The 50975-nt window shown below is 46.5% G+C and carries 58 protein-coding genes; 7 read left to right on the top strand and 51 right to left on the bottom strand.

Translation table 11 applies throughout. From position 1 onward, the window contains the following. Positions 1–181 precede the first annotated feature (181 nt). From H8Z76_RS10585 to ftsH, 15 genes are all read right to left on the bottom strand, one after another. The gene (locus H8Z76_RS10585; RefSeq protein WP_147619273.1) at positions 182–2479 is read right to left on the bottom strand and encodes a methyl-accepting chemotaxis protein; all 2298 of its coding nucleotides are present in this window, start codon (positions 2477–2479) and stop codon (positions 182–184) included. Positions 2480–2497: 18 nt separating this feature from the next. Further along, positions 2498–4573, bottom strand: coding sequence for an efflux RND transporter permease subunit (locus H8Z76_RS10580; RefSeq protein WP_186982457.1), 2076 nt, complete (start codon positions 4571–4573; stop codon positions 2498–2500). A 179-nt stretch (positions 4574–4752) separates the two neighbouring features. After that, on the bottom strand, positions 4753–5328 hold the full coding sequence (locus tag H8Z76_RS10575) for a TetR/AcrR family transcriptional regulator C-terminal domain-containing protein (protein WP_186982456.1): 576 nt from the start codon (positions 5326–5328) through the stop codon (positions 4753–4755). 12 nt (positions 5329–5340) lie between these two features. Continuing rightward, positions 5341–6387 carry an HD-GYP domain-containing protein gene (locus H8Z76_RS10570; RefSeq protein WP_022514683.1) on the bottom strand — a complete coding sequence of 349 codons (1047 nt, stop codon included), beginning with the start codon at positions 6385–6387 and terminating at the stop codon, positions 5341–5343. A gap of 196 nt (positions 6388–6583) precedes the next feature. Next, positions 6584–8710, bottom strand: a complete 2127-nt coding sequence (locus H8Z76_RS10565; RefSeq protein ID WP_022514684.1) for a glutamine synthetase III family protein — start codon at positions 8708–8710, stop codon at positions 6584–6586. A gap of 262 nt (positions 8711–8972) precedes the next feature. Beyond that, positions 8973–9839 (bottom strand): class II fructose-1,6-bisphosphate aldolase, encoded by an 867-nt coding sequence (gene fba / locus H8Z76_RS10560; RefSeq protein WP_022514685.1) that lies wholly within the window; start codon positions 9837–9839, stop codon positions 8973–8975. A gap of 103 nt (positions 9840–9942) precedes the next feature. Beyond that, positions 9943–10839, bottom strand: coding sequence for a diacylglycerol/lipid kinase family protein (locus H8Z76_RS10555; protein WP_186982455.1), 897 nt, complete (start codon positions 10837–10839; stop codon positions 9943–9945). A 28-nt stretch (positions 10840–10867) separates the two neighbouring features. Next, positions 10868–11122 carry an HPr family phosphocarrier protein gene (locus H8Z76_RS10550; protein ID WP_022514687.1) on the bottom strand — a complete coding sequence of 85 codons (255 nt, stop codon included), beginning with the start codon at positions 11120–11122 and terminating at the stop codon, positions 10868–10870. 25 nt (positions 11123–11147) lie between these two features. Beyond that, complete coding sequence (gene whiA / locus H8Z76_RS10545) at positions 11148–12089, bottom strand: DNA-binding protein WhiA (RefSeq protein WP_022514688.1); 942 nt, start codon at positions 12087–12089, stop codon at positions 11148–11150. A gap of 9 nt (positions 12090–12098) precedes the next feature. Continuing rightward, positions 12099–12971 carry an RNase adapter RapZ gene (gene rapZ / locus H8Z76_RS10540; RefSeq protein WP_022514689.1) on the bottom strand — a complete coding sequence of 291 codons (873 nt, stop codon included), beginning with the start codon at positions 12969–12971 and terminating at the stop codon, positions 12099–12101. 15 nt (positions 12972–12986) lie between these two features. Then, positions 12987–13898 (bottom strand): UDP-N-acetylmuramate dehydrogenase, encoded by a 912-nt coding sequence (gene murB, locus H8Z76_RS10535; protein WP_186982454.1) that lies wholly within the window; start codon positions 13896–13898, stop codon positions 12987–12989. A 45-nt stretch (positions 13899–13943) separates the two neighbouring features. Then, positions 13944–15344 (bottom strand): aminopeptidase, encoded by a 1401-nt coding sequence (locus H8Z76_RS10530; protein ID WP_147619277.1) that lies wholly within the window; start codon positions 15342–15344, stop codon positions 13944–13946. 29 nt (positions 15345–15373) lie between these two features. Continuing rightward, positions 15374–16312 (bottom strand): HPr(Ser) kinase/phosphatase, encoded by a 939-nt coding sequence (gene hprK, locus H8Z76_RS10525; RefSeq protein WP_022514692.1) that lies wholly within the window; start codon positions 16310–16312, stop codon positions 15374–15376. Between the two features lie 78 nt (positions 16313–16390). Then, positions 16391–18277 (bottom strand): excinuclease ABC subunit UvrC, encoded by a 1887-nt coding sequence (uvrC, locus tag H8Z76_RS10520; RefSeq protein WP_147619278.1) that lies wholly within the window; start codon positions 18275–18277, stop codon positions 16391–16393. Then, positions 18277–20199, bottom strand: coding sequence for an ATP-dependent zinc metalloprotease FtsH (gene ftsH, locus H8Z76_RS10515; RefSeq protein WP_186982453.1), 1923 nt, complete (start codon positions 20197–20199; stop codon positions 18277–18279). The genes uvrC and ftsH overlap by 1 nt, the downstream gene beginning before the upstream one ends. 260 nt (positions 20200–20459) lie before the next feature. On the opposite strand from ftsH, the gene H8Z76_RS10510 reads away from it, so the two are divergent. Next, on the top strand, positions 20460–22070 hold the full coding sequence (locus tag H8Z76_RS10510; protein ID WP_147619280.1) for a CTP synthase: 1611 nt from the start codon (positions 20460–20462) through the stop codon (positions 22068–22070). 69 nt (positions 22071–22139) lie between these two features. Here H8Z76_RS10510 and H8Z76_RS10505 read toward each other — a convergent pair whose 3' ends face one another. After that, positions 22140–22562 (bottom strand): FeoC-like transcriptional regulator, encoded by a 423-nt coding sequence (locus tag H8Z76_RS10505; protein WP_022515956.1) that lies wholly within the window; start codon positions 22560–22562, stop codon positions 22140–22142. Next, positions 22537–23568 (bottom strand): helix-turn-helix transcriptional regulator, encoded by a 1032-nt coding sequence (locus H8Z76_RS10500; protein WP_147619281.1) that lies wholly within the window; start codon positions 23566–23568, stop codon positions 22537–22539. Before H8Z76_RS10500 ends, H8Z76_RS10505 begins: the two co-directional genes overlap by 26 nt. A 222-nt stretch (positions 23569–23790) precedes the next feature. Here H8Z76_RS10500 and H8Z76_RS10495 point away from each other — a divergent pair, with 222 nt between their 5' ends. The 4 genes from H8Z76_RS10495 (at position 23791) to H8Z76_RS10480 (ending at position 27515) form a co-directional block, all read left to right on the top strand. Next, positions 23791–25224: an NAD(P)/FAD-dependent oxidoreductase gene (locus H8Z76_RS10495; RefSeq protein ID WP_186982452.1), complete on the top strand. Its 1434-nt coding sequence runs from the start codon at positions 23791–23793 to the stop codon at positions 25222–25224. Positions 25225–25236: 12 nt separating this feature from the next. Continuing rightward, entirely contained in the window at positions 25237–26499 is a 1263-nt protein-coding gene (locus H8Z76_RS10490; RefSeq protein WP_186982451.1) for an NAD(P)/FAD-dependent oxidoreductase, read from the top strand. A gap of 2 nt (positions 26500–26501) precedes the next feature. Then, positions 26502–26870: a DUF1667 domain-containing protein gene (locus tag H8Z76_RS10485; protein ID WP_186982450.1), complete on the top strand. Its 369-nt coding sequence runs from the start codon at positions 26502–26504 to the stop codon at positions 26868–26870. Positions 26871–26948: 78 nt separating this feature from the next. Beyond that, a complete protein-coding gene (locus H8Z76_RS10480) occupies positions 26949–27515 on the top strand; it encodes a glycerol-3-phosphate responsive antiterminator (RefSeq protein ID WP_022514759.1) in 567 nt (188 codons plus the stop codon). An 11-nt stretch (positions 27516–27526) separates the two neighbouring features. Here the strand turns inward: H8Z76_RS10480 and H8Z76_RS10475 are convergent, their stop codons facing one another. From H8Z76_RS10475 to H8Z76_RS10465, 3 genes are all read right to left on the bottom strand, one after another. Further along, positions 27527–28729 (bottom strand): cation:proton antiporter, encoded by a 1203-nt coding sequence (locus H8Z76_RS10475; RefSeq protein ID WP_186982449.1) that lies wholly within the window; start codon positions 28727–28729, stop codon positions 27527–27529. 401 nt (positions 28730–29130) lie between these two features. Further along, positions 29131–30576 (bottom strand): aminoacyl-histidine dipeptidase, encoded by a 1446-nt coding sequence (locus H8Z76_RS10470; RefSeq protein ID WP_186982448.1) that lies wholly within the window; start codon positions 30574–30576, stop codon positions 29131–29133. Further along, complete coding sequence (locus tag H8Z76_RS10465; RefSeq protein WP_186982447.1) at positions 30577–31764, bottom strand: glycosyltransferase; 1188 nt, start codon at positions 31762–31764, stop codon at positions 30577–30579. It abuts the gene before it with no gap. A gap of 178 nt (positions 31765–31942) precedes the next feature. Here H8Z76_RS10465 and asnB point away from each other — a divergent pair, with 178 nt between their 5' ends. Continuing rightward, positions 31943–33826, top strand: a complete 1884-nt coding sequence (asnB, locus tag H8Z76_RS10460; RefSeq protein WP_186982446.1) for an asparagine synthase (glutamine-hydrolyzing) — start codon at positions 31943–31945, stop codon at positions 33824–33826. A gap of 89 nt (positions 33827–33915) precedes the next feature. Further along, the gene (locus tag H8Z76_RS10455; RefSeq protein ID WP_022514764.1) at positions 33916–34377 is read left to right on the top strand and encodes a hypothetical protein; all 462 of its coding nucleotides are present in this window, start codon (positions 33916–33918) and stop codon (positions 34375–34377) included. A gap of 89 nt (positions 34378–34466) precedes the next feature. On the opposite strand, the gene H8Z76_RS10450 is transcribed toward H8Z76_RS10455, so the two are convergent. From H8Z76_RS10450 to rplC, 31 genes are all read right to left on the bottom strand, one after another. Beyond that, the gene (locus H8Z76_RS10450) at positions 34467–35003 is read right to left on the bottom strand and encodes a bL17 family ribosomal protein (RefSeq protein WP_022514765.1); all 537 of its coding nucleotides are present in this window, start codon (positions 35001–35003) and stop codon (positions 34467–34469) included. 128 nt (positions 35004–35131) lie between these two features. Beyond that, entirely contained in the window at positions 35132–36091 is a 960-nt protein-coding gene (locus H8Z76_RS10445) for a DNA-directed RNA polymerase subunit alpha (RefSeq protein ID WP_022514766.1), read from the bottom strand. A gap of 96 nt (positions 36092–36187) precedes the next feature. Further along, on the bottom strand, positions 36188–36781 hold the full coding sequence (gene rpsD, locus H8Z76_RS10440) for a 30S ribosomal protein S4 (RefSeq protein ID WP_022514767.1): 594 nt from the start codon (positions 36779–36781) through the stop codon (positions 36188–36190). A gap of 19 nt (positions 36782–36800) precedes the next feature. Then, on the bottom strand, positions 36801–37196 hold the full coding sequence (gene rpsK / locus H8Z76_RS10435; RefSeq protein ID WP_147619068.1) for a 30S ribosomal protein S11: 396 nt from the start codon (positions 37194–37196) through the stop codon (positions 36801–36803). 57 nt (positions 37197–37253) lie between these two features. Further along, complete coding sequence (gene rpsM, locus H8Z76_RS10430) at positions 37254–37622, bottom strand: 30S ribosomal protein S13 (protein ID WP_022514769.1); 369 nt, start codon at positions 37620–37622, stop codon at positions 37254–37256. Between the two features lie 264 nt (positions 37623–37886). After that, entirely contained in the window at positions 37887–38000 is a 114-nt protein-coding gene (rpmJ, locus tag H8Z76_RS10425) for a 50S ribosomal protein L36 (RefSeq protein ID WP_003022746.1), read from the bottom strand. 138 nt (positions 38001–38138) lie between these two features. Further along, the gene (gene infA / locus H8Z76_RS10420; RefSeq protein WP_022514770.1) at positions 38139–38357 is read right to left on the bottom strand and encodes a translation initiation factor IF-1; all 219 of its coding nucleotides are present in this window, start codon (positions 38355–38357) and stop codon (positions 38139–38141) included. A gap of 51 nt (positions 38358–38408) precedes the next feature. Further along, the gene (locus H8Z76_RS10415) at positions 38409–38672 is read right to left on the bottom strand and encodes a KOW domain-containing RNA-binding protein (RefSeq protein WP_022514771.1); all 264 of its coding nucleotides are present in this window, start codon (positions 38670–38672) and stop codon (positions 38409–38411) included. A 15-nt stretch (positions 38673–38687) separates the two neighbouring features. Continuing rightward, positions 38688–39476 carry a type I methionyl aminopeptidase gene (gene map / locus H8Z76_RS10410; protein WP_186982445.1) on the bottom strand — a complete coding sequence of 263 codons (789 nt, stop codon included), beginning with the start codon at positions 39474–39476 and terminating at the stop codon, positions 38688–38690. A gap of 3 nt (positions 39477–39479) precedes the next feature. Further along, a complete protein-coding gene (locus H8Z76_RS10405; RefSeq protein ID WP_022514773.1) occupies positions 39480–40124 on the bottom strand; it encodes an adenylate kinase in 645 nt (214 codons plus the stop codon). A gap of 105 nt (positions 40125–40229) precedes the next feature. Further along, positions 40230–41546: a preprotein translocase subunit SecY gene (gene secY, locus H8Z76_RS10400; protein WP_022514774.1), complete on the bottom strand. Its 1317-nt coding sequence runs from the start codon at positions 41544–41546 to the stop codon at positions 40230–40232. Then, positions 41546–41986 (bottom strand): 50S ribosomal protein L15, encoded by a 441-nt coding sequence (gene rplO, locus H8Z76_RS10395; RefSeq protein WP_022514775.1) that lies wholly within the window; start codon positions 41984–41986, stop codon positions 41546–41548. The genes secY and rplO overlap by 1 nt, the downstream gene beginning before the upstream one ends. Positions 41987–42009: 23 nt before the next feature. Further along, entirely contained in the window at positions 42010–42195 is a 186-nt protein-coding gene (gene rpmD, locus H8Z76_RS10390; RefSeq protein WP_022514776.1) for a 50S ribosomal protein L30, read from the bottom strand. Positions 42196–42208: 13 nt separating this feature from the next. Continuing rightward, positions 42209–42718, bottom strand: a complete 510-nt coding sequence (gene rpsE / locus H8Z76_RS10385; protein WP_022514777.1) for a 30S ribosomal protein S5 — start codon at positions 42716–42718, stop codon at positions 42209–42211. Between the two features lie 46 nt (positions 42719–42764). Continuing rightward, entirely contained in the window at positions 42765–43133 is a 369-nt protein-coding gene (rplR, locus tag H8Z76_RS10380; protein ID WP_022514778.1) for a 50S ribosomal protein L18, read from the bottom strand. A 19-nt stretch (positions 43134–43152) separates the two neighbouring features. Then, the gene (gene rplF / locus H8Z76_RS10375) at positions 43153–43692 is read right to left on the bottom strand and encodes a 50S ribosomal protein L6 (protein WP_186982444.1); all 540 of its coding nucleotides are present in this window, start codon (positions 43690–43692) and stop codon (positions 43153–43155) included. 172 nt (positions 43693–43864) lie between these two features. After that, positions 43865–44266, bottom strand: a complete 402-nt coding sequence (rpsH, locus tag H8Z76_RS10370; RefSeq protein WP_022514780.1) for a 30S ribosomal protein S8 — start codon at positions 44264–44266, stop codon at positions 43865–43867. Between the two features lie 182 nt (positions 44267–44448). Then, the gene (locus tag H8Z76_RS10365; RefSeq protein WP_022514781.1) at positions 44449–44634 is read right to left on the bottom strand and encodes a type Z 30S ribosomal protein S14; all 186 of its coding nucleotides are present in this window, start codon (positions 44632–44634) and stop codon (positions 44449–44451) included. An 18-nt stretch (positions 44635–44652) separates the two neighbouring features. After that, complete coding sequence (rplE, locus tag H8Z76_RS10360; RefSeq protein ID WP_022514782.1) at positions 44653–45192, bottom strand: 50S ribosomal protein L5; 540 nt, start codon at positions 45190–45192, stop codon at positions 44653–44655. Positions 45193–45215: 23 nt separating this feature from the next. Continuing rightward, a complete protein-coding gene (gene rplX, locus H8Z76_RS10355) occupies positions 45216–45527 on the bottom strand; it encodes a 50S ribosomal protein L24 (protein WP_022514783.1) in 312 nt (103 codons plus the stop codon). Between the two features lie 12 nt (positions 45528–45539). Further along, a complete protein-coding gene (gene rplN / locus H8Z76_RS10350) occupies positions 45540–45908 on the bottom strand; it encodes a 50S ribosomal protein L14 (protein WP_022514784.1) in 369 nt (122 codons plus the stop codon). A 19-nt stretch (positions 45909–45927) separates the two neighbouring features. Beyond that, complete coding sequence (gene rpsQ, locus H8Z76_RS10345; RefSeq protein ID WP_022514785.1) at positions 45928–46185, bottom strand: 30S ribosomal protein S17; 258 nt, start codon at positions 46183–46185, stop codon at positions 45928–45930. Positions 46186–46233: 48 nt separating this feature from the next. Next, positions 46234–46443 (bottom strand): 50S ribosomal protein L29, encoded by a 210-nt coding sequence (gene rpmC / locus H8Z76_RS10340; RefSeq protein ID WP_022514786.1) that lies wholly within the window; start codon positions 46441–46443, stop codon positions 46234–46236. Further along, positions 46433–46870, bottom strand: coding sequence for a 50S ribosomal protein L16 (rplP, locus tag H8Z76_RS10335; protein WP_147619064.1), 438 nt, complete (start codon positions 46868–46870; stop codon positions 46433–46435). The genes rpmC and rplP overlap by 11 nt, the downstream gene beginning before the upstream one ends. Next, a complete protein-coding gene (gene rpsC, locus H8Z76_RS10330; protein ID WP_022514252.1) occupies positions 46870–47526 on the bottom strand; it encodes a 30S ribosomal protein S3 in 657 nt (218 codons plus the stop codon). The genes rplP and rpsC overlap by 1 nt, the downstream gene beginning before the upstream one ends. A gap of 11 nt (positions 47527–47537) precedes the next feature. After that, positions 47538–47924 carry a 50S ribosomal protein L22 gene (gene rplV, locus H8Z76_RS10325; RefSeq protein ID WP_022514251.1) on the bottom strand — a complete coding sequence of 129 codons (387 nt, stop codon included), beginning with the start codon at positions 47922–47924 and terminating at the stop codon, positions 47538–47540. Positions 47925–47952: 28 nt separating this feature from the next. Next, entirely contained in the window at positions 47953–48234 is a 282-nt protein-coding gene (rpsS, locus tag H8Z76_RS10320; protein WP_022514250.1) for a 30S ribosomal protein S19, read from the bottom strand. Between the two features lie 15 nt (positions 48235–48249). Next, a complete protein-coding gene (rplB, locus tag H8Z76_RS10315) occupies positions 48250–49095 on the bottom strand; it encodes a 50S ribosomal protein L2 (protein WP_147619063.1) in 846 nt (281 codons plus the stop codon). Positions 49096–49209: 114 nt separating this feature from the next. Continuing rightward, positions 49210–49509: a 50S ribosomal protein L23 gene (gene rplW, locus H8Z76_RS10310; protein WP_022514254.1), complete on the bottom strand. Its 300-nt coding sequence runs from the start codon at positions 49507–49509 to the stop codon at positions 49210–49212. Continuing rightward, positions 49509–50129 (bottom strand): 50S ribosomal protein L4, encoded by a 621-nt coding sequence (gene rplD, locus H8Z76_RS10305; RefSeq protein WP_022514255.1) that lies wholly within the window; start codon positions 50127–50129, stop codon positions 49509–49511. Before rplD ends, rplW begins: the two co-directional genes overlap by 1 nt. Positions 50130–50157: 28 nt before the next feature. Then, on the bottom strand, positions 50158–50841 hold the full coding sequence (gene rplC / locus H8Z76_RS10300) for a 50S ribosomal protein L3 (RefSeq protein WP_022514256.1): 684 nt from the start codon (positions 50839–50841) through the stop codon (positions 50158–50160). Positions 50842–50975: the final 134 nt, after the last annotated feature.

Here is a 50975-nt window from a genome sequence, read left to right as displayed (position 1 = left end):
CTGTAGCTTGTCGATCGGTTTGTACATTGTTTTAGTCCCTCGTATGCTCAAAATCTGTAAAAAACTGCAAGAAAAACGATTTGTTTTCGTCAAAATCCTTGCTATCATTATACCAGAAAGTGGGGCAAAAGTCAGTAAAATCAAGTGTTTGCGGCTTGATCAGCAGACACTAATTATACTCTCATTTCTTGTCTGCGTCATCTGCTTTTACGGAATCTGTCTTAATAATGAATTTTACGCTTCCGTTGGTTCCGTCTTTGACCTGTGAGAAGATCTCATAATTATTTCCGGCATCGATCACCGCGTCCAGACGATCTAAGAGTTTCTTCACATCGCCATTATAAGCATCCGCGATCTTTTTAATTCCTTCAGAATCAAACTCTTCCATTCCGTCCGCAAGTTCTTTTGCTCCGTCCTTTAAGTCAGATGCTCCGGTTTTTAAGTCTGTGTTGTTGGCAACCAGTGTCTTTGCTCCGCTCTGAAGCTGGTTGACACCATCGAGAAGCTGTCCTGCTCCGCTGTTTAACTGACCTACACCGGCATTGACCTGATTTGCTCCATCGTTGACCTGGCTCGCTCCACTGCTTAACTGTCCTGCTCCGGCATTTACCTGGTTCGCTCCATCGTTGACCTGGCTCGCTCCGCTGTTTAACTGGTTTGCTCCGTCATTGACCTGGCTTGCTCCGCTTACGAGAGAGGAAGCTCCGCTGTCAAGCTGCTGCAATCCGCTGTCGAGACTGCTCACACCGTTTGCAAGTGCTGTGATATTGTCTACGGTAAGTCCGCCGCCTGCAAGCTGTGCGGATATTTCATTGAGTGCGGCTGCCGCGCCCTGTGCTCCGGCATCTGTGCCAAGCTGCTGTACTGCTGCCATGACTGCGGAAGAATCCACACCCTGTGCCGCCGCCTGTGCCGCTGCCATTGCTGCCGCTGTCGGATCCTGACCGGTCTGGATCGCCTGTGCGGTTGCGGTAGCTGATGCTGTTGCGACTGCTGTTGTGACATTGGTCGTGTAATCAGTCAGTGCCTGCTGAAGTGCCTGCTTGTCCGCATCCACATTTGCGCCCTGTGCTGCGTAGCTCTGTGCGCTGGATGAGATTCCGTTGATCAACAGCGGTACGCCGGTTGCCAGTGCCTGTACATTGGCATTTAAGGTATCCGCGCCCTGTCTCGCATTGCTGATCCCGCTTGCGATCTGCTGTGTTCCGGTCAGCAGGTTCTGTGTTCCACTTGCAAGATTCTGTGCTCCGCTCGCAAGGCTCTGTGTTCCGCTTGCAAGGCTCTGTGCTCCGTTCGCAAGATTCTGTGCTCCGCTCGCAAGGCTCTGTGTTCCGCTTGCAAGGCTCTGCGTTCCGCTTGCAAGTGTGCCAACGCCGGAGGTCAGTGCCGGTGCGGAATCCGCAAGTGTTCCGATTCCGTCTGCCAGTGTCTGTGTTCCGTCGGTGTACTGCTCGATCGCATCCGCAAGTGTCTTTGCTCCGTCGGAAAGTTCACCGGAACCGTCCACCAACTGGGAAGAAGAATCGGTCAGTGTATTGATCGCGTCATCCAGATCGCTAAGATCAATGCTGTCTGTTCCTGCAGTCTGTAATCCGTTTACAACCGCAGACATGGTCATTTCCAGTGAGAAGTCTTCCACATCCGCTGTCACTTCGATGTAATCCGGGATATCCACATCTCCGTCAAAATCATCGCTGTCCACATCCAGGCTTTCTTTTAATCCCGGCATCGCGATACCGACTACCGCGTTGTTTTTTCCGTCAGAGATCAGTTTTCCGTTGGTAACCTGAACATTTTTAAAGCTGTCATTTAATACCATCCCGGTCACAACCGTAAACGGAACATAGACATCTTCTTCTTTTCCGTCGATCGTTGCTGTCGTTTTTTCATTGTTGGTATAGTCAAAACGGATCGTCACCTTTCCGCTCTTTCCTGCGATCTCGTCCGGCTTCATCTCTTTTCCGTCAAGATAGTAGGTGATCTTTTCGGAAACCGGTGCCTGCTTTGTTGTTGTTCCCTGATAGAAGATATCATTTCCGTCTGCCTGCCAGGTCAGGTCATTTCCGTTTTTGGTAAAGGATTCATCGCCCTTTACATTTTCGATATCCTGAAGATCTGAGGTATCCTCAAGTGTGGCAGAACCGTCTGTATTCTTTAACCAGTCACTTACGATCGTCTTGTTCACGGCACCATCCGCATCGGAGATAAGGTATACGGTCTCCTCTTTTCCAACGTCTTTGGACGCGCCGGATTTTAAGTCATTGATGATGTTTCCGATGCTGTCATCCACATCACTGTCCGCGGTTTCTTCCGTTGCTTCCTCGGTGGATTCTTCCACGGTCTCACCCGCCGGTACTTTTGCTGCGCTTACACGGTAAGTTCCATATCCGCCGCCGAGCACTGCGATGCAAAGCACACCCGCGATCACGCGCATTACATATTTATTTTTAAATCTTGATTTCAGCTCTGAAAATTTCATTCTGTTTCCTCCTCTTTTCTATTTCTTTACCGTAAATCCCATACTTGTTTTTATGATCACCCGGTCAAATACCATAAACATTGCCGGCAGAATAAACGCTACTACAAAGAAGCTGATGATCGCTCCACGCGCAAGCAGAATACAAAGGGAACTGATCATATCAATACTTGAGTAAACACCTACACCGAATGTCGCCGCGAAGAAGCTGAGCGCGCTGACAAATACGGATGGCAGACAACTGTGCATTGCCGTCTCGATTGCTTCCTGTTTTCCTGCGCCGCTGTTTCTCGCTCTCTTATATTTGTTGGTCGTTAAGATCGCGTAATCCACGGTCGCGCCAAGCTGAATGGTTCCGATTACGATAGAAGCGATAAACGGAAGAACCGATCCGGTGTAATGCGGGATACCCATGTTGATGAAGATACCAAACTCGATGACCGCAACCAGGATAACCGGGATCGATATGGATTTTAAGGAGATCGCGATGATCAGAAATACCAGGATGATCGATACCGCGCTTACGGTCTTAAAGTCCTTGTCGGTGATCGTGATCAGGTCTTCGGTACACGGCGCCTCACCGATCAGCATTGCGGTCGGGTCATAACGCTTGATGATCTCCTTGATCGCGTCACACTGCGCATTTACTTCATCGGATGCTGTCTTGTATTCGGACATTACATAGATCATCTGGAGTTTGCCGTTATCCAGCATATCCTTGACATCCGCCGGAAGCATTTCCTGTGGAACCGCAGGTCCTAAGATCGCGTCTTTTCCAAGTGCCACAGCCACACCGTCAAGATCATTGATCTCGTCGATCATATTGGAAGCGTCCTTGTGGGACAGATCACTGCTTGCCAGTATGATGTGTGTCGCGCCCATGTTAAAGTCTTCTTCCAGCTTGTTGTTCGCCTGCACACTCTCAAGATCCGCCGGAAGCGTTCCTGCAAGATCGTAGTAAACATTGGTGTTGCGGTATCCGTAAACCGCCGGGATCAGAATGACCACAAACAGTACCAGAAAGATCGGGAATTTTCTGGTCGCAAACGTACCCATTTTATCAAATTTCGGGATCAGCGCTCTGTGTCTCGTCTTCTCAAGCGCTCCGTCAAAGGTAAGGATCATAGCCGGAAGCACGGTTACACAGCAAAGCACACCGAGCACAACACCTTTTGCCATAACGATTCCAAGGTCAAGTCCGAGCGTAAATGTCATAAAGCACATTGCAACGAAACCTGCCACTGTCGTAACGGAACTTGCGACTACGGAGCTGACCGTATTGGAGATCGCATGCGCCATGGCACGTTTCTTATCTCCCGGGAACCGCTCCTGATTCTCCTGATAGCTGTGCCATAAGAAGATCGAATAATCCATCGTAACTGCCAGCTGCAATACCGCCGCCAGCGCCTGTGTGATAAAGGAGATCTCACCCGAGACAAAGTTGGTACCCAGGTTATAGATGATCGCCATTCCGATACTCAATAAGAAAAATACCGGAACCAGAAAAGAATCCATCGTCAGCGCGAGCACCACTGCGGAAAGTCCCGCCGCTAAGATTACATAGGCGATCGCCTCGCTGTTACAGATCTTTTTGATATCCGTGACTACTGCGGACATACCACTCATAAAGCACTGCTGCTTTGTCAGCGTTCTGAGCTGCTCGATCGCGTCTAATGTCTCATCCGCCGACATGGAAGTGTCAAACGTCACGATCATCAGCGTCGCGTTCTTATCCTCATTGTTAAAAGCATCTTTGATTTCACTTGGGAGCACATCCATCGGAATTGAGATATCCGCAAGCGTGTCATACCAGATCACGTCCTTGACATGTTCCACGCCCTTGATCTCGTTTTCCAGATCAACTACCTGCTTTTCACTCATATCCTCTACGACGCACAGTGAAAAAGCTCCTGTTCCAAAATCTTCAAGCAGGATATCCTGCCCTTTCATCGTATCGATATCTCCCGGCAGGTACGAAAGGATGTCATAATTGATCCTTGTATTGATGTACGAAATGCCGGCAGGTATCAACAGCAGAAAACTTAAAATCAGAATCGGGATTCTAAATTTTACAACTGCCTTTCCAAACTTAATCATTCCTTCACCTTCTCTTTCTTTTTTCTCTCCTTGCGTCTCCCTGTACTGACGCACTCTGTCAATTATAATAAAAAAAAAGATCGAATACGAGAATATTCAATCTTTCCTTTGTGTATCATGCCATTATACACTTTGTATGTTATGTCTTACAAGATATACACATGCCGCATTTTGTATATCTATTTCTGTTTCATCTCAGTAATCACATCTTCCAGAGAATGCTTCATGATATAATCATAAATCTCTGCCAGTTTCTTTGGCTCCACCGCCATTCCGCCCTGTATCCAGGTAAGGATCACAAAGCATAACGACTGTGCGTAATATTCCGCGACCAGTTCCGGGGTCAGCCAGGAATATTTGATCGGTTCCACCGCGCCTTCCTCCGAAAAGATCTGGAGCAGTGCTTTCTTGGCGCATCCCTTTATGATGACTTCAAAAGAGTTCTGCCCTTCCAGTCTGCTAAACTTGGAATAGAAGGTTTTTTCGCGCTCGATGGATGTAAACAAAAAGATCCACGCCTGATCCAGCATTCGGTTTTTTATAAGCGGTATCATCGGCTTTAACAGATCTTCCATGATGATCCATTCCAGCAGTTCGTATTTATCCTGAAAATGATTATAAAAAGTCGGCCGGATCACACCTGCCCTGTCTGTGATCTCCTTGATCGTGATCTTCTCGATCGGATGTTTTTCCGCCAGTTCCTTTAATGCTTCTGCCAGCAGAGTATCCACTGCACTCTTTGCCTGACCTGTCATAACTACCTCTTTCTATACCGCCAGCCTCAAAATTGTAATGTGTCTTGCATCTATATCGGATAAGAGGTCGATCTCCTCCCCGCTTTCCATGACCCTGATCTTAGGGCGCAGCAGAAAATCGTGATAATTTTTGACTACGACCGCATGTCTGCCGTCAGAAAGTTCTACTTCGCATCCCACCGGATAAACTGCCACCCATTTTAAGAATATGTCCACGATAGCCGGATCAAATTCTGATTCATTCATCGCCATGATATATTCCACGGCATCCGATGGTGACAGCGCGTCATGGTACGGCCGCTTGGAAGTCATCGCATCGTATACGTCCGCGACTTTTATGATACGCGCGTAGATCGAAATGTTCTCTCCCGACCTGCGGAGCGGATAGCCCTCTCCGTTATACCACTCATGATGTCCGAGTACACCTTCGCAGACATCCGGGTCAAAATCGTAATTTCGTTTTAAAAATTCATAACCAAGCTTCGGATGCTGAAGCACCATCCGCTTTTCTTCCTCTGTCAGCGGACGTCTCGCGTTTAAGACATCTGCCTTGACAAATTTCTTTCCTATATCATGGAGCAGAGCTCCCGTTGTAAGCACTTTTAATTCGTATTCACTCAGCCCGTAACGCACACCGAGCACTGCTGCGAGTGTCGCGACATTTACGGAATGAAAATAGGTATAATCATCGTAATTTTTGAGATCCATCATGTTATACATGACATCCCCGTCACTTAAAATATCACGGATGACATTCATGATCGTCTCCCGGATCTGTTCTTCCTCATCCTCCGGCGCGTGTTCTTCTTTTAAGAACAGATCATGCACCAGGTTTAAGACCTGACTTTTTACCTCCGGACTCAAAACTTCTTCGATCTCGATTCCGGCAGTAAACTCATCATCAATATAGACGCCCGGAAAACCATAGCGATCCAGTGCCTCAATATGTTCCGGCGCCAGGATCAGATGTCTTGCAAGTAACATCCTGCCTTCACCATCGTATATATCATGCCCCAGAGCCATCCCCGGATTCAGTTTCACGATTGGAATATAACGCATATGCATACCCCTTTTTTTATACTATTTCTACTTTATTCTATAATAAAATTCATAATTTTACAATCTTTTTTCCATTTTTGCCGGGAAAGGCACAGAAAAAACCCCGGAGATTTCTCTCCGGGGCTTTTTCTGTTGATGTATATACTACTAAGGGGATTAGATATTACTAACCTAATCGAATTAGATTAGTATCATATTATACTTCGAAGATCAGATCTCCGTAAGATGGCATTGGCCACATATCCTTATCAACGATCATTTCCAGTTTGTCAACCGGTGCTCTTAACGCATCCATGTCAGCTTTTACTACATCTCTGTAGAAGACTGCCTGGTCTCTGCCTTCTTCCATAGCTCCACCCTTTGCGGTATCTGCTTCCAGTTTGGTGAGAGCAGCTTTGGTTTCAGCAAGAAGTGTGGATACCTCTTTTAACAGTCCGGTCTGTACGCTGATATCAGCATCGCATACGGATTTTACCGCAGCTGCGGACTCCGCAAGCTCTGTTGTATATTTGATGATCGCCGGAACGATCTGTTTTCCTGCGATATCGATCATTGCTTTTGCTTCGATGTTGATCTCTTTTGCGTAGGTCTCATATTCGATCTCTACACGGGATTCCAGCTCGGTTCTTGTGAATACACCGAATTTTTCGAATAAAGCAACGGATTTATCGGTTGCAAGTGCCGGGATCGCATCTACCATGGACTTGATGTTCGGAAGACCACGTTTTTCTGCTTCCGCAACCCACTCGTCAGAATAGCCGTTTCCGTTGAATACGATTCTCTGATGTTCGGTAGCGTATTTCTTGATCAGATCATGCACTGCAAGATCAAAGTCATCTGCTTTTTCCAGAATGTCGCATGCTTCTGAGAATGCTTCCGCAACGATCGTATTTAATACGATGTTCGGCTGTGCGATGGAATCCTGGGAACCAACCATACGGAATTCGAATTTGTTTCCGGTAAACGCGAACGGTGAAGTTCTGTTACGGTCGGTAGCGTCTTTCATGAAGTCAGGCAGTGTCTTAACACCTGTCTCTAATTTTGTACCAGCTAAGCTGTGTGTTGCCTCACCTGTACTGATCAGCTGGGTTAATACGTCCTGAAGCTGCTCGCCAAGGTATACGGAAAGGATTGCTGGCGGTGCCTCGTTTGCTCCCAGTCTGTGATCGTTTCCGACATCGGCTGCGGATTCACGCAGTAAGTCTGCATGGGTATCTACTGCTTTTAAGATACAGGTAAGTACCAGTAAGAACTGGATATTTTCATGCGGTGTGGTACCCGGCTCTAACAGGTTGATGCCATCATCTGTGGTGATCGACCAGTTGTTGTGTTTACCGGAACCATTGACACCTGCGAATGGTTTCTCATGAAGCAGACACTGTAAGCCGTGGCGTCCTGCTACTTTCTTTAAGGTTTCCATAACCAGCTGGTTGTGGTCTACCGCAACGTTTGCCTCTGCGTAGATCGGCGCCAGCTCATGCTGTGCCGGAGCGACTTCGTTGTGCTGTGTCTTTGCGGAAACGCCAAGTTTCCAGAGTTCTTTGTTTACATCCTTCATGTAAGCAGCGATTCTTTCACGGATCGCTCCGAAGTAATGATCGTCCATTTCCTGTCCCTTCGGAGGCATTGCACCAAACAGGGTACGTCCGGTAAAGATCAGATCTTTTCTCTGTAAATATTTTTCTCTGTCAACGATAAAGTATTCCTGTTCCGGTCCTACGGAAGGAGTTACTTTTTTGGATGTTGTATTTCCGAATAATTTCAACAGACGAAGTGCCTGTTCATTGATTGCTTCCATGGAACGAAGAAGCGGTGTCTTCTGATCCAGAGCCTCTCCTGTGTAGGAGCAGAAAGCAGTCGGGATGCAGAGTGTTGCGCCTGCCGCATCCTGTCTTACGAATGCCGGTGAGGTGCAGTCCCATGCGGTATATCCTCTTGCTTCAAATGTAGCACGGAGTCCACCGGAAGGAAAAGATGACGCATCCGGTTCACCTTTGATCAGTTCTTTGCCGGAGAAAGACATTAATACTTTTCCGTTTGGCATCGGAGCTGAAATGAAAGAGTCATGTTTCTCAGCGGTAACGCCGGTGAGCGGCTGGAACCAGTGTGTATAATGTGTTGCGCCTTTTTCGATCGCCCATTCTTTCATCTCATGTGCGATCACATCTGCTGTGGCAAGATCTAATTCTTTGCCTTCTTCAATTACTTCTCTCAGTTTCTTGTAGGTTTTCTTAGGAAGACGTTCCTGCATTACCGTATCATTAAATACGTTCTCCCCGAAGATGTCTGCTACATTGTAATACTCGTTTTGAACTTCACTCATACTTAATACATCCTTTCCTTTTTTAACTAACACAATCCCCTATGTATTGTTTCGTCTTTTTATTCCAAGTTATGTAACCTAACAAAAAAGGGCATTCCAACCTTGTGGAACGCCCTTGTTCTTTTTCGTTACATATCCTGTTTCTGCTATTAAGATAGCGTATCCTGTCATAAAAAGCAAGCACTTTTTTTACTTTTTATGTTTTTTGCTATTTTTGACAACCAGCAGGAAATTTCTGTGCAGTTTTTGCACATATTTACCATTATTCTGCTTTTCCTACGGAACCGAATAATTCCATCTTCTCTTTTACAGTTGCTTTGATTGCTTCTGCACCCGGAGCAAGTAATTTACGAGGATCAAAGCCCTTGCCTTCAAGATCCTTGCCTGCTTCAATGTATTTACGGGTAGCATCTGCGAAAGATAACTGGCACTCTGTGTTTACGTTGATCTTTGCAACACCAAGAGAGATTGCTTTCTTGATCATGTCTTCCGGAATACCTGTACCACCGTGAAGTACTAACGGCATAAGACCTGTCTTCTGCTGAACAGCGTCAAGTGTTTCAAAGCTGAGTCCTGGCCAGTTTGCCGGATATTTACCATGGATGTTACCGATACCTGCTGCAAGCATATCTACGCCGAGATCAGCGATCGCTTTACACTCGTTCGGGTCTGCGCACTCACCCATACCAACAACACCGTCTTCTTCTCCACCGATAGAACCAACTTCAGCTTCGATAGACATTCCCATTGCATGAGCAACTTTTACAAGTTCTGTTGTCTTTGCAACGTTTTCATCGATTGCGTAGTGGGAACCGTCGAACATGATGGATGTGAAACCAGCTTTGATGCATTTGTAGCATCCTTCGTAAGTACCATGGTCTAAGTGAAGTGCAACCGGAACAGTGATTCCGAGTTCTTCGTCCATAGCTTTTACCATTGCTGCAACAGTGCCGAAGCCTGTCATATATTTACCAGCACCTTCTGATACACCCAGGATAACCGGGGACTTCAGTTCCTGTGCTGTTAAAAGGATGGATTTTGTCCATTCCAGGTTATTGATGTTGAACTGGCCTACTGCATAGTGTCCAGCTTTTGCTTTTTTTAACATTTCTGCTGCTGATACTAACATATTCTTTTCCTCCGTTTTTTATTTATTATTAGGATTCTTCATTTCGGTCTTATCATACCACTCTTTTTGCCAAAAATAAAGTTAAAAATATAACAATCTCGGATCAGGCTTTATTTTTTACCATGATCTCCAGTGCCTGATGCACATTTTTGACGATGACATTCTTGTGTTCTCCGCCGAATTCCCCGTCCAAAGTCCACGGGATCACATCCTCCGGCAGGAATTTCACACAGTCGGTCTTAAAAGTGTAGATGAGATCGGAATCATCTTTCAAATTGGCGAGACAGCTTAAAATCTCATTCCATTCCACCGGATTTTTCGGCATGCGGATCAACGTGACCTCAAAGAGTCCGTCATCCAGAAGCACATTCTTTCCGGTGAGTTTCTTAAAGCCGCCGACGGACACCGAGTTTGTGATCATTCCATACGCGAATTCATCCTCGATGATATTTCCGTCATATTCCACGCGCATCTTATAAGAAGTGATATTGTGCAGCCGTTTCGCGCCTTCTAAGATATAAGCGGCATGTCCAAGCACATTCTTTAATTCCTGGCTTGTCTGATAAGACACATCGGTAAACAGACCGAACGCCGCTATGTAGATAAAGGAATCCCCATTGAAATAGCCGACATCGACCGGGAATTTTCTTCCTTCCACCGCCACATGCGCCGCTTTTACGATGTCCTTCGGGATCTTTAGGGAATTGGCAAAATCATTGGTGCTTCCCGCCGGAATATAGCCAAGCGGTACTTTCTTCTCACTCTGCATCATGCCTGTGACTGCCTCATCCAGAGTGCCGTCACCGCCGCTGCAAATGACCAGGTCATAATTTTTCGCCTCACTTTTTACTTTCTGCATGGCATCTTCGCGATCCTGCGTCGAGTGGACAGTCACCTCATAGCCTGCCTTGACCATGATGTCGATGACCTCCATCAGCTTGTTCTTTATCTGCCCTTTTCCGGAACACGGATTAAAAATAAATAATAACTTCTTTTTCATACTCCACTGCTTTCTGGTTTTTTCGGTTTTATTTTCCGGCCAGGAATTTCTCGATCTCCTCTAAGGCACCAACTTCATCCTCACCGTTTGTCTCTATGGTAATGCTGTCCCCGTTCAACAGTCCAAGCGACATCACGCCCATAATGCTTTTTGCGTTGACTCTCTTGTTCTCCACATCCAGATACACGGAACTGGAAAATTTTGTAGCCGTCTGCACCAGCATTGCAATCGGTCTTGCTTCCAGTCCATCTGCCAATCCAATCGTTACTGATTTCTTGATCATTTTTTTCCTCCTCTAAAACACGGCGCTAAAGCTCGCCTTTCAGTTTTCCTGCAATCTCCGCGATCTTTCTCAGTCTGTGGTTTACACCGGACTTTCCGACCGGTGGCTGCAGGCAGGTTCCAAGCTCCTTTAAAGCTGCATCCGGGTACTTCAACCGCACTTCCGCGATTTCCCGCAAATTTTCCGGCAGGCTGTCAAGCCCCGCTCTTTCTTCTATATAATGTATGTCCTCAATCTGTCTGACTGCGGCACTTACGGTCTTGTTGATATTGGCAGTTTCACAGTTCACCTGACGGTTCACGGAATTGCGCATCTCCTTGATGATCCGGACATTTTCCAGATTCATGAGCGCCACATGGGCTTCCATGACGTTTAAAATGTCTACGATCTGCGCGCCCTCTTTTATGTAAACCACATGGTTTTTCTTCCGCGCAACGATCTTTGCGTCAAAATCAAACTCGTTGATCAGATCCCGCAGCTGCTCTGCCTTGGGCTCCGAGGTACACACGATCTCAAAGTGATAAGATTTCTCAGGATCACTCATCGAACCGGCGGAAAGAAACGCTCCCCGGATAAATGCCCGCTTGCAGCAGATATTCTGTATCAAAAGTCCGTTGACCAGTCCGCCCTGTGTCCCACCGGACGTGCCGGTCATCTTTAAGGCCGCCAGTATCTTCTCGATCTCGTCTGGTTTATCTGTGGAAATAACATAGATATGATTGTGCCCCATACCGTTTCCGGTGCGCACATCAATATCCGTACTTATATTAAAAGTTTTTTTTATCAAAGTAAAGCATTTTCTTGCAAGCGGAGCATTTTCCGTTGTGATCTCAAGCACCGTTTTTCCGTTTTTCTGTTCGATTCTGCCGTCAAATCCCATGATCGCAGCAAGCTCCGCGATCCGGCAGTGTCTGCTTTTGCTGATCTGCTTTGCAAGTTCATCCTTTACTTCACCTGAAAATGACATAATTCTCCTCTATTTGCGCTTTGCGTCTTTGTCAATGTCGCGATGCTCGATCTTAAGCCCGTACTCCTTGTTCTTTTCAAGCCGCTTGTAAAGTTCATTGGCAAGCGTCACGGAGCGGTGCTTTCCTCCTGTACAGCCGACACTGATCACAAGCTGGTTTTTTCCCTCAATGATATAATTCGGGATCAGGAAATTCACCATATCTTCCAGTTTATCCAGAAAATCATGCGCTTCGTCAAACTGCAGCACATAATCCTGTATCTCCTTGTCATTTCCGTTTTTGTAGCGGAGTCCCTCCACATAGTACGGATTTGGCAGGAAACGCACGTCAAATACCAGATCGGAATCCGCCGGGATCCCGTACTTAAAGCCAAAGGAGAGGATCGTGACAAACAGGTTTTTGTAGTCCTGGTTCTGTTCAAAGATCTTGCTGATCTCCGCTTTCAGTTCCCTGGTCAGAAGCTGGCTTGTATCAATGATGTAATCCGCACGCTTCTTTAAAAAGGCAAGTTTCTCGCGCTCTAACAGGATGCCCTTGTCCACACGCTCGCCGCCGGCAAGCGGATGGTTTCTTCTGGTTTCCTTGTAACGCTTGACCAGCACGGAATCCTCCGCATCCAAAAACAGGATCTCAAAGTTCTTTCCCTCGCTCTTTAACTGGTCTAATACTTCATTTACCTCATCTAATGCCTGTCCGGAACGGATATCGATCCCGACCGCCACTTTCTGAAGCTCCGAATCACGCAGATCCGCAAGCTCCACGAATTTTTCGATCAGCGCGATCGGCAGATTATCGACACAGTAAAACCCGATGTCCTCCATCATTTTCAGTGCGGTACTCTTTCCTGCACCAGACATACCTGTTAAAATAACAAACTTCACGACTGTTCCCTCCTGCTAGAACTCTCCGACTTTCTTTACTTCCGGCTCCAACGTCACTGCATACTTTTCTTTTACGATCCTTGTCACTTCATCCATCAGCGCACAGATATCCGCCGCGGTGGCATTTCCTTTATTGATCACAAAACCGCAGTGTTTTTCCGATACTGCCGCACCGCCCACGGAGAATCCGCGGAGCCCTGCATCCATGATCAGTTTCCCCGCAAAGTATCCCTCCGGCCGCTTAAAGGTACTGCCGGCGCTCGGATATTCCAACGGCTGTTTTTCGATCCGCTTCTTTTTCAGTTCTTCCATGCGCTCTGTGATCTGATCCGGATTTTTTTCGCGTGTAAGCAAAAGTTCTCCGTCGATGACCAGATAGCCGCGCTCCGGTATCACGCTGTGGCGGTAGGAGAGATCCAGCTCTTCCTTACTCAGCGTAAGGATCTCTCCATCCTCACTTATCACGCGGACGGATACGATCACATCCTTCATCTCGCCGCCATACGCTCCTGCGTTCATGACAACCGCGCCGCCGAATGTCCCCGGGATGCCCGAAGCAAATTCCAGACCGGTAAGTCCCGCCTTTGCCGCCTGCTGTGCCGCCGCCGCAAGGGTCACTCCCGCTTCCAGAAAAATCTTTTCTCCATCCACGCGGATGCCGCGCATCCCGAAACCAATGCAGATGACCACGCCCCGGATGCCCTGATCGCCAACCAGAAGATTGCTGCCGTTTCCGATCACCGTGACCGGCATCTGTTCTTCCCTGCATACGGAAAGCACTGCGGGAAGCTCCTCCGCCGACGGCGTAAGGAAAATATCTGCCGGGCCTCCGACACGGAAGGTCGTATGATTTTTCATCGGCTCATTCTGCCGTATCCTGTCTTTTGTCAGTATCTGTTCGAGTCTGGTTATGATTTCCTGCTTCAATTTCTTTCCCTCAAATTCCGGCAGCGATCTTAAGACGCGCCTGTTTTATGCTTCCTTTAAAAACGCAATGTAACCTTTATATGCTTCATACAGATCGGCTTTGTTTATGATCTCCCACGGCGCATGCATGTTTAATACCGGCACACCGCTGTCGATGACCTGCATTCCGTAGTTCGCGAGAATATACGCAATGGTTCCGCCGCCTCCCTGGTCTACTTTTCCAAGTTCCGCTGTCTGGAAAAATACATGATTGTTATCCATGATCTTCCGCATCTGGCTCATATATTCCGCATTCGCGTCATTGGAACCGGCTTTTCCTCTGGATCCGGTGTATTTGTTAAATACGATCCCCTTACCAAAATATGCGGCGTTTTTCTTATCCATGACAGACGGGAAATTCGGATCAAACGCAGCGCTCACATCGGAAGACACCACTTTGGAATTCTGCAGCGCTCTCCTTAAAGAAAGCTCGCTGTAAGTTCCGGTAAGGTTTAACACCTCTGCCACCGCATTCTCAAAGCAGCGTGACTGCATGCCGGTCGCGCCGACGCTTCCGATCTCTTCCTTGTCCACCAGAAGGCACACGCTGGTTCTCTCCGGTTTGTCCATGTTTAAGATTGCTTCAAAGGACGGATATGCGCACACACGGTCATCATGTCCATAGCCCATGATCATGCTGCGGTCAAATCCGTAATCTCTGGCTGCGCCCGCCGGTACTATTTCGATCTCTGCGGAGAGAAAATCTTCCTCGCATACCCCGTAAGTCTCTTCCAGTATCCGGAGCACATTTGCCTTGACTGCATCCTTTGCCTGCTCTTTTTCTTTTTCATCGTCTGACGGAAGCGGGATGCTGCCGATCAGAAGATCCAGGTTCTCCCCTTCGATCACTTTGGCGCCTTTTTTCTCCATCTGTTCCCCGGAAAGGTGGATCAAAAGATCGCTGACACCAAATACCGGATCTTCCGGTTTGTCACCGATGCTCACCTTTACGGTCGTACCGTCTTTTTTCGCGATCACGCCGTGCAGTGCCAGCGGCAGTGTTACCCACTGATATTTCTTGATGCCGCCATAATAATGGGTATCCAGCATGGCAAGACCGGTATCCTCATAGAGCGGATTCTGTTTGATATCCATACGCGGGGAGTCAATGTGCGCGCCCAGAATATTCATACCGTTTTCCAGGTTTTCGTTTCCGACGACAAACATCGCAAGCCATTTCCCCATGTTATTGACGTAAACCCGGTCGCCTGCCCTTAATGTCTTTCCTGTCTTTATGGCATCCGCCAGATTCAAAAATCCTGCTTTTTCGGCGCGCGCGACAAATTCCGTCACGCACTCACGCTCTGTTTTGCATTCAGAGATAAATTTGCGGTATCCTTCCGCAAACTCATATACCTTTGTCATATCCTCTTTGGAATAATCTTCCCATGCCAGTTTTCTTTCCATAATTTCCTCAAACCTCGGTTCTTTTTGTTTTATTCTTCGCTGTCATTATCTTTATTTATATTTGCCTGCACACGACGGTATAATTCCTGCGCCGCGTTGTATCCCATCTTTTTCTGTCTGTGGTTGACTGCTGCTGTCTCGCAGATAACCGCCAGATTCCGTCCCGGACGGATCGGCAGAGAATGACATGCCACTTTATTTCCAAGGTATTCGATATACTCCTCTTCCAGTCCCAGGCGGTCATAGTCATTGTCTTTCTTCCAGTCTTCCAGCTTGATAACGAGATCGATGTTCTGTTTCTCCTTGACACACTCAACACCATAGAGTGTCTTGACATCGATGATTCCGATTCCGCGCAGTTCGATAAAATATCTCGTGATGTCCGGTGAAGTTCCGACCAGTGTATGCTCGTTGATCTTCCGGATCTCTACCACGTCATCCGTTACCAGACGGTGCCCTCTGCGGATCAGTTCCAGCGCTGCCTCACTCTTTCCGATTCCGCTCTCACCTGTGATGAGAACGCCTTCGCCGTAAACATCAACCAGTACGCCGTGGATTGTGATGCACGGAGCCAGCTCCTCGCTCAATGTGTGGATCAGCTCTGCCATAAATTCAGAAGTGGAACGTCCCGTTCCGAATACAGGAACCCCATTTTCCTGTGCGATGCGTAAAAACTCCTCATCCGGTTCCAGATCACGGCAGAAGATCACACAAGGGATCTCATATTTCAAAAACTGATTGTAGATATCAATTTTTTTGTCATGCTCCAGCTGCTGCAGATATGTGTATTCTACATTTCCGATGATCTGCACTCTCTTCTCCTCGAAATGTTCAAAATACCCGCTGAGCTGCAGTGCAGGACGGTTTACATCCGACAACACGATCCGATGTCCCGTAAGATCCATTCCTTCCGTCAGTTTCTTTAATTCCAGTTTTTTTACGATTTTCTCGATTGCTACACCTTCCATAGCTTTACCGCTCCTTTATCTTGAAATTATAGTTCTGATACTGCCTTTAGTTTAGCATAGAAACCCCTGTGCTTCAACTTATTTCGCTTCCGGGTCCGTTTCCGGCTTCTTATGGAAAAACGCATATACCGCCTCTGCCGCGCGCTCGTTCATGGACTCCGTCTCTTTTAACTCCTCCACCGACGCTTCCCGGATCCGTTCCACCGACTGAAACCGGCGCATCAGTGCCTTTCGCCGCGTCTCACCGATTCCTTCTATGTCGTCCAGCACCGAATGTACCTGCACCTTGCTGCGCAGGGATCTGTGGTATTCAATGGCAAACCGGTGCGCTTCGTCCTGGATCCTCGTGATCAGCTTAAATCCCTCACTCGTCCGCTCGATCGGGATCTCCACGTTATTATAGTATAACCCGCGCGTCCGGTGATTATCATCCTTTACCATACCGCAGACAGGAATATTAAGATGCAGCTCGGAAAGTACGGAAAGCGCGATATTGACCTGACCCTTTCCACCGTCCATCATGATCAGATCCGGGAATCTGGTAAAGCTTCCAAACTCCTCATCCATCTGTTTTTCCTGCAGTTCTTTCTTTTCCTCTATTCCATGTAAAAAACGTCTGGTTAGGACTTCATGCATGGAAGCGTAATCATCCGGCCCCTGGATCGTCTTTAAGCGGAATTTCCGGTAATCGCTTCTGCATGGTTTTCCCTTCTCATACACGATCATGGATCCTACGGTCTGGAATCCGCTGATGTTTGATATATCGTATGCTTCGATGCGGTTCAGTCCCTGCATATCGAGCAGCTTCTCGATCTCCTTTAACGCTCCGATCGTCCTGCCCTCTTCCCGCTTGATCCTCTCTCTGTCCTGGCTCAATACCAGCTCTGCATTCTTTTTCGCAAGTTCGACGAGCTTTTCTTTCATGCCCTTTTGCGGCACACGGATGTATACACGCGCGCCGCGCTTTGCGGACAGCCATTCTTCGATGACCGGTATATCCTCGATCTCCGCAGACAGCATGATCTCCTTCGGCAGAAACGGTGTGCCGGAATAAAACTGCTTCACAAAGGTCGTGAGTACCTGACCCTCACTGTCCTCCGCCGCGACACGCACATAAAAATGTTCCCGCCCGATCAGCTTTCCGCCGCGGATAAAAAAGACCTGTACCACCGCGTCCCGCTCGTCATTGGCAAGCGCTATGATGTCCTTGTCCTCTCCGTCAAAACTCGTGATCTTCTGCTTCTGCGCGATCTGCTTTACGCTGTTTAACAGTTCCCGGTATTCGATCGCGCGTTCAAATTCCATCTGATCCGATGCCTGCATCATCCTTGTTTCGAGATCCTTTAAGACCGGCTGATAATTTCCGTTCAAAAAGGAAAGTACCATGTCGATCGACTTGCGGTATTCCTCTTTGCTGATATAACCCTGGCACGGTGCGTTGCACTTCTTGATGTGATAGTTGAGACACGGACGATCCTTTCCGATGTCTTTTGGCAGATTCCGGCTGCAGGTGCGGATCTGGTACATCTTCTGGATCAGTTCGATCGTATCTTTCACGGCTCCCGCGCTGGTATACGGTCCGAAATACTTTGACTTGTCTTTCCTTATCAGACGTGAAAAGAGGACTCTTGGAAAATCTTCTCCAAGAGTCACCTTGATGTAAGGGTACGTCTTATCATCCCTTAACATGGTATTATATTTTGGCCGGTGCTCCTTGATCAGATTGCATTCCAACACCAGTGCCTCTAATTCAGAGTCCGTAATGATGTACTCAAAGCGCCGGATCTGCGTCACCATCTTCGCTTTCTTCGGACCTTCATCATGACTCGGGCGGAAATACTGCCTCACCCGGTTCTTTAAATTTACCGCCTTACCTACATAGATGATCTCATCCGCGGCATCATGCATAATATAAACTCCCGGTTTATCCGGGAGTTTTTTTAATTCCTGTTCAATGTCAAACATTATACCTCATCATCCACAAACATATCGTCCGATACTGCTGCTTCCGTTTCCTGTCCCGGTTCCGGGATTCCTTTCAGTTCACGGAATATCTTCATAAATTCTTTTCCGGTGATCGTCTCATGCTCATACAGGTATTCCGCGATCTTATCGAGCACCTCACGGTTTTCATTCAGAAGACGCTTCGCTTCCTCATAGCTGTGATTGATCATCTGCAACACTTCCTGATCGATCTGGGATGCCGTCTGTTCGCCGCAGTTTAACGCTGCTCTGCCATCGAGATACTGGTTCTCCACACTTGCGAGACTCATCATTCCGAATTTCTCTGACATACCAAACTGCGTGATCATCGCCCGCGCGATCTTCGTCGCCTGTTCAATATCGTTTGCGGCACCGCTCGTCACGGAATGGAACACGATCTCTTCCGCCGCGCGCCCCGCCATATAAGTAACGATCTTCGCCTCAAGTTCTTCCTTGGTCTGCAGGAACTTCTCTTCTTCCGGTGTCTGCAGGGTATAACCAAGCGCACCCATCGTACGCGGCACGATCGTGATCTTCTGTACCGGCTCGGTGTTCTTCTGAAGCGCGGTAACCATTGCATGTCCGACCTCATGATAGGAAACGATCTTCTTTTCCTTATCACTCATCGCGCGGTCTTTCTTCTCCTTGCCGCCTACTGCCACGATCTCAAACGCTTCAAACAGATCCGCCTGTGTGACAAACTTACGGCCTTTCTTGACCGCGTTGATCGCCGCCTCGTTGATCATGTTCGCAAGGTCAGATCCGACCAGTCCCGCAGACGCAAGCGCAAGCGCATCCAGATCCACGTCATCCGCCATCAGCACATCCTTGGAATGTACCTTTAAGGTCTCAAGCCTTCCCTTCAGATCCGGCTTATCCACGATGATCCTCCGGTCAAAACGGCCCGGACGGAGCAGCGCCTTGTCGAGTACCTCCGGACGGTTGGTCGCCGCAAGGATCAAAAGTCCCTTGGACGTGTCAAATCCATCCATCTCCGCCAGAAGCTGGTTCAACGTCTGTTCACGCTCGTCGTTACCGCCGCCGTATCTGCTGTCACGGCTCTTACCGATCGCATCGATCTCATCGATAAAGATGATACACGGTGCCTGCTTCTGCGCCTCCTTAAAGAGATCCCTGACACGGGACGCGCCGACACCGACAAACATCTCCACAAAATCCGAACCCGCAAGCGAGAAGAACGGTACTCCGGCTTCTCCGGCGACCGCCTTGGCAAGCAGTGTCTTCCCGGTTCCAGGAGGTCCTACCAAAAGCGCACCCTTCGGCAGCTTCGCACCGATCTGGGTATATTTGCCGGGATTGTGCAAAAAGTCCACGACTTCCTGTAAGGACTCTTTCGCCTCATCCTGACCGGCGACATCCTTAAAGGTAACGCCGGTGCTCTTTTCCACATAAACCTTGGCATTGCTCTTTCCGACACCCATCATGCCTCCGCCGCCCATGCGCTTCATCAAAAAGCCGAGCAGGATCCACACGAGCACGAGCGGTATCACAAAGCTTAAGATATTGTATACCCAGGTGGACGTGTTGTCCGGTATGGTCGCGCGGATGTCGATATCCTTTTCCTTTAATAAAGGAAGCAACTCGGAATCATTCACATATCCGGTGTAATAGGTCGTAAGTGAGATCGATCCTTTTTCTGTCTTCGGCGTGATATTGATCTGCTGTGAAGCGAATTCAACCGCCGCAACCTTGTCTTCATTGATCATATTTAAGAACTCCGTATAGGAGATCTCTTTCGACATCGACGATGTCTCAAGTCTGGTGACCAGACTCATAATAAACAGCGCTACTAATGTCACGACAATGAGCATTAAGAGCATCTGCCCGTTTTTATCATTTCTTTTATCCCCGTTGTTGTTGTTTGGTCCCTGTTGATTATCCATTTTGTCCTCCGCATGTATATAAAAAGCGTTTCCGCTCTTTATAATATCTTCTTTATTATATGTTTAAAATAAAAATTAAGCAATATATAGTTCATGAACTTTTTCCCTTTTTTCTTAAATTTTTCTAAACAAAAATCAAACAAAAATCTTTTTGAAAAACAGCTGGATTTTTTACCGGACAAGTTATATAATATATTGGTTATTTTTAACGTAGACCTTTTAAATTTTTATATACCATTTATCATAAGGAGGATTTATCTATGCCTGTAAAATACGTCTTCGTCACTGGCGGTGTTGTTTCCGGTCTCGGAAAAGGAATCACTGCCGCATCCCTGGGACGTCTTTTGAAAGCCCGCGGCTACAAAGTTACCATGCAGAAATTCGATCCGTACATCAACATCGATCCGGGTACCATGAACCCGATCCAGCACGGAGAAGTTTTCGTTACCGATGACGGTGCTGAGACCGACCTCGATCTCGGACACTATGAAAGATTCATCGACGAGAGCCTGACCAAAAATTCCAACGTCACAACCGGAAAAGTATACTGGTCTGTTCTCCAGAAAGAACGCCGTGGTGATTTTGGCGGAGGCACGGTTCAGGTCATCCCGCACATCACAAACGAGATTAAGAGCCGTTTCTACCGCAATTTTTCCGCTACGGATGAGACGCATATCGCCATCATCGAAGTCGGTGGTACCGTAGGTGATATCGAAAGCCAGCCGTTCCTCGAATCGATCCGTCAGTTCCAGCATGAAGTCGGACATGAAAACGCGATTCTGATTCACGTTACACTGATCCCTTACATCAAGGCTTCCGGTGAGCTGAAGACCAAACCGACACAGGCAAGCGTAAAAGAACTTCAGGGTATGGGAATCCAGCCGGATATCATCGTATGCCGTTCCGAGCATCCGCTCGACCAGGGATTAAAGGACAAGATCGCTCTGTTTTGTAACGTACCGGGAGATCATGTACTCCAGAACCTTGACGTAGAATATTTATATGAAGCTCCGCTTGCGATGGAAGCAGAAAACCTTGCGAAGGTTGCCTGTGAAAGTCTCCATCTGGACTGCCCGGACCCGGATCTTGCCGACTGGAAAGATATGGTTGAGGCATTAAAGAATCCGGTACAGGATGTAAACATCGCTTTAGTTGGAAAATACACCCAGCTCCACGACGCTTACATTTCTGTTGTGGAAGCGTTAAAACACGGCGGTATCGCAGAGCGCGCGACCGTAAATCTCAAATGGGTGGATTCCGAGACACTGACCGAGGAAAATATTTCCCAGGTGCTCGGTGATGTTTCCGGTATCCTTGTTCCTGGCGGATTCGGCAGCCGTGGCGTTGAAGGCATGATCCTTGCCGCAAAATACGCGAGAGAAAATCAGGTTCCTTACCTTGGTCTCTGCCTTGGTATGCAGGTATCCATCATCGAATACGCGCGTCATGTCTGCGGACTGCACGACGCACACAGTATCGAATTGGATCCGAACACCACACATCCGGTCATTGCGCTGATGCCGGATCAGGATGGCGTTGAAGATATCGGTGGTACTTTAAGACTCGGATCTTATCCATGTGTACTGAAGAAAGATTCCAAGGCTTATACACTGTACGGCGAAGAGATCATCCATGAGAGACATCGTCACAGATATGAAGTCAACAACGACTTCCGTAACATCTTAACGGAAAAGGGCATGGAGCTCTCCGGACTTTCTCCGGACGGCAGAATCGTGGAAATGGTTGAGATTCCTGCACATCCGTGGTTCGTTGCCACACAGGCGCACCCGGAATTCAAATCCAGACCGAACCGTCCACATCCGTTGTTCAAGGGCTTTGTAAAGGCCGCGATCGACAAAAAGAACGCATAAAAAATTCTTCACATAGAAAAGGATCGCTTGCAGATTTCTCCCGCAAGCGATCCTTTTTTATTTCTTTTCTTATTTTTCGGTTACATTCTCTAAGAAACGCAGCTTTCCGTTTTCTTCCTCGGTGCTGACCGCCTTTACGCCGTAGCCCTTGCGCTGGTCGTTCATTTCCTTTAAGCACTTCTGGCAGAGCGTACCAAAGGTGACCTTTGCGCCGCAGCGCTGGCAGAACGCGTTCATGATCGTCTTTTCCCCGCGTTCCTTGTACTGGATGCGTCCTTCCTTGATCCACTGCTGCACCATACCGACCGGAATATCAAAATGTTTCGCGACATCATATTCATTGACATCCTGGCTGCGTATGTAGTCGCGCACCTCATCGAAAATACGCTGTGCCTCGCAGTTACTGCACAGATCCCTTGTGTAGCTGTCTAACAGTATTGTGCCACAGTCCTTGCAATACCGCGCGTTATGAAATAAAGTTTTTTCTTCCATCGTCATCATCTCCGCTCTTTTTTCCATAGTCTTCCAAAATCCGATCAAGATATCTGCAGTAACGCTGCCGCACATCTTCCGGTGCCTGTATGCGCACGCCGTCTCCAAGCCCCGTCAGCCATCCGAAGAACTGTCTGCTCACCGCGACCTTCGTCCGCAGGAAAAAACTGTCCTCATCTCTTCTCCGCGTACTGACCTCCTGCCCGAACCGGTCGATCATTACACCGATCAGTTCATTCCGGCAGACCAGTGTCACCACTTCTTCTTCACCGGCAAACATGCCAAATGTTTTTTTCGTATACGCGCCGACATCAAAATCCGCAAACTCTTCCGCTCCCTCTCTCGCTTCCCTGCACAACGAGATCCGAAGCATCTTATCCACACGGAAGTGCTTGATGATCCCGGCTTTCGCGTCGTAGGCGATCAGATAATAGTTTTCATCATCCCAGGAAAGCAAAAACGGACTGACCTCATAAAATCCGCCGTCTCTTTTTAATTCCATCTGCTTATCGACCGTCCACGCAAAATACTGGAACCGGATCTTTACGCCTTTTGCGATCGCGCTGTGGATCTTGTCCACATTGTAGTAGATCTTCTCATTCACCGCCTTACTGCGGTTTGTCACCACAACCTGACGGTTTAACTGCTTCGCGTTTTCCCTGCTCGTAAGCGTTTCCAGCTTGTGGATCAGCTCCCTCGATTTCTTCGTCGTGATAAACTTGGATGCCACCACCGCGTCTACCAAAAGCTTTAACTCCGCCAGCTCGAACTCGCGCTCTCCCAGATAGTATCCACCGGGTTTTTGCGTCACTTTTATAATATCCACGCCAAAATCCTCAAGCGCCGCAATATCGTTATAAATACTCTTTCGCTCCGCCTGGATCCCATATGCCAAAAGCCGTTCGATCAGCTGTGTTGTTGTAAGCGGATGCTTCTCGTCCGTCTCCTCTTTCAGTATCTTTAACAAGCAGAGGATCTTTAATTTCTGCTGATAAGATCTTGCCATTTCACCACCCGCTCTTTCCCTTAAAACCATGATATAATGAGATATTTCTTTTGTCAACGAATCCAGACAATTTTACGCTCTTGCTATTTCCACCTTAAAATGTTATGATAAAAGTAATCAATAAATAAACCGATACCAGAGACGTGAGCAAGGTAGATGAGGCTGCATGGCAGCTTTGTTTCCCTTGCTTTTTTATTTGGAAAATGAAAAGGAGATGCGACTATGTATGATGTAGCAGTTATCGGCGCCGGCGTGATCGGCTGTGCCATCGCAAGAGAGTTGTCAAAATATGACGCGGACATCTGCGTGATCGAGCGGGAGGAGGATGTGTGCTGCGGGACTTCCAAGGCAAACAGCGCGATCATCCACGCGGGATTTGACGCCGTTCCCGGCACTTTAAAAGCACGCCTAAACGTTGCCGGAAACGCCATGATGGATGATCTCGCAAGAGATCTTGACATTCCGTTTACGCGCAACGGCTCCCTTGTCGTCTGTACAAAAGACCAGGATTCGGACGGCTTAAACACCCTGCTCGCGCGCGGCCGGGCAAACGGTGTTCCGGGGCTTCGCATATTAAATGAAACCGAAGCAAAAGAGATGGAACCAAATCTTTCCGATGCTGTAAGCTGTGCCCTCTACGCGCCGACCGGCGGGATCGTCTGCCCGTTCCATTTCACGATCGCGCTCGCGGAAAATGCCTGGGCAAACGGTGTCACCTTTTTCTTAAACAATGCTGTTACCGCCATCACAAAAAAGGACGGCTATTACGAGATCACAACCGACAGACAGACGCTGCAAAGCAGAGCCATCGTCAATGCCGCCGGTGTCTACGCCGATGTGATAAGCGCCATGGCAAGCAGGGATCCAATCCACATCACTGCGAGAAAAGGCGAATACTGCCTGCTTGACAAATCCGCCGGAACCCATGTCACACACACGATCTTCCAGCTTCCGGGCAAAATGGGGAAGGGCGTTTTGGTCACTCCGACCGTACACGGCAACCTGTTAGTCGGCCCTACCGCCGAAAACACGGAAAATAAAGAGGGAACGAACACCACCGCAGAGGGACTGGGCTCCCTTGCCGCCACCGCTGCCTTAAGCGTAAAAAATGTCCCGATGCGCCAGGTCATCACCTCGTTTGCCGGACTGCGCGCACATGAAGATAACGATGACTTTATCCTGCGGGAAGCTTCTGACGCACCGCTCTTTTTTGAGGCGGCAGGCATTGAATCACCGGGGCTTTCCTCCGCACCGGCGATCGGCGTCTTTCTTGCGGAGCTGATCCGCGACCGGATGTCCCTCACAAAAAAATCCGGTTTCATCGCAGCCAGAAAAGGCATCCTGCGACCGGAAACCTTATCCATCGAGGAACGCAATGCGCTGATCAAAAGACAGCCGGCTTACGGAAATATCATCTGCCGCTGTGAGATGATCTCCGAGGGTGAGATCATCGACGCGATCCGCCGTCCGCTCGGTGCCCGCTCCTTAGACGGGGTAAAGCGCCGCACGAGAGCCGGTATGGGACGCTGTCAGGCAGGTTTTTGTTCCCCGCGCACCATGGAGATCCTCGCAAGGGAAGTTCCTCTCGCCATGACAGAAATCACCAAATGCGGTCCGGGTTCCGAGATCGCCCTTGGCCACAACAAAGAGATTTAAGGAGGTCCTCATATGAATACCTATGATCTTGTTATTATCGGCGGCGGCCCTGCGGGACTTTCCGCAGCGGCAGCCGCAAAAGAAAACGGCATTACAGATATCCTGATCCTCGAACGCGACCGGGAACTGGGCGGTATCTTAAACCAGTGCATCCACAATGGATTCGGGCTCCACACCTTCAAAGAAGAACTGACCGGGCCGGAATACGCCGCCCGCTTCATCGAGAAGGTAAAGGATCTGCAGATCGCGTATAAATTAAACACGATGGTCATGGACATTTCGCCGGATAAAAAAGTGACCGCGATGAATCGAACCGACGGCATGTTCACCATTCAGGCAAAGGCAGTCATTCTCGCGATGGGATGCCGCGAACGCGCAAGAGGCGCCTTAAATATCCCGGGCTACCGCCCTGCAGGGATCTTTTCCGCAGGAACCGCGCAGCGCTTAGTCAACATCGAAGGTTATATGCCGGGAAAGGAAGTCGTGATCTTAGGCTCCGGCGATATCGGGCTTATCATGGCAAGACGCATGACCTTAGAAGGCGCAAAAGTAAAAGTCGTTGCCGAGCTCATGCCTTACTCCGGCGGCTTAAAGCGCAATATCGTACAGTGCTTAAACGACTTTGACATTCCGTTAAAACTGAGCCATACCGTAGTCGATATCGAGGGAAAACAGCGCGTGGAGGCTGTTACGATCGCCCAGGTGGATTCTGACCGGAAACCGATCCCCGGAACCGAAGAACGCTACACCTGTGACACGCTTTTGTTATCCTGCGGTCTGATCCCGGAAAATGAGCTTTCCCGTAACGCCGGTGTACGCTTAAATCCGGTGACCTCCGGTCCTGTGGTAAACGACCGGCTCGAGACCAGCACAAGCGGCATCTTCGCCTGCGGAAACGTGCTCCATGTACACGATCTGGTTGATTATGTTTCCGAGGAAGCTGCCACCGCCGGAAAAAACGCAGCGCGCTATATCAAAGAGGGCGAACCCGCATCCGACCGCACGGTCGAGATCCTTGCGACCGGCGGCGTGCGCTACACCGTGCCCTGCTCCATCCGGCCGGATGATATGGCAGACACTCTGACCGTCCGTTTCCGCGTCGGTGCGGTCTATAAAAACTGCGCCATTGCCGTTTATTTTGACGACGAACGGATCTCCAAAAAGAAACGCCCTGTCATGGCACCGGGTGAAATGGAAGAGATCCGGCTTAGGAAAGAAACCCTTGGCGCTTACCCGCACCTGTCACGGATCACCATTAAGATTGAGGAGGCATAACTATGGAAAAAAGAGAACTGACCTGCATCGGCTGTCCGCTTGGATGCAGTATCACCGTTACTTTAAACGGTAAGGAAGTGACCTCTGTCACCGGAAACACCTGCAGCCGCGGTGCCATTTATGCAAGAAAAGAAGTGACCGATCCGACGCGCATCGTCACCTCGTCCGTCCGCGTGACCGGCGGCACCGCGCCCATGGTATCGGTAAAGACCAAAGAAGACATTCCAAAGTCCATGATCTTTGACTGCACCAATGCCTTAAAAGACATTACCGTTGCCGCTCCCGTCCGGATCGGGGATGTCATCTTATCCGACGTCTGCGGCACACATGTTCCGGTCGTTGCGACTAAAAATATTGACGCGGCAGAATAATTTCCGCTCTCTTGCGCTTCTGACCCAAACTTGCTATGATGGACTTAAATCATCCAGTTTGCACAAGGAGAGCCTTTTATGAACCGAGAATTTAAAGATGCGATTGAGAACTCACCAATCATTGCCGCGATCAAAAACGACGCGGAATTACACCAGTGTCTGACCTGCGACAGCCGGGTGATCTTCATTTTATATGGTGACATCTGCAACATTGCAGACATTGTAGATACTGTAAAATCCGCAGGAAAGATTGCGCTTGTACACCTTGATCTGATCGGCGGGCTGAATGCCAAAGAGATTGCCGTTGATTTTATAAAAAAATATACCCGGGCGGATGGGATCATCTCCACCCGCCCGCAGCTCATTAAGCACGCAAAAGAGCTGTCCCTCTATACTGTCATGCGCTTTTTTGTCATTGATTCCATGGCGTATGACAATATTGAGAAACAGCTCCATGCGGTGCGGCCGGATTTCATTGAGATCTTACCCGCCCTGATGCCAAAGGTCATCTCCCGCATCTGCGATCTCTCCCCGGTTCCGGTCATTGCCGGCGGGCTGATCTCAGACAAGGAAGATGTCATGCAGATGATCCAGGCAGGTGCGATCTCGATCTCTTCTACCAATGAAAAGGTCTGGTTCTTATAGGAAGATCCGCATTACGCTTTTGCGCCCTCGGCGGTCTCATCCTTATCTTTCATAACAACTTTTAATAAGATCGGCGTGATCAGGGTGGTAACGATAACGACCACTACGATCGGCGCGAACAGCACATCATCCAACATACCGCACGCGTATCCTTTCTGTGCCACGATCAATGCGACCTCACCACGGGAGATCATACCCACACCGATCTGCAGCGCTTCCCTGTTGCTGTATCTGCATATCTTCGCTCCCAGTCCGCAGCCGACCACTTTTGTAAGGATCGCTACGACAAGCAGGATCACGCAGAAACCGATCAGTTTTCCGTTCATTCCCTCTAACTGTGTCTTGATACCGATACTTGCGAAGAATACCGGTGAGAAGAGCAGGTAAGACGGTACTTCCGCTCTCGCCTTGATGTAATCCCCGATCTTCATATTGCAGAGCATCAGTCCGGCAAAATATGCGCCGGTGATATCCGCGATCCCGAAGAACTGTTCTGAAACATAGGACAGAAGGAAACAGAACGCGATCGCGAAAATCGTTACTCTTCGTTTCTCGCCCGCTCCCTCGATCAGCTTCTTGCATTTAAACATTACAAACGCAACGATCGCGATCACAATAAAGTACAGCACGATCTTTAACAGAACGGTAAGCGGATTTACCGAAGTATCCTCGATACTTGTCACAACTGTGAGCACGATGATACCCATGATATCGTCGATAACGGCCGCGCCAAGGATCGTTGTTCCGACACGTCCCTTTAACTTTCCAAGTTCACGCAGTGTCTCAACGGTAATACTTACCGAGGTCGCTGTCAGTACCACACCGACAAAGACTGCCTTTAACACTTCCATGAAATCTCCGAAGTCTGTGTGGAAATAAAGCGCGTAGGACAAAAATCCGCCGAACAGAGGAACCAGAACTCCGATCCCCGCAGTGATAAAGGAAGCTACTCCGTTTTCCTTTAACTCCGTCAGATCCGTCTCAAGACCTGCGGAAAACATTAACAGGATAACACCGATCTCAGCGGTGATCTCCAGGTAGCTGCCGGTCGCTCCGTCAAAACTGATCAGATTCAGTACGGACGGTCCGAGGATCACACCTGCCAAAAGTGCTCCGACAACCTGTGGCATGTGGAACTTTCTGGAAAACAGTCCGCAGATCTTCGTTGCAAACAGGATGATCGCCAAAAACAGCAAAAATTCATATGATTCCATAATATATCTTCCCTTTCTTTCCTGTATCCGGTCTGATATCGGATACATTCTATCTGTATTATTCTTTTTGCTTACCCATTTTACACCCGATTTCCGTAAAATACAACTGCTTTATTTATATGGTTTTCATACCAAAAAGATATATCGACATCCTCTTTTATACAGTGAAAAAGCAGCCTTGCGGCTGCTTTTTCGAGGAGTTTAGTTATGAAAATGTTACATCTATAAAAAGGAAATTATTGCCTAGCCGAAGCTGACGACTCCGATGCATCAAGATATCGTCAACTCCATTTGATACTGTTAGTATATCGGCAAATTATGACGAAACTGTGTCTGATTTCTAAAAGGATTCTAAAGTATTTCTAAATCTATGTTTATAATTCTCCTCCGCCGTCACGTTCCTATTTACATTTGAGCACTTCCAGTACATATTCCCACACACGTTTTGTGGAAGAAATGCTTAATTTCTCCCCGGTTGTGTGGATATCGATCATATCCGGTCCGATCGATACCGCATCCATGCCCGGGATCTTGGCAGAGAGGAGTCCGCACTCAAGTCCCGCATGGATCGCTTCCACCGATGGCTTCTTTCCGTACATCCGCTCATAAACTGCCACCATATCATCACGCAGTTTGGAGTCTTTTTTGTACTCCCACGCCGGATAATCCCCATAGATGGAGATACTGCCGCCGAGCCACTCCGTCAGTGACTTCAATTTCTGGACGAGAAGCTCTTTCTGCGTCTTTACCGAGCTGCGCACCGAATATTTTAAGACAGCCGCATCTTCTTCGAGATACAGGATTCCGAGGTTCAAAGAGGTTTCCACAAGCCCTTTGATATCCATGCTCATGCGCTGGATGCCAGCCGGGAGATGGGTTAAGAGCATCGTCATCTTCCCTGCGTCCTCTGCGGTCGTCACGCGTTCCTCGCCGCATCCAAGCGCTTTTGCCCGGACTTTGATATCTTTGTCACTGCTCTGATACTCGGCGGTTAAGATCTCCTGATAAGCGGCGATCTCCTGCATGAGCAGATCCTCTTTTCCCGCGTCAAGCATGATCTTTGCCGTTGTCTCACGCGGAATGGCATTGTCCTTGGTTCCTCCGGCAAGCTCTGCGATCGCAAACGGAGTCTTTTCGGAAAGCCGTAAGAAGAAACGTCCCATCAGAAGATTGGAATTTGCGCGCTCCTTATCGATCTCTCCGCCCGAATGTCCGCCGAGCAGACCAGAAATATGGATCTCAAACAATTCTCCGCTCTTCTTTTCAAAGGCAAGCGGCAGTCTGCATACCGTCGTGCATCCGCCCGCACAGCTTGCAAGCATATGTCCTTCTTCTTCCGAGTCCAGATTCAACACCTTTTTCCCTTTTAACATGGAAAGATCGATGCCATTCGCTCCGTCCATGCCCACTTCCTCGGATACTGTGATCACGACCTCAAGCCTCGGATGCTCGATCGTATCCGAATCCAGGATCGCAAGCGCATATGCGACCGCAATCCCGTCATCTCCGCCGAGTGTCGTTCCCTTTGCCGTGATATAATCGCCCTCTATCTCCAGCGTGAGCGGATCGTTTTCAAAATTGATCGTACAATCCGGCTCCTTTTCGCACACCATGTCCATATGCCCCTGTAAGATGATCGGCTCAACATCTTCGTAGCCCTTCGTCGCTTCCTTGATGATAATGACGTTTTTTAAATCATCCTGATAAACTTCCAGATTTCTCTCTTTCGCGAAATTTACCAGATAATTACTGATCTTTTCTTCCTTATAAGAAGGGCGCGGTATTCTGCTGATCTCCTCAAAAAAATAAAATACATTCTTCGGTTCTAAATTTTCCAGTACTCTCATCTATTTTTGCTCCTTTTCCATAAGATTGATAAACTGCTCTGTCCGTTTCAGCCAGCTGTGCTTCCGGTCAAATTCCATCTGCGCCGCAGCTGTCACTTCCTGCCGCCTCGTTGGGTTACTTAAAAATTCCTCTGCCATATCCGGCAGCTCTTCCATATGTTTTAACGAAAACAGGCTGATATTCCCGCCGTCTTTAAAGTTTCGCTCCATATATCCGTTTCTGTCGGTCAGGCATACCGTCTGATTTGCCATCGCCGCAAACACCCGGTCATGCACTCCGGCTTTAAAAAGCGGTGATACATTAAGCAATACCTCGTACTCCGCGATCTTTTGAAATGTCATCGAAAAATCGACCGGCGGCTGGATCGTAAAATAGCGGCTCTCCTGCTCTTTTAACTGCTCCCAGTTGTTTCCAAGCACTGTGACCGGAATATGGTGGCGCACCAGGGTGCGGATCGCTTCTTCCCTGTAATAATTGCGCAGATAACGATCCACATGATACATGCGGTTCATCCGAAACGCGAACTCCGCATCCGTAAGTTCCTCCCCACGCCCGGCAAGCAGGCTTCTAAACGCTTCTTCCTGGGAAATCGCGGGATCTGCCAGCATGATGTCGATCAGTGCTTTGTCATCCGCTTTTAAGCCCTGCGGCAGTTCTTCCATCTCGCGGTAAACATCCGCCGCGCAGTTATAAGTCCCGATAAAAAGCACCGACTCTTTTTTCTGCTCCACCGGAACCGGCACGAGCGCCTTCGTCGCACCGAGCGGAAGCAGCGACACACTCTCCAAATGCGGATAATACTTTTTTGCGTAGGCAACGTGATTTTCATCGAGGCAGAGCACATGATAATTTTTTAACGGGACGGAAAGCCCCGGATGGTGATAAAACGGGTGATCCACCAGATAATTATAAAACGGTGCGTCCAGCTGCTCCAGGTATGGTGTCCCGTTATCCATAACCGCCCGTGGCAGCAGCGAATTGATATCCAAAACCGCCATATAGCTGTTACCGACATAAGGGGCAAGCTGCGCGTCCACATCCTTCTCCAAGTCCAGCACACACAGTCTTGCAGGGTACCCGAGCGTCTCAAATGCTTCCGCCATCTGATTCATAAAAAAATCTGCGGAATAATAGCAGATTTCCCGGCTTGTAAACAATAAGACCGGTTTTTTCTTTTCCTGATCCATTCTATTATGCCTTATATCCATTTCTGTTATTTGAAACCTAACCTATTCTAGCACCTTTTTTTTATTTATACAATTCCATTCCCTCTGAATTTTCTTTGCGTTTTGGGCAGTTTTCCGTATAATGAAAGTATACAGTTGATAACATTTCAAAAGATTTTTTACGGACAGGAGGATTCCTATGTGCGGAATATGCGGATTTTCTGGACATGCCAACGACGGGCTGTTAGATCAGATGGGAAATGCGATCCGGCATCGCGGCCCGGACGGCTTGGGCTGCTACAGTGACGGCAGAATGAACCTCTGCTCCAGGCGGCTTTCCATCGTGGATCCCGTCTCCGGCGGTCAGCCGGTTGAAAATGAGGATTCCACGGTTTTTGCGGTGTGGAACGGCGAAATTTATAATTACCGCTCACTGATCACTGAGCTGAAAGGAAAAGGACATCTCTTTTCCTCCGACCACTCCGACTCCGAGCTGATCGTGCATCTGTATGAAGAGTATGGCATCCGGTTTGTGGAAAAACTAAACGGTATGTTTGCGATCGCACTCTGGGACCGGAACAAGGAGTGTCTGTATCTGATTCGTGACCGCATGGGCGTAAAACCGCTTTTTTATTATTACAACGGAACCGAAATCGTATTTGCGTCCGAGATTAAAAGCATTTTGCTCCATCCTTCTTATCCGAAGAAGATAAACGCAAACGCGCTCTATTCCTATTTTTCCTTTCAGGCTGTCTCCTCGCCCGAAACTGCCTTTTGGGATATTTATGCGCTGCGCCCCGGCACGATACTCACATTTGCGGCTTCCGGGAAAAAGCTCACACGCTATTTTGCCCCATCTTTTTCCCCGGTTTCCAAGGACTCTCTGCCAACTGCCATCGAAAAGATCCGCTTTCTGTTAAAGGACGCCGTAAAACTGCGTCTGGACGCAGATGTGGAGATCGGTACTTTTCTAAGCGGCGGGCTTGACTCTGGTATCGTCACCACCCTCGCTTCCTCGCTCGCGGATCACCCGCTGCGCAGCTATTGCCTGGAGCATGAAAGCAGACGCCCCGGTGCGTTTTATCAGAAAGAAAAGGATACCGCAAACGCCGCCCGGACAGCCAATGCCTGCCACACCATACACACCACTGCACCGATGACCGCTTCCGATATGATCTCGGAGCTGGATACCGTCATCCGCTGCTTTGACCAGCCTTTTGCCGCCTCCGCGTCCACCTGGTTTTTGTCCGGACGCGCACATTCCGATGTAAAGGCTGTGCTCTCCGGTGACGGCGCAGACGAACTTTTCGGCAGCTATCCCTTACAGCAGCTTGCCTTTCCGATGCAGTATTTTTCACAAATGAAAGCAAACGGTCTTTCTCCTGCCGACATGGATCCCACTCTCCTTGTGCCGTTTTCCGACCGCAGTGATTTTCTCGCGAATCTCTATGATTACAGCGGCGGCAGCGAAGTACGGCTGAGTTACCGCATGCTCAACATGACCGATGACGAGAAAGCGCTGTTTTTATCGGATGAGGTATTCGGAGAGCTGATCTCGAAAAAACAGACGCTTCTCCAGCTGCGTGAGATCTTTTCTTCGCTGTCCGGCGCGGATGTCCTAAACCGCTCTTTGGAGTATTTCCAGACGAGTTTCCTGCCGGATCAGGTATTAAGTTATACGGACGCACTCTCCATGGCACATGGACTGGAGATCCGTTCGCCGTTTCTGGACTGTCGGCTGGTAGATTATGTAAACTCGCTGCCCGGCTCCTACAAGATCCGGAACGGGGAGACCAAGTATCTCTTAAAACAGGCTGCGAAAGGGCTGCTCCCGGATGATATCATCTTTCAGAAAAAGGAGGGGTTTATCCCACCGATCCATGACTGGCTGCGCACGGAATTAAAGGAGTTTGTCACAGACACGCTAAGCCCTTCCGCGATTCTGCGCTATCCCTTCTTAAAGGCGGATGCCGTCCAGTTTCTGCTGCACAAATACTACCGGGATCCCACGGGAAATGACTATCTTGCCGACATCATCTGGAATCTGGTCTGCTTTGCGCGCTGGTGCGAGCTTTATGTCTGATTGGATTTTCGGAATCTGTTTCCATCAATGCCCGGATATGCTATAATTGATAATCAGAAAATATGTTGGATCAAAGGAGATTTTACAATATGATGAGTCCTGAAGCATTAAATGCAAAATTAGATGATATGTTAAAAGATACCAAAGCCGGACATCTGAAATGGCGTCTGGAAATTGAAACTTCCGAATACGAAGACCGGGATAAAAAGATCGTGGTAAAGGAAGACAAAAAGGAATGGATCATGGACGAATGCTACGTTGCCTTTTCCTGCAACTACCGGGGCGAGGATTTTGTTATGATCACCTATGAGGACATCGAGACCTGCGGTGACAAAACGCGCTCCTTAAACCTTGTCTTTCTTCCGCCGGTATCCATGCGTCTGTTTGATGTAAATGCGCTGGCGCCTTACAGCGTTTCCGCAAATGCTGTTCTGACCGCAAAGATCCACACGCTCTGGGAAACCCTGCTTGCCCTCTACAAAGAGGATAAAACGAGTGTGGACATCCTGACCGATACCTGGACGCCGGACAAGGGTTCCGCTGCCCGCTGATGAACGATCGTCAAAGCAAAAAAAAAGGATATTCTCGGTTGGCCATCCGGTCTTCCGAAAATATCCTTTCTTTTTTGTTATTTTATCAATTATACTAACTCAAGCAGAACTTCTAATGCACCGTCACCTTTACGCTGACCGATCTTAACGATTCTGGTGTAACCACCGTTACGATCTGCGTACTTCGGAGCGATTTCATCAAATAATTTAGCCGGTAAATCAACCTGCTTTGTGTTCTTCTTCTTTCCTGCAGCTTCTGCCGGAACTTCCTTTACCGGATAAAGAACCTTTAACATTTCTCTTCTTGCATGAAGACGGGACGGCTTATCTTTCTTGATGGTCTTTTCAACTTCATCGTATACGGTAACTTTCTTTCCGTCTACAACTTCTTTGACTCTCTTGCCATCTTTGTCTTTGCGGGCAACTTTTGCTTTTACAGTTACTTCTTCAAAGTTGTCTTTTTCTTTTACTGCAAGTGCGATCAGACCTTCCGCTACCTTACGGATTTCCTTAGCCTTTGCTTCTGTGGTAACGATCTTACCATTATATAATAATGCTGTTACCTGACCTCTGATCAATGCTTTTCTCTGATCTGATGTTCTTCCTAATTTTCTATACTTTGCCATTTTTATAATCCTCCATTGTGGAACATCCGGCCACGCCCTTTGGTCTTACTTACCGAATGCAATTTTTTAATTTGTTCACCCACGCATGAGCTGACACCTGCATGCCAATCGGACTTACTGCGTATGCCTTATTCGTCTCCCTGATTTAACTGAAGACCAAGCTCTTTCAACTTCGCTAAAACTTCTTCCAATGACTTACGTCCAAGGTTACGAACTTTCATCATATCTTCCGGTGTACGGTTCGTAAGTTCCTCCACCGTATTGATACCTGCTCTCTTCAGGCAGTTGTAAGAACGAACGGACAATTCCAGTTCATCAATGTTCATTTCAAGAACTTTCGCCTGTGCATTGTCTTCCTTCTCTACCATAACATCTGTCTGCTGTGCAACTTCTGACAGATTGATAAAGAGACTCAGGTGCTCACTTAATACCTTAGCTGCAAGACTGACTGCTTCGTCCGGAGCCAGTGTGCCATTGGTGAATACATCCAGTGTCAGTTTGTCATAATCTGTGATCTGACCAACACGGGTGTTTTCAATCGTAAGATTTACACGCTCAACCGGTGTGTAAATTGAGTCAACCGCGATCACGCCGATCGGCAGATCACCGCTCTTATTCTTCTCCGCATTTACATAGCCTCTGCCCTTTGTAATGGTGAGTTCCATATATAACTTGGAATCTGCGCCACCATTCAAATGCGCAATGACCAGATCCGGATTCAAAATTTCAATATCCTGATCAACCTGAATATCAGCAGCTGTTACAACGCCTTCGCCTTCGAATTCAATATAAGCAGCTTTCGGCTCATTGGTCGCGCTGTCATTCTTGATCGCAAGGTTTTTGATATTCATGATGATTTCAGTTACATCTTCCTTTACGCCCGGAATGGAACTGAATTCATGTAAAACGCCATCGATTTTTACCTGACTTACTGCCGCACCTGGTAAGGAAGAAAGCATAATTCTTCTAAGAGAATTACCAAGTGTTGTGCCGTACCCTCTTTCCAAAGGTTCTACGACAAATCTGCCGTATCTTTTGTCATCTGAAATTTCCGCAATTTCAATCTTAGGTTTTTCAAAATCAAACACGCTTAAAGTCCCTCCTTCTTTTCGGGTATCCATACATATATCGTGTCAATGCATACAATAGCATCAATATAAAATTGATGCTATTATCCTGCGCTATTATTTTGAATATAACTCGACAATCAGCATTTCGTCTACCGGTACATCGATCATTTCTCTGGAAGGTAATTCCTTCACAGTTCCCTGTAACTTCTCAGTATCAACGTCAAGCCATTCCGGTACTAATCTGCCACCGGCAACTTCTACAACGTCTTTCATTCTCTGGCTGTTTTTGTGTTTCTCGTCGATTTCGATCACATCGCCAGCTTTTACTAAGTAAGAAGGAATGTTAACTTTCTTTCCGTTTACAGTTACGAACTTGTGATCTACGATCTGTCTTGCTTCTTTTCTTGTTCTTGCGAAGCCCAGACGGAAGATTACGTTATCCAGTCTGCTCTCTAAGATCGTCATCAGGTTTGTACCTGTCATTCCCTTCATCATATCAGCTTTTTCATAATAGTTGTGGAAAGGTTTTTCCAGCACACCATAGATGAATTTTGCTTTCTGTTTCTCTCTGAGCTGAAGTGCGTACTCAGACATCTTCTTATTTGCTCTTTTTAATTCTCTATTGGATTTTTTATCATATCCTAAATAACTTGGCTCTAAACCAAGAGATCTGCATCTTTTCAGAACAGGAACTTTATTAACTGCCATCTTAAATCATACCTCCTAATTAGACTCTTCTGCGTTTTGGTGGACGACATCCATTGTGAGGTACCGGAGTTACGTCTCTGATGGAAACGACTTCGAGTCCGCAGGCCTGAAGCGCACGAATTGCTGCTTCTCTACCTGAACCTGGTCCTTTAACCATAACGTCAACTGTTTTTAAACCATGAATTAAAGCTGCTTTTGTAGCAGTTTCAGCTGCCATCTGTGCAGCATATGGAGTAGATTTCTTTGAACCTCTAAATCCGAGACCACCAGCACTTGCCCATGATAAAGCGTTTCCTTCAGCATCTGTAAGTGTTACGATCGTATTGTTGAAAGATGACTGAATATGTGCCTGTCCGTGTTCAACGTTTTTCTTTACACGCTTTTTTGTCACTTTTTTTGTAACTTTATTAGCCATATCTAAACTAACCTACTTTCTTTTCTAAATAATTTGCCTGTTGCAAGTATTTAATCCTTATTTCTTCTTGTTTGCAACTGTTCTCTTCGGACCTTTTCTTGTTCTTGCATTGGTCTTTGTCTTCTGACCACGAACCGGAAGTCCTTTTCTGTGACGGATACCACGATAGCATCCGATTTCCTGTAATCTCTTAATATTAAGAGCGATTTCTCTTCTTAAATCACCTTCTACTGTCTGGGATTCATCGATGACAGCGCTGATTCTCTTTACTTCATCGTCTGTCAAATCCTTACAACGAGTATTTGGATCTACTTTTGCTTCAGCAAGGATGCGGTTAGAACTTACTCTTCCGATTCCGTAGATATAAGTCAGACCGATCTCAACACGTTTTTCTCTTGGTAAATCTACACCTGCGATACGAGCCATGTGTGTTTACACCTCCATAAAGATTTCTTAGTTGTTTTAAGGAATCTGGCAAACCCATGCAGCTCCGGTTTCCCGGCCTGAAATGTGTGCATACACCTGCCCATCCTTGGTAATTGATAAATATAACAAACTCTGCCGTCCTCTCGGTATCAAAAGACAACAGAAAAGAGGGAACACGCATCCGCGTGTTTCCAGTTTTTATTATGAATCAGTGAATACATTCACTGACAGCCGCACATAATGAATTTGCTAAACAGATGGAAATTAACCCTGTCTCTGTTTATGCTTCGGGTTCTCACAGATAATTCTGATGCTTCCCTTTCTCTTGATAACTTTGCATTTTTCGCAAATCGGTTTAACTGATGATCTTACCTTCACAGCAAAGTCCTCCTTTCTATAAATGCCCTGTCTTCCCCATTTCACATGGGATTCTCAGGCTTTCTAAAAAGCGTCAATTAGCATTTTAGCATACGTCCCACAAAAAAGCAAGACGTTTTTCCACGCTTTTTTTCTGATTTATTTGTCTCTCCAGATGATTCTTCCCTTGGTCAGATCATATGGGGACATTTCAATGGTTACTTTATCACCCGGTAAGATACGGATGAAATTCATACGCAGCTTTCCGCTGATATGGGCAAGTACCTGATGGCCATTTTCCAGTTCTACCTGAAACATCGCATTCGGTAACTTTTCAATAACGGTTCCTTCTACTTCGATTACATCTGCTTTTGACATTTTAAAACAAATCCTCCTGATTATTTCTTTTCGGTTATATTGCTGATCCTTCTACTTATTAATAGAAGCTGCATATTCGTTCAATGCACATTTTACGGTCTCATCCGACCAGTCAGCCTCATCCAAAAAATGCCCTGTTATATTCTTCGGTAGATTTTTGATAATCTGAATATGTTGTCTGGACTTTTTTTTCGGATTCTGCATTTTTTTCGTAGTTCCATTCACAAGGAAAACCTTATTTTCGTCTTCCCCGATCACCAGATAAACATGATCTTTATCATGACCGGCTTTTACTTTCGCGAATCTGACTGTCATGGCTTTCCTCCGGAATCACTCGTTCACCCAGATCCCGGCAGCCGCTTCCTCTTCGGTCAGCGTCAGAATCTCCGGTTTTCCATCTGTGATGACGATCGTATTTTCATAATGGGCAGACAGGGAACCATCCTCGGTAACGACCGTCCACTCATCATCCATCCATGTGACCTCCGGCTCTCCGGCATTGATCATCGGCTCTATGGCAAAGGTCATTCCTGATCTTAATTTCAGCCCATGTCTGCGTGTTCGGAAATTGGGTATTTCCGGTTCCTCATGCAAATGGGTTCCAATGCCGTGTCCAACCAGATCGTATACCACGCCGTAACCAAAACTTTCTGCATAATCACCAATCGCTCCCGATATATCATTCAGGTGATTTCCATCTTTGGCAAACTTCATTCCAGCAAAAAAGCTCTGTCTGGTTCTTTCTATTAAGAGAGCCGCCTCTTTGCTGATCTCTCCCACACCGTGTGTGCGCGCCGCGTCCGAATGATATCCTTTGTAGATCAGTCCGATGTCAAGGCTTACAATGTCGCCCTCCTGTATCAGATGATTTTTTCTCGGAATCCCGTGTACCACCTCATCGTTTACCGAAACACATACCGAAGCCGGATATCCTTCATAGTTTAAAAAGGAAGGAATACATCCATAACTCCGGATCATTTCCTCTCCGAGCCGGTCGATCTCTTTGGTTGACATTCCCGGTTTTAAGGCATGCCCCAGATCCTGATGTACTTTTGCGAGAATTTTACCGGCTGCACGCATCAGCGCGATTTCATCGGCAGATTTTACCCTTACTGACATATGTTATGCTCCCAAAATTGCTGTAATGTCGTCAAATACAGCTTCCATGGACTTGGTTCCATCCACAGTCTTTAAGATACTCTGTTTCTCATAATAATCGATGAGCGGCTGTGTCTGGTCATGATAAACCGTCAGACGCTTCTGTACGGTTTCCGGCTTGTCATCATCTCTTAATACAACCGGACTTCCACACCGGTCACAGATTCCCTCTACCTTGGTCGGGATCGTAACCACATGGTATGTAGCGCCGCAGTTCAAGCAGCATCTTCTGCCTCCCATACGATTTACGATGTTCTCATCCGGAACATCCACATTGATGGCATAATCCATCTTTTCATTTATTTTATCAAGCGCCGCATCGAGTGCCTCTGCCTGCGGAATCGTTCTTGGAAATCCGTCAAGTATGAAGCCGTTCTTGCAGTCATCCTGTTTAATTCTGTCCATAACCAGATCGCAGGTCAGTTCATCCGGAACCAGAAGTCCCTGATCCATGTACTGTTTTGCTTTCTGTCCAAGTTCCGTATTGTTCTTGATGTTCGCGCGGAAGATATCTCCGGTTGAAATATGCGGAATCTTATATTTGTCTGCTATCTGTTTCGCCTGTGTTCCTTTTCCGGCACCTGGGGCGCCTAACATAATTATCTTCATATATGAAGAGCCTCCTCATTTTCACAATAAACCTGTTTTTCTCTAAAAACAACTTTAGTGTCCCACATCCGGATACAGCATTCGCCGCATCCGGACAGGCACACATTAGTCATTCAAAAATCCTTTATAGTAACGAACCAGCATCTGGGATTCGATCTGTTTGATCGTCTCGATTACAACACCAACAATGATGATGATGGAAGTTCCGCCGAAGGATACGTTCGCGTTAAAGATACCGCTGAAGAAGATCGGCAGTACCGCAACGACCGTTAATCCTGCAGCACCTATAAAAATGATGTAATTCAAGATTTTTGTTAAATAGTCACTGGTTGGCTTTCCTGGACGGATGCCCGGAATAAAACCACCGGCTTTCTTCATATTATTCGCAACTTCAAGCGGATTGAATGTAATCGACGTATAGAAGTATGCAAACGCAATGATTAAAATGATATATACGACCAGACCAATACTGTAGATCGGTTCATTCCGGTCACACCAGTTTGACTGGGACAGTCCCTTTAAGATCTTGCTGCCGATTCCGGTGCCGTTTCCTTTTCCCAGAAGGGAAGCGATAACGACCGGGAACTGCATCAGAGACTGTGCGAAGATTACCGGGATAACGCCGCCGGTGTTGACCTTGAGCGGAATATGGGTTGACTGACCGCCAACCTGTCTTCTTCCCTGGATCTTCTTGGAGTACTGTACCGGAATTCTTCTCTCAGCACCCTGGAGAAGAACTACGAATACAACTGTAAGCAAGATAACCGCCAGTATGATTACAACTGCCAGAACTCCCTTGGCAACTGTCTTGCCTGACACGAACTGCTCGAACAACGAGGCAAAGTCGCTCGGAATACGGGAGATGATGTTGATGGTAAGTACGATCGAGATACCATTTCCAACACCCTTCTCTGTAATCCGCTCGCCAATCCACATAAGCACAGCCGAACCTGCAGTCAAAGTAACAATTACCATAAATACATTCATTGCATTAAACGCTGTCAAATAACCGTTCTTTCCAAATCCGACTGCCATAGCAATGGATTCAATCAGTGCAAGTGCAATTGTAAGATAACGAGTTATCTCAACGATTTTCTTCCGGCCATCCTCGCCGTCACGCTGCATTTCCTCTAATTTCGGAATTGCAATCGTGAGCAGCTGCATGATGATGGAAGATGTGATGTACGGTGTAATGTTCAGCGCAAATACCGACATCTGCAAAAATGAACCACCGGTCACCGCATCAAAAAAACTAAATGCGTCACTGTTCTGATTTGAAAACCACTGTGCAAACACATTTTGATCTACACCCGGAATAGGTAATTGGGATCCGATTCTAATGACAATCAGCATAAAAAATGTAAAAATGATTCTATGTCTAATATCTTTAATTTTAAATGCATTTTTGACTGTCTCGAACATTAGATCACCTCTGCTTTTCCACCAAGTGCCTCAATCTTTTCTTTTGCGCTTTCGCTGAAAGCATTTACCTGTACGGTGAGTTTTTTGGTAAGTTCGCCGCCACCGAGAATCTTAACGCCATCTCTCGGGTTCTTTACGATACCTTTTTCGATCAGTGTATCTACTGTAACAACAGCATCATTGTCGAATACTTCAAGTGCAGACATGTTGATGCCGATGATTGTCTTGGAGTTTCTGCAAGTGAAACCTCTCTTAGGCAATCTTCTGTATAAAGGCATCTGTCCACCTTCAAATCCCGGTCTCGGAGCTCCGGAACGAGCCTTCTGTCCCTTATGTCCCTTACCAGCTGTTTTTCCATTTCCTGAACCGTGTCCACGGCCTCTTCTGAAATTATCACTCTGAACTGAACCTTCTGCAGGTCTTAAATTGGATAAGTCCATTTTGGTCCCTCCTTATCTGATTCTTAGACTTCTTCTACTTTTACGTAAGGTGCAACCATACGAAGCATACCCTGTGTTGCAGCGTTGTCCGGTAATTCAACCGACTTGTTGACTTTCTTTAAGCCAAGAGCTTCAATAGTCTTTTTGTTCTTTGGAACAGCACCGATTGTTGATCTAACAAGTGTTACTTTTAACATTTTCTCTGCCATTTTAAGTTCCTCCTTAACCCACTACTTCTTCTACGGATTTACCGCGAAGTTTCGCTACTTCTTCCGGGGACTTCAACTGAGCTAAAGCATCGATGGTAGCTAATACTACGTTCTGCTTATTGTTTGATCCTAAAGATTTGGTACGGATGTTCTTGATGCCTGCTAACTCACAAACGTTACGTGCAGGACCACCAGCGATGATACCGGTACCTTCCGGAGCTCTCTTTAATAATACGGAAGCACCGGTGTGTTTACCCATGATGTCATGAGTAATACTGTTATTTTCATCTAATTTCACGGTAATAAGTTTCTTAATTGCGTCTTCTTTTCCTTTACGGATAGCTTCCGGGATCTCGGTAGCTTTACCTAAGCCCGCGCCCACGTGACCATTGCCATCACCAACAACGACAAGAGCTGTGAAACGCATATTACGTCCGCCTTTAACAACCTTTGTTACACGTTTGATTGATACCACTTTTTCGTTTAATTCTAATTGACTAGCATCAATGATTGTACGTTTCATGTAATTCGTTTCCTCCTTAAATATTGGAGAATCCTGTTACGGATTCCTAGAATTCTAATCCAGCTTCGCGTGCTGCGTCGGCTAATGCCTTTACTTTTCCTGCATATAAGAAACCGCCTCTGTCGAAGACAACAGTCTTAATACCTTTTTCCAGAGCTTTTTTCGCGATTGCAGTACCAACCTGTGCTGCTGCATCTACGTTATTAGTCTTCTCGCATGCTGCCTTTACATCTTTGTCTAATGTAGAAGCTGCTACCAGGGTATTTCCAACTGTATCGTCAATAATCTGAGCGTACATATGATTATTGCTTCTGAATACTGCAAGACGTGGTCTTTCAGCTGTACCAGAAAGAGTATTACGCATTCTTCTATGCTTATTTTCACGAACTACTGTTCTTGATTTCTTACTAACCATTCTTGTCTCACTCCTTTAATTATTTCTTACCAGTCTTACCAACTTTACGTCTAATAACTTCATCAGCATATTTGATACCCTTGCCCTTGTAAGGTTCCGGTCTTCTCTTATCTCTGATTTCCGCTGCGTACTGGCCAACTTTTTCTTTATCGATACCTGAGATGATAATCTTGTTACCGTCTACTTTGGACTCAAGACCTTCCGGATCTTCCATCTCTACCGGATGAGAATATCCAAGGTTTAATGTAAGTTTCTTACCAGCTTTGGAAGCTCTGTAACCTACACCGTTTACTTCGAGTTCCTTTGTGAAACCATCCGTAACACCAACTACCATGTTATGAATTAATGTTCTTGTTAAACCATGTAAGGATTTCATTTTCTTTAAATCATTTGGTCTGGTAACAACAACTTCAGAACCTTCTAATTTAATTTCCATTTCTGCTGGGAGAGTTCTCTCCAGAGTTCCCTTAGGACCTTTTACAGTCACATGATTATTTTCTGCAATTGTAACGGTTACTCCGTCCGGAATTGCGATTGGCATTCTTCCTATACGTGACATGCCCGTACCTCCTATTGTTTGTGTTGAATGGCTTGCGCCATCACCGCATTGTTTCATTTATTGTATGTCCAGCCATAAGACTGGTTTATACTTTTGGATGATTGATCTTGTTTCTTACCGGACACCCATGCGCCCAGTAACGAAACTTCTCTGTCCGCTCAGTGTCTTATGACTACCAGACGAACGCAAGAACTTCTCCACCAACCTGAAGCTTTCTTGCTTCCTTGTCAGTGATGATTCCCTGGTTTGTGGAAAGGATTGCGATTCCAAGGCCACCAAGTACCTTCGGGATATCGTCTTTTCCAACGTATGCGCGAAGACCCGGTTTGGAAATTCTCTTAATTCCGGTGATAATCTTCTCGTTCTTGTCCGCACCATACTTTAAGGTGATACGGATGGTCTTGAAGTTACCGTCTTCCACGATCTCGTACTTTGTGATATATCCTTCTTTTTCCAGGATATCTGCAATAGCGACTTTCATCTTAGATGACGGAACATCTACTGTATCATGTTTAGCAGTATTTGCATTACGGATTCTTGTAAGCATATCTGCGATTGGATCACTCATAGTCATGACGTGTATTTCCTCCTTGCTTATATTAAATCTACTCATATAACGGCAGTGCCTAAAGGATGTTCTGTTCGATAAGTGCAACCTGTGCCGGATACGGACCGGATCTCACAAATCGCACAGAACGACCTCGCACCAATGAAAGCGCAGCCAACGGCTTTGCTCTCTTTTTCAGTGTCTACGGCCTACCAGCTTGCTTTCTTAACGCCCGGGATTTCACCCTTGTATGCCATTTCACGGAAGCATACTCTGCAAATACCATATTTTCTTAATACGGAATGTGGACGGCCACAAATTCTGCAACGTGTATATGCTCTAGTAGAGAATTTCGGTTTACGCTGCTGTTTAATCTTCATTGAAGTTTTTGCCATTTGAATTCCCTCCTAATCTTATTTAGCGAATGGCATATTGAACTGTGTCAATAATTCGCGTGCTTCTTCGTCAGTCTTTGCGGTAGTAACGAAAATTACGTCCATACCTCTTACCTTATCAACCTTGTCGAACTCGATTTCCGGGAAGATGATCTGCTCTTTGATACCCAGAGCGTAGTTTCCTCTTCCGTCGAAGGAATTCGGGTTGATACCTCTAAAGTCACGCACACGCGGCAGTGCCAGGTTTACAAGACGATCAAGGAAATCATACATCTTTTCTCCTCTTAATGTAACCTTGCATCCGATCGGCATTCCTTCTCTTAACTTGAAGTTTGCGATAGAGTTCTTTGCTTTTGTGATGATCGGCTTCTGACCTGCGATGGTCTGCATGTCGTTCATAGCAGCTTCCAGCACTTTTGCATTTTCTTTCGCTTCACCAATACCCATGTTGATAACGATCTTATCGAGCTTTGGCACTTCCATTTTATTTTTATATCCGAATTTTTTAATTAATGCATCAACGATTTCGTTCTGATACTGTTCTTTCAGTCTATTCAACTGTCTGGACCTCCTCTCCAAAATTAATCAATTACATCGCCTGTTGATTTCGCGAAACGTACCTTCTTGTCTCCATCCATCTTAAATCCGACTCTGGTAGCTTTTCCTTTGTGAAGATACATTACGTTAGAAGCATCGATCGGTCCTTCCTGCTGGATGATACCGCCCTGCTGATTGGTCATGCTCGGCTTAGCATGCTTTGTAATCATGTTGACACCTTCAACAAGGAGAGTGCCTTCTTTTTTGTTTACGGCGATGACCTTGCCTTCTTTGTCTTTATCTCTACCAGCGATAACCTTAACGGTATCGCCTTTTTTAATCTTCATAGATGCCATCTTTAATACCTCCTATAAAACTTCCGGAGCTAAAGAAACAATTTTCATAAACTGTTTGTCACGAAGCTCTCTTGCTACTGGTCCAAAGATACGGGTTCCTCTTGGAGTTTTGTCATCTTTAATAATAACGGCAGCATTTTCGTCAAATTTGATATAAGAACCATCTTTACGACGTGCACCTTTCACTGTACGAACAACTACTGCTTTTACGACATCGCCTTTTTTAACAACGCCGCCTGGTGTTGCATCTTTAACAGTAGCAGTAATGATATCACCAATATTTGCATATCTTCTGGTTGATCCGCCCATAACACGAATGCATAATAATTCTTTTGCTCCGGTGTTATCAGCGACCTTCAGTCTGGTTTCCTGTTGTACCATACCGGTAAGCCTCCTTCAATTATTTTGCTCTTTCCACGATTTCTACAAGTCTCCATCTCTTATCTTTTGAGAGAGGTCTTGTTTCCATAACTCTGACTGTATCACCGATTTTGCACTCGTTGTTTTCATCATGAGCTTTTAATTTATAAGTTCTTTTAACGATCTTGTTGTATAAGGAATGTCTTACGTTATCTTTTACAGCAACAACGATAGTCTTATCCATTTTATCACTTACAACAACACCAACACGTGTTTTTCTAAGATTTCTTTCTTCCACGATTGTTCTCCTTTCTGGATTTATGGGAAAATGTTATGCCTGCGCTTTTTATTCCGCAGCGTTTGCCTTTTCCGTGATGATCGTCTGGATTCTGGCAATATTCTTTCTTACTTCCTTGATTCTGCTCGTGTTATCTAACTGATTCGTAGCATTCTGGAATCTCAAATTGAAAAGTTCTTTCTTTGCGTCTACTAACTGCATCTTTAAATCTGCAGCGGACTGTGATTTTAATTCTTCTAAATATTTACTAGTTTTCATTTGATTCACCGCCTTCTAAGTCTGCACGTGAAACTACTTTACATTTACAAGGTAATTTATGTGTAGCAAGACGTAATGCTTCCTTCGCAATGTCGTCTGGCACGTCAGAGATTTCAAATAATACACGTCCTGGCTTAACAACAGCTACCCAGTACTCTAAAGCACCCTTTCCTTTACCCATACGAACTCCTAAAGGCTTGTGGGAAACCGGTTTGTCAGGGAAAATTTTGATCCATACTTTACCACCACGTTTGATATAACGAGTCATCGCTATACGGGCAGCTTCGATCTGGTTTGATTTGATCCAGCATGGTTCCATTGCTACGATACCATAGGAACCGTTGGTAATCTTATTACCTCTCATTGCTTTTCCGGCCATGGAGCCACGGAACTGCGTACGATGTTTTACTTTCTTAGGTATTAACATTATTTATCGCTCCCTTCCTTATTTCCTTTCGTCGGAAGTACTTCTCCTTTATAAATCCATACTTTTACGCCTACTTTGCCGTAAGTTGTATCTGCTTCTGCGAATCCGTAATCGATGTCTGCACGAATGGTCTGAAGCGGGATAGTTCCGTCACTGTAGAATTCGGTACGAGCCATATCAGCTCCGCCCAAACGTCCGGAACAGCAGGTCTTGATTCCAAGAGCGCCAGACTTCATACTTCTCTGCATGCAGGACTTCATTGCTCTACGGAAAGAAATACGGTTTTCCAACTGTAATGCGATGTTCTCAGCTACTAACTGTGCATCTTTATCCGGTCTCTTTACTTCTTTGATATCTACGACAAGCTTCTTGTCGGTAAACTGCTGAAGTTCAGCCTTTACTTTTTCGATCTCAGCTCCGCCTTTTCCGATTACAACACCCGGCTTTGCTGTGTAAAGAATAACCTTAACGCGGTCAGATGCTCTTTCGATCTCGATTTTAGAAACACCTGCGCTGTATAATTTTTTCTTAAGAAATGTTCTGATTTTGTGGTCTTCGACCAGCAGATCTGCAAAGTCTCCCTCTGCGTACCACTTAGAGTCCCAATCTTTGATAACGCCGACTCTTAAGCCATGAGGATTCACTTTCTGTCCCATGTTTGCCCTCCTTATCTCTCATCAAGCACGATTGTGATGTGGCTCATTCTCTTTTCGATTCTGTAAGCTCTACCCTGTGCTCTCGGTCTAACTCGTTTCATTGTAGGTCCTTTGTTTGCATAGCACTCTGCTACATAAAGGTTCTCTGCATTCATTCCGTTGTTGTTTTCAGCGTTTGCAACTGCAGATTTTAATAATTTTTCAACAACGCTTGAAGCGTATCTCGGATTGTAAGTAACAATTCCTAATGCTGTCTCAACGTCTTTGCCGCGGATCGCATCTAATACGAAGCAAGCTTTCTGAACTGACATTCTTGCAAAGGATAATTTTGCTGAAGGTCTTGTATCTTTTACTGCATTTCTTTCTCTCTTAATCTGGGATCTATGTCCTTTTGCCATGACGGAAACCTCCTTTCAAAAATACTGTTTATCTAACGCCTGATTTCTTTTCGTCTTTTCCATGGCCTCTGTAAGTTCTGGTTGCTACGAACTCACCGAGTTTGTGTCCGACCATATCTTCGGTAACATATACCGGAACATGTTTTCTGCCATCGTGAACTGCAATTGTATGTCCAACAAAGGATGGGAAAATTGTAGAACGACGTGACCATGTTTTAATAACAGATTTATCGCCCTTTGCGTTCATAGCGTCTACTTTCTTCAGTAAGCTTGCATCTGCAAAAGGTCCTTTTTTCAGTGATCTTGCCATTGTCTTTCCTCCTAATTATTTGATAGCTCTACCGTCTCTTCTTCTTACGATCATCTTGTTAGAAGCTTTTTTCTTCTTACGAGTCTTAAGACCAAGAGCAGGTTTACCCCAAGGTGTGCATGGGCCCGGGCGTCCAACAGGTGCTTTTCCTTCACCACCACCGTGCGGATGGTCATTCGGGTTCATAACGGAACCACGAACAGTAGGTCTGATACCCATGTGACGTTTACGTCCGGCTTTACCAAGATTAATGAGGTTGTGATCACCATTTCCGATTACACCGATGGTAGCTCTGCATCCAAGCGGAACCATACGCATTTCTCCTGACGGAAGTCTTAATGTTGCGTATTTTCCTTCTTTTGCCATGAGCTGTGCGCTCATACCAGCGGAACGAACAAGCTGTCCACCCTTGCCTACATATAATTCAATGTTGTGTACCTGTGTACCAACCGGAATGTTTTCAAGCGGTAAGCAGTTACCAACTCTAACTTCTGCTTCTGCACCACTCATAACAGTCATGCCATCTGTAAGTCCTGCCGGAGCAAGGATATAAGATTTCTGTCCGTCTGCGTAGCAGATCAGAGCGATGTTTGCTGTTCTGTTCGGATCGTATTCGATACCAATAACTTTTGCAGGGATTCCATCCTTGCTGTTTCTCTTGAAATCAATGATTCTGTATTTCTGTCTGTTTCCACCACCGTGGTGTCTAACTGTGATTTTACCCTGATTGTTACGACCAGCGTTCTTCTTTAAAGAAACAACGAGTGACTTCTCCGGTGTCTTCTTTGTGATTTCAGAGAAATCAGAGCCAGTCATATTTCTTCTGGAAGGTGTATATGGGTTATATGTCTTAATTCCCATTTCGTTTCTCCTTTCAATACTCATGCCTGCGTTCCACGCCCAAAGGCGTTTCCCCGGCACTCACTTGTGATTTATTGTCGTACTTTTCTGTACATGATTTTAAAGGATCTGATTTTACAGTCCAGCGAAGATTTCGATATCAGCGCTGTCTGCGGTAAGCTGAACGATTGCTTTCTTTGTCTTAGCAGTCTTTCCAACTTTCATGCCGCGTCTTTTTTTCTTTCCATCCATGTTCATGGTGTTTACGCTGGCAACTTTTGCTCCTTCGAACATTTTTTCAACTGCTTCTTTGATCATGGTCTTGTTTGCTTCCGGATGAACGAAAAATGTATATTTCTTTTCAGCCATAGCAGACATACTCTTCTCGGTTACTACCGGTTTGAGGATTACATCATAATACTGAATGTTTGCCATTATGCATACACCTCCTCGATGGATTCTGCGGCAGCCTTGGTAAGTACTACCGTGTTGTATTTCAGCACATCATATACGTTGATCGTATTGATCTGAGTTGTCTTTACAGTCGGAATGTTCTTTGCGGACATTACAACTTTTTCATCGTTCTCGTTTAATACTACGAGTGCTTTGTCAAGATTTAAGTTCTTTAAAACCTCAGCAAATTTCTTTGTCTTGATCTCGTCGAACTTTAACTCATCTACAACGATAAGTTTGTTTTCCTGAACTCTTGATGTGAGTGCAGATTTAAGAGCTGCTCTCTTCTCTTTGCGGTTCATTTTGAAAGAATAATCTCTCGGAGTCGGAGCGAATACTACGCCACCGCCAGTCCACTGCGGAGCTCTTGTTGAACCCTGTCTTGCATGACCGGTTCCTTTCTGTCTCCATGGTTTTCTACCGCCGCCGCGAACTTCAGAACGTGTTTTTGCTTTCTGTGTTCCCTGACGATTATTTGCAAGCTGCTGAACTACTGCCATGTGTACCAGATGTTCGTTTACTTCAACACCGAATACAGCATCGTTTAATTCCATACTGCCTACTTCTTTGCCTTCCATATTATAAACAGATACTTTAGCCATCTGTAAGTTCCTCCTTTCCTATCAAGCACTAATTAGCGACTTTAACGCTTTCTTTTACTGTTACTAAAGACTTCTTCGGTCCTGGTACAGCGCCCTTTACTAAGATCAGGTTGTTTTCAGCATCTACTCTTACGATTTCAAGATTCTGAACTGTAACCTTTACGCTTCCCATGTGACCCGGCATTCCTTTTCCTTTGAACACACGGCTCGGTGTGGAGCAGGAACCATTGGAACCCTGATGACGATGGAATTTGGAACCATGAGCCATCGGTCCTCTGTGCTGTCCAAGTCTCTTAATAGCGCCCTGGAATCCTTTACCTTTTGAGATTGCAGTTGCGTCGATCTTATCGCCTTCTGCGAAGATGTCTGCTTTGATCTCATCTGCAAGATTGTAATCTGCTGCGTTCTCAAATTTGAACTCTCTTACATATCTCTTTCCAGAAACACCGGCTTTAGCGAAATGTCCCATTTCAGCTTTGTTTACACCATGTCTGTTTCTGATTTCTTTTTTGCCGTTGGCATCTTTGTTGACAACTTTTTCTTTCTTATCAACGAAACCAACCTGTACAGCGCTGTAACCATCGTTTTCAACGGTTTTGATCTGTGTTACTACACACGGACCAGCCTGTAATACAGTTACCGGAACCATAACTCCATCTGCATTGAAGATCTGAGTCATTCCGACTTTTGTAGCTAAGATAGCTTTCTTCATTCTTTTTACCTCCTGTTTTCTCTACAGCGGAACACTTTGTATTGCTCCGGGAAGCCCCGGTACGCCATGTTCATCCTAGAACAGTCATATAAGTGGAACACTATGAATTCGCGTGAGCGCGAATATGTTGATTC

The sequence above is a fragment of the Roseburia yibonii genome (genome assembly GCF_014297335.1).
Lineage (GTDB): Bacteria > Bacillota > Clostridia > Lachnospirales > Lachnospiraceae > Roseburia_D > Roseburia_D yibonii.
Note: the sequence above shows the minus strand (reverse complement) of the source record. Positions and strands in the feature narration are given on the sequence as shown.

Excerpts from the sequence above, each read along its gene's own strand:
- H8Z76_RS10585 (WP_147619273.1), bottom strand. The coding sequence starts at position 2,479 with ATGAAATTTTCAGAGCTGAAATCAAGATTTAAAAATAAATATGTAATG.
- H8Z76_RS10580 (WP_186982457.1), bottom strand. The coding sequence starts at position 4,573 with ATGATTAAGTTTGGAAAGGCAGTTGTAAAATTTAGAATCCCGATTCTG.
- H8Z76_RS10575 (WP_186982456.1), bottom strand. The coding sequence starts at position 5,328 with ATGACAGGTCAGGCAAAGAGTGCAGTGGATACTCTGCTGGCAGAAGCA.
- H8Z76_RS10570 (WP_022514683.1), bottom strand. The coding sequence starts at position 6,387 with ATGCGTTATATTCCAATCGTGAAACTGAATCCGGGGATGGCTCTGGGG.
- H8Z76_RS10565 (WP_022514684.1), bottom strand. The coding sequence starts at position 8,710 with ATGAGTGAAGTTCAAAACGAGTATTACAATGTAGCAGACATCTTCGGG.
- fba (WP_022514685.1), bottom strand. The coding sequence starts at position 9,839 with ATGTTAGTATCAGCAGCAGAAATGTTAAAAAAAGCAAAAGCTGGACAC.
- H8Z76_RS10555 (WP_186982455.1), bottom strand. The coding sequence starts at position 10,839 with ATGAAAAAGAAGTTATTATTTATTTTTAATCCGTGTTCCGGAAAAGGG.
- H8Z76_RS10550 (WP_022514687.1), bottom strand. The coding sequence starts at position 11,122 with ATGATCAAGAAATCAGTAACGATTGGATTGGCAGATGGACTGGAAGCA.
- whiA (WP_022514688.1), bottom strand. The coding sequence starts at position 12,089 with ATGTCATTTTCAGGTGAAGTAAAGGATGAACTTGCAAAGCAGATCAGC.
- H8Z76_RS10530 (WP_147619277.1), bottom strand. The coding sequence starts at position 15,344 with ATGGAAAGAAAACTGGCATGGGAAGATTATTCCAAAGAGGATATGACA.
- hprK (WP_022514692.1), bottom strand. The coding sequence starts at position 16,312 with ATGGAAGGTGTAGCAATCGAGAAAATCGTAAAAAAACTGGAATTAAAG.
- uvrC (WP_147619278.1), bottom strand. The coding sequence starts at position 18,277 with ATGTTTGACATTGAACAGGAATTAAAAAAACTCCCGGATAAACCGGGA.
- ftsH (WP_186982453.1), bottom strand. The coding sequence starts at position 20,199 with ATGGATAATCAACAGGGACCAAACAACAACAACGGGGATAAAAGAAAT.
- H8Z76_RS10510 (WP_147619280.1), top strand. The coding sequence starts at position 20,460 with ATGCCTGTAAAATACGTCTTCGTCACTGGCGGTGTTGTTTCCGGTCTC.
- H8Z76_RS10505 (WP_022515956.1), bottom strand. The coding sequence starts at position 22,562 with ATGGAAGAAAAAACTTTATTTCATAACGCGCGGTATTGCAAGGACTGT.
- H8Z76_RS10500 (WP_147619281.1), bottom strand. The coding sequence starts at position 23,568 with ATGGCAAGATCTTATCAGCAGAAATTAAAGATCCTCTGCTTGTTAAAG.
- H8Z76_RS10495 (WP_186982452.1), top strand. The coding sequence starts at position 23,791 with ATGTATGATGTAGCAGTTATCGGCGCCGGCGTGATCGGCTGTGCCATC.
- H8Z76_RS10490 (WP_186982451.1), top strand. The coding sequence starts at position 25,237 with ATGAATACCTATGATCTTGTTATTATCGGCGGCGGCCCTGCGGGACTT.
- H8Z76_RS10485 (WP_186982450.1), top strand. The coding sequence starts at position 26,502 with ATGGAAAAAAGAGAACTGACCTGCATCGGCTGTCCGCTTGGATGCAGT.
- H8Z76_RS10480 (WP_022514759.1), top strand. The coding sequence starts at position 26,949 with ATGAACCGAGAATTTAAAGATGCGATTGAGAACTCACCAATCATTGCC.
- H8Z76_RS10475 (WP_186982449.1), bottom strand. The coding sequence starts at position 28,729 with ATGGAATCATATGAATTTTTGCTGTTTTTGGCGATCATCCTGTTTGCA.
- H8Z76_RS10470 (WP_186982448.1), bottom strand. The coding sequence starts at position 30,576 with ATGAGAGTACTGGAAAATTTAGAACCGAAGAATGTATTTTATTTTTTT.
- H8Z76_RS10465 (WP_186982447.1), bottom strand. The coding sequence starts at position 31,764 with ATGGATCAGGAAAAGAAAAAACCGGTCTTATTGTTTACAAGCCGGGAA.
- asnB (WP_186982446.1), top strand. The coding sequence starts at position 31,943 with ATGTGCGGAATATGCGGATTTTCTGGACATGCCAACGACGGGCTGTTA.
- H8Z76_RS10455 (WP_022514764.1), top strand. The coding sequence starts at position 33,916 with ATGATGAGTCCTGAAGCATTAAATGCAAAATTAGATGATATGTTAAAA.
- H8Z76_RS10450 (WP_022514765.1), bottom strand. The coding sequence starts at position 35,003 with ATGGCAAAGTATAGAAAATTAGGAAGAACATCAGATCAGAGAAAAGCA.
- rpsD (WP_022514767.1), bottom strand. The coding sequence starts at position 36,781 with ATGGCAGTTAATAAAGTTCCTGTTCTGAAAAGATGCAGATCTCTTGGT.
- rpsK (WP_147619068.1), bottom strand. The coding sequence starts at position 37,196 with ATGGCTAATAAAGTTACAAAAAAAGTGACAAAAAAGCGTGTAAAGAAA.
- rpsM (WP_022514769.1), bottom strand. The coding sequence starts at position 37,622 with ATGGCTCGTATCGCAGGTGTAGATTTACCAAGAGAAAAACGTGTTGAG.
- infA (WP_022514770.1), bottom strand. The coding sequence starts at position 38,357 with ATGTCAAAAGCAGATGTAATCGAAGTAGAAGGAACCGTTATTGAAAAG.
- H8Z76_RS10415 (WP_022514771.1), bottom strand. The coding sequence starts at position 38,672 with ATGACAGTCAGATTCGCGAAAGTAAAAGCCGGTCATGATAAAGATCAT.
- map (WP_186982445.1), bottom strand. The coding sequence starts at position 39,476 with ATGTCAGTAAGGGTAAAATCTGCCGATGAAATCGCGCTGATGCGTGCA.
- H8Z76_RS10405 (WP_022514773.1), bottom strand. The coding sequence starts at position 40,124 with ATGAAGATAATTATGTTAGGCGCCCCAGGTGCCGGAAAAGGAACACAG.
- secY (WP_022514774.1), bottom strand. The coding sequence starts at position 41,546 with ATGTTCGAGACAGTCAAAAATGCATTTAAAATTAAAGATATTAGACAT.
- rplO (WP_022514775.1), bottom strand. The coding sequence starts at position 41,986 with ATGGACTTATCCAATTTAAGACCTGCAGAAGGTTCAGTTCAGAGTGAT.
- rpmD (WP_022514776.1), bottom strand. The coding sequence starts at position 42,195 with ATGGCAGAGAAAATGTTAAAAGTAACACTTGTTAGATCAACAATCGGT.
- rpsE (WP_022514777.1), bottom strand. The coding sequence starts at position 42,718 with ATGAAACGTACAATCATTGATGCTAGTCAATTAGAATTAAACGAAAAA.
- rplR (WP_022514778.1), bottom strand. The coding sequence starts at position 43,133 with ATGGTTAGTAAGAAATCAAGAACAGTAGTTCGTGAAAATAAGCATAGA.
- rplF (WP_186982444.1), bottom strand. The coding sequence starts at position 43,692 with ATGTCACGTATAGGAAGAATGCCAATCGCAATTCCGGACGGAGTAACC.
- rpsH (WP_022514780.1), bottom strand. The coding sequence starts at position 44,266 with ATGACTATGAGTGATCCAATCGCAGATATGCTTACAAGAATCCGTAAT.
- H8Z76_RS10365 (WP_022514781.1), bottom strand. The coding sequence starts at position 44,634 with ATGGCAAAAACTTCAATGAAGATTAAACAGCAGCGTAAACCGAAATTC.
- rplX (WP_022514783.1), bottom strand. The coding sequence starts at position 45,527 with ATGGCATCTATGAAGATTAAAAAAGGCGATACCGTTAAGGTTATCGCT.
- rplN (WP_022514784.1), bottom strand. The coding sequence starts at position 45,908 with ATGGTACAACAGGAAACCAGACTGAAGGTCGCTGATAACACCGGAGCA.
- rpmC (WP_022514786.1), bottom strand. The coding sequence starts at position 46,443 with ATGAAAACTAGTAAATATTTAGAAGAATTAAAATCACAGTCCGCTGCA.
- rplP (WP_147619064.1), bottom strand. The coding sequence starts at position 46,870 with ATGTTAATACCTAAGAAAGTAAAACATCGTACGCAGTTCCGTGGCTCC.
- rpsC (WP_022514252.1), bottom strand. The coding sequence starts at position 47,526 with ATGGGACAGAAAGTGAATCCTCATGGCTTAAGAGTCGGCGTTATCAAA.
- rplV (WP_022514251.1), bottom strand. The coding sequence starts at position 47,924 with ATGGCAAAAGGACATAGATCCCAGATTAAGAGAGAAAGAAATGCAGTA.
- rpsS (WP_022514250.1), bottom strand. The coding sequence starts at position 48,234 with ATGGCAAGATCACTGAAAAAAGGACCTTTTGCAGATGCAAGCTTACTG.
- rplB (WP_147619063.1), bottom strand. The coding sequence starts at position 49,095 with ATGGGAATTAAGACATATAACCCATATACACCTTCCAGAAGAAATATG.
- rplW (WP_022514254.1), bottom strand. The coding sequence starts at position 49,509 with ATGGCAAACATTCAGTATTATGATGTAATCCTCAAACCGGTAGTAACC.
- rplD (WP_022514255.1), bottom strand. The coding sequence starts at position 50,129 with ATGGCTAAAGTATCTGTTTATAATATGGAAGGCAAAGAAGTAGGCAGT.
- rplC (WP_022514256.1), bottom strand. The coding sequence starts at position 50,841 with ATGAAGAAAGCTATCTTAGCTACAAAAGTCGGAATGACTCAGATCTTC.